At 69.1% G+C, this 57163-nt stretch carries 54 protein-coding genes, 3 pseudogenes and 1 riboswitch (1 of these 58 cut by a window edge); of the genes and pseudogenes, 31 read left to right on the top strand and 26 right to left on the bottom strand.

Annotation, left to right across the window (positions count from 1 at the left end; genetic code table 11):
• From ctaD (GD748_RS00280) to GD748_RS00270, 3 genes are all read right to left on the bottom strand, one after another.
• A protein-coding gene (ctaD, locus tag GD748_RS00280; protein ID WP_152193222.1) for an aa3-type cytochrome oxidase subunit I crosses the window boundary here: on the bottom strand, positions 1-10 show its 5' end (the start). It extends 1772 nt beyond the left edge of the window; 10 of the gene's 1782 nt are visible here — the first part of the coding sequence; it begins with the start codon at positions 8-10; its stop codon lies off the left edge, out of view.
• Positions 11-115: 105 nt separating this feature from the next.
• Positions 116-1195, bottom strand: coding sequence for a GTP 3',8-cyclase MoaA (gene moaA / locus GD748_RS00275; RefSeq protein WP_152193221.1), 1080 nt, complete (start codon positions 1193-1195; stop codon positions 116-118).
• 70 nt (positions 1196-1265) lie between these two features.
• Complete coding sequence (locus GD748_RS00270; RefSeq protein ID WP_193312745.1) at positions 1266-3065, bottom strand: molybdopterin-dependent oxidoreductase; 1800 nt, start codon at positions 3063-3065, stop codon at positions 1266-1268.
• A 170-nt stretch (positions 3066-3235) separates the two neighbouring features.
• Between GD748_RS00270 and GD748_RS00265 the strand changes: the two genes are divergently transcribed.
• From GD748_RS00265 to GD748_RS00250, 4 genes are all read left to right on the top strand, one after another.
• Positions 3236-3628: a carboxymuconolactone decarboxylase family protein gene (locus GD748_RS00265; RefSeq protein WP_152193220.1), complete on the top strand. Its 393-nt coding sequence runs from the start codon at positions 3236-3238 to the stop codon at positions 3626-3628.
• Positions 3625-6420 carry an aconitate hydratase gene (gene acnA, locus GD748_RS00260; protein WP_152193219.1) on the top strand — a complete coding sequence of 932 codons (2796 nt, stop codon included), beginning with the start codon at positions 3625-3627 and terminating at the stop codon, positions 6418-6420. The genes GD748_RS00265 and acnA overlap by 4 nt, the downstream gene beginning before the upstream one ends.
• Positions 6421-6487: 67 nt before the next feature.
• Complete coding sequence (locus GD748_RS00255; RefSeq protein ID WP_152193218.1) at positions 6488-7177, top strand: succinate dehydrogenase cytochrome b subunit; 690 nt, start codon at positions 6488-6490, stop codon at positions 7175-7177.
• A gap of 141 nt (positions 7178-7318) precedes the next feature.
• Entirely contained in the window at positions 7319-8071 is a 753-nt protein-coding gene (locus tag GD748_RS00250; RefSeq protein WP_152193217.1) for a succinate dehydrogenase/fumarate reductase iron-sulfur subunit, read from the top strand.
• Between the two features lie 396 nt (positions 8072-8467).
• On the opposite strand, the pseudogene GD748_RS00245 reads toward GD748_RS00250, so the two are convergent.
• A pseudogene (locus GD748_RS00245) lies at positions 8468-8949 on the bottom strand (carboxymuconolactone decarboxylase family protein).
• A 152-nt stretch (positions 8950-9101) separates the two neighbouring features.
• Here GD748_RS00245 and GD748_RS00240 point away from each other — a divergent pair.
• Entirely contained in the window at positions 9102-9605 is a 504-nt protein-coding gene (locus GD748_RS00240) for a hemerythrin domain-containing protein (protein WP_193312744.1), read from the top strand.
• A gap of 220 nt (positions 9606-9825) precedes the next feature.
• Positions 9826-10902 carry a PfkB family carbohydrate kinase gene (locus GD748_RS00235; protein WP_193721593.1) on the top strand — a complete coding sequence of 359 codons (1077 nt, stop codon included), beginning with the start codon at positions 9826-9828 and terminating at the stop codon, positions 10900-10902.
• 264 nt (positions 10903-11166) lie between these two features.
• Here GD748_RS00235 and GD748_RS00230 read toward each other — a convergent pair whose 3' ends face one another.
• The 3 genes from GD748_RS00230 to GD748_RS00220 all read right to left on the bottom strand — a co-directional run bounded on the left by GD748_RS00230 (position 11167) and on the right by GD748_RS00220 (position 13155).
• Positions 11167-11346 (bottom strand): hypothetical protein, encoded by a 180-nt coding sequence (locus GD748_RS00230; RefSeq protein ID WP_152193214.1) that lies wholly within the window; start codon positions 11344-11346, stop codon positions 11167-11169.
• Positions 11347-11636: 290 nt separating this feature from the next.
• A complete protein-coding gene (locus tag GD748_RS19735; protein ID WP_152814955.1) occupies positions 11637-12368 on the bottom strand; it encodes a hypothetical protein in 732 nt (243 codons plus the stop codon).
• 430 nt (positions 12369-12798) lie between these two features.
• The gene (locus GD748_RS00220; RefSeq protein ID WP_152193212.1) at positions 12799-13155 is read right to left on the bottom strand and encodes a hypothetical protein; all 357 of its coding nucleotides are present in this window, start codon (positions 13153-13155) and stop codon (positions 12799-12801) included.
• A gap of 137 nt (positions 13156-13292) precedes the next feature.
• Between GD748_RS00220 and GD748_RS00215 the strand changes: the two genes are divergently transcribed.
• The 5 genes from GD748_RS00215 to GD748_RS00195 all read left to right on the top strand — a co-directional run bounded on the left by GD748_RS00215 (position 13293) and on the right by GD748_RS00195 (position 18131).
• A complete protein-coding gene (locus tag GD748_RS00215; protein ID WP_152193211.1) occupies positions 13293-13733 on the top strand; it encodes a hypothetical protein in 441 nt (146 codons plus the stop codon).
• Positions 13734-14133: 400 nt separating this feature from the next.
• Positions 14134-14241: riboswitch (TPP riboswitch) on the top strand.
• Positions 14242-14286: 45 nt separating this feature from the next.
• Positions 14287-14949, top strand: a complete 663-nt coding sequence (locus GD748_RS00210) for a YkoF family thiamine/hydroxymethylpyrimidine-binding protein (RefSeq protein WP_152193210.1) — start codon at positions 14287-14289, stop codon at positions 14947-14949.
• Positions 14950-14962: 13 nt separating this feature from the next.
• The gene (locus GD748_RS00205) at positions 14963-15574 is read left to right on the top strand and encodes an ECF transporter S component (RefSeq protein ID WP_152193209.1); all 612 of its coding nucleotides are present in this window, start codon (positions 14963-14965) and stop codon (positions 15572-15574) included.
• Between the two features lie 50 nt (positions 15575-15624).
• Entirely contained in the window at positions 15625-17331 is a 1707-nt protein-coding gene (locus GD748_RS00200; protein ID WP_152814958.1) for an ABC transporter ATP-binding protein, read from the top strand.
• On the top strand, positions 17328-18131 hold the full coding sequence (locus GD748_RS00195) for an energy-coupling factor transporter transmembrane component T family protein (protein WP_193312742.1): 804 nt from the start codon (positions 17328-17330) through the stop codon (positions 18129-18131). Before GD748_RS00200 ends, GD748_RS00195 begins: the two co-directional genes overlap by 4 nt.
• Positions 18132-18423: 292 nt before the next feature.
• Here GD748_RS00195 and GD748_RS19345 read toward each other — a convergent pair whose 3' ends face one another.
• Positions 18424-18591, bottom strand: a complete 168-nt coding sequence (locus GD748_RS19345; RefSeq protein ID WP_193312852.1) for a hypothetical protein — start codon at positions 18589-18591, stop codon at positions 18424-18426.
• Between the two features lie 198 nt (positions 18592-18789).
• Between GD748_RS19345 and GD748_RS19730 the strand changes: the two are divergent.
• Both GD748_RS19730 and GD748_RS00180 read left to right on the top strand, forming a co-directional pair.
• Positions 18790-18972 (top strand): annotated as a pseudogene (locus GD748_RS19730) (DUF4193 family protein); the annotation flags it as partial.
• Positions 18973-19253: 281 nt separating this feature from the next.
• Positions 19254-20537 (top strand): glycoside hydrolase family protein, encoded by a 1284-nt coding sequence (locus GD748_RS00180; protein WP_152193206.1) that lies wholly within the window; start codon positions 19254-19256, stop codon positions 20535-20537.
• A gap of 735 nt (positions 20538-21272) precedes the next feature.
• Here the strand turns inward: GD748_RS00180 and GD748_RS00175 are convergent.
• Positions 21273-23291, bottom strand: a complete 2019-nt coding sequence (locus GD748_RS00175) for a heavy metal translocating P-type ATPase (protein ID WP_452176671.1) — start codon at positions 23289-23291, stop codon at positions 21273-21275.
• Between the two features lie 6 nt (positions 23292-23297).
• Between GD748_RS00175 and GD748_RS19725 the strand changes: the two genes are divergently transcribed.
• From GD748_RS19725 to GD748_RS00150, 6 genes are all read left to right on the top strand, one after another.
• A complete protein-coding gene (locus tag GD748_RS19725; protein WP_226920883.1) occupies positions 23298-23630 on the top strand; it encodes a hypothetical protein in 333 nt (110 codons plus the stop codon).
• Positions 23631-23886: 256 nt separating this feature from the next.
• Positions 23887-24096: a heavy-metal-associated domain-containing protein gene (locus GD748_RS00170; RefSeq protein WP_152193205.1), complete on the top strand. Its 210-nt coding sequence runs from the start codon at positions 23887-23889 to the stop codon at positions 24094-24096.
• Positions 24096-24359: a hypothetical protein gene (locus GD748_RS00165; RefSeq protein WP_152193204.1), complete on the top strand. Its 264-nt coding sequence runs from the start codon at positions 24096-24098 to the stop codon at positions 24357-24359. Before GD748_RS00170 ends, GD748_RS00165 begins: the two co-directional genes overlap by 1 nt.
• 57 nt (positions 24360-24416) lie before the next feature.
• Entirely contained in the window at positions 24417-26741 is a 2325-nt protein-coding gene (locus tag GD748_RS00160; RefSeq protein WP_152193203.1) for a heavy metal translocating P-type ATPase, read from the top strand.
• A 34-nt stretch (positions 26742-26775) separates the two neighbouring features.
• Entirely contained in the window at positions 26776-27045 is a 270-nt protein-coding gene (locus GD748_RS00155; protein ID WP_152193202.1) for a YHS domain-containing protein, read from the top strand.
• 203 nt (positions 27046-27248) lie between these two features.
• Positions 27249-27587 (top strand): metal-sensitive transcriptional regulator, encoded by a 339-nt coding sequence (locus GD748_RS00150; RefSeq protein ID WP_152193201.1) that lies wholly within the window; start codon positions 27249-27251, stop codon positions 27585-27587.
• A gap of 195 nt (positions 27588-27782) precedes the next feature.
• Here the strand turns inward: GD748_RS00150 and GD748_RS00145 are convergent, their stop codons facing one another.
• Both GD748_RS00145 and GD748_RS00140 read right to left on the bottom strand, forming a co-directional pair.
• Positions 27783-28358 (bottom strand): CueP family metal-binding protein, encoded by a 576-nt coding sequence (locus tag GD748_RS00145; protein ID WP_193312741.1) that lies wholly within the window; start codon positions 28356-28358, stop codon positions 27783-27785.
• Positions 28359-28923: 565 nt separating this feature from the next.
• A complete protein-coding gene (locus tag GD748_RS00140; RefSeq protein WP_405002653.1) occupies positions 28924-30021 on the bottom strand; it encodes an IS110 family RNA-guided transposase in 1098 nt (365 codons plus the stop codon).
• A 592-nt stretch (positions 30022-30613) separates the two neighbouring features.
• On the opposite strand from GD748_RS00140, the gene GD748_RS00135 reads away from it, so the two are divergent.
• On the top strand, positions 30614-31180 hold the full coding sequence (locus GD748_RS00135; protein WP_152193200.1) for a M23 family metallopeptidase: 567 nt from the start codon (positions 30614-30616) through the stop codon (positions 31178-31180).
• A 112-nt stretch (positions 31181-31292) separates the two neighbouring features.
• Here the strand turns inward: GD748_RS00135 and GD748_RS00130 are convergent, their stop codons facing one another.
• The gene (locus GD748_RS00130) at positions 31293-31820 is read right to left on the bottom strand and encodes a DUF305 domain-containing protein (protein WP_152194295.1); all 528 of its coding nucleotides are present in this window, start codon (positions 31818-31820) and stop codon (positions 31293-31295) included.
• A 201-nt stretch (positions 31821-32021) separates the two neighbouring features.
• Positions 32022-32423 (bottom strand): four-helix bundle copper-binding protein, encoded by a 402-nt coding sequence (locus GD748_RS00125; protein WP_152193199.1) that lies wholly within the window; start codon positions 32421-32423, stop codon positions 32022-32024.
• A gap of 200 nt (positions 32424-32623) precedes the next feature.
• Here GD748_RS00125 and GD748_RS00120 point away from each other — a divergent pair, with 200 nt between their 5' ends.
• From GD748_RS00120 to GD748_RS00100, 5 genes are all read left to right on the top strand, one after another.
• Positions 32624-33334 (top strand): response regulator transcription factor, encoded by a 711-nt coding sequence (locus GD748_RS00120; RefSeq protein WP_226920584.1) that lies wholly within the window; start codon positions 32624-32626, stop codon positions 33332-33334.
• On the top strand, positions 33331-34443 hold the full coding sequence (locus GD748_RS00115) for a HAMP domain-containing sensor histidine kinase (protein ID WP_152193197.1): 1113 nt from the start codon (positions 33331-33333) through the stop codon (positions 34441-34443). The genes GD748_RS00120 and GD748_RS00115 overlap by 4 nt, the downstream gene beginning before the upstream one ends.
• A gap of 317 nt (positions 34444-34760) precedes the next feature.
• Positions 34761-35405 (top strand): DUF305 domain-containing protein, encoded by a 645-nt coding sequence (locus GD748_RS00110; RefSeq protein ID WP_193312740.1) that lies wholly within the window; start codon positions 34761-34763, stop codon positions 35403-35405.
• Positions 35406-35514: 109 nt separating this feature from the next.
• Positions 35515-35835 carry a hypothetical protein gene (locus tag GD748_RS00105; RefSeq protein ID WP_152193196.1) on the top strand — a complete coding sequence of 107 codons (321 nt, stop codon included), beginning with the start codon at positions 35515-35517 and terminating at the stop codon, positions 35833-35835.
• A 35-nt stretch (positions 35836-35870) separates the two neighbouring features.
• Positions 35871-36371, top strand: coding sequence for a WD40/YVTN/BNR-like repeat-containing protein (locus GD748_RS00100; protein ID WP_152193195.1), 501 nt, complete (start codon positions 35871-35873; stop codon positions 36369-36371).
• Positions 36372-36992: 621 nt separating this feature from the next.
• Here the strand turns inward: GD748_RS00100 and merA are convergent.
• Entirely contained in the window at positions 36993-38423 is a 1431-nt protein-coding gene (gene merA, locus GD748_RS00095) for a mercury(II) reductase (protein ID WP_152193194.1), read from the bottom strand.
• A 75-nt stretch (positions 38424-38498) separates the two neighbouring features.
• Between merA and GD748_RS00090 the strand changes: the two genes are divergently transcribed.
• Positions 38499-38888, top strand: a complete 390-nt coding sequence (locus GD748_RS00090; RefSeq protein WP_152193193.1) for a heavy metal-responsive transcriptional regulator — start codon at positions 38499-38501, stop codon at positions 38886-38888.
• Between the two features lie 408 nt (positions 38889-39296).
• Positions 39297-40535, top strand: a complete 1239-nt coding sequence (locus GD748_RS00085) for an Nramp family divalent metal transporter (RefSeq protein ID WP_226920582.1) — start codon at positions 39297-39299, stop codon at positions 40533-40535.
• A gap of 46 nt (positions 40536-40581) precedes the next feature.
• Here the strand turns inward: GD748_RS00085 and GD748_RS00080 are convergent, their stop codons facing one another.
• The 11 genes from GD748_RS00080 to GD748_RS00030 form a co-directional block, all read right to left on the bottom strand.
• Positions 40582-41688, bottom strand: coding sequence for a heparan-alpha-glucosaminide N-acetyltransferase domain-containing protein (locus GD748_RS00080; RefSeq protein WP_193312739.1), 1107 nt, complete (start codon positions 41686-41688; stop codon positions 40582-40584).
• Positions 41689-41832: 144 nt separating this feature from the next.
• The gene (gene ccsB, locus GD748_RS00075) at positions 41833-42807 is read right to left on the bottom strand and encodes a c-type cytochrome biogenesis protein CcsB (protein WP_152193190.1); all 975 of its coding nucleotides are present in this window, start codon (positions 42805-42807) and stop codon (positions 41833-41835) included.
• Positions 42800-44521: a cytochrome c biogenesis protein ResB gene (resB, locus tag GD748_RS00070; RefSeq protein ID WP_152193189.1), complete on the bottom strand. Its 1722-nt coding sequence runs from the start codon at positions 44519-44521 to the stop codon at positions 42800-42802. The genes ccsB and resB overlap by 8 nt, the downstream gene beginning before the upstream one ends.
• 5 nt (positions 44522-44526) lie before the next feature.
• Entirely contained in the window at positions 44527-45345 is an 819-nt protein-coding gene (locus GD748_RS00065) for a cytochrome c biogenesis CcdA family protein (RefSeq protein ID WP_226920580.1), read from the bottom strand.
• On the bottom strand, positions 45342-45932 hold the full coding sequence (locus GD748_RS00060) for a TlpA family protein disulfide reductase (RefSeq protein ID WP_226920578.1): 591 nt from the start codon (positions 45930-45932) through the stop codon (positions 45342-45344). The genes GD748_RS00065 and GD748_RS00060 overlap by 4 nt, the downstream gene beginning before the upstream one ends.
• 260 nt (positions 45933-46192) lie before the next feature.
• Positions 46193-48232 (bottom strand): cytochrome c oxidase assembly protein, encoded by a 2040-nt coding sequence (locus GD748_RS00055; RefSeq protein ID WP_226920576.1) that lies wholly within the window; start codon positions 48230-48232, stop codon positions 46193-46195.
• 314 nt (positions 48233-48546) lie between these two features.
• Positions 48547-50313 (bottom strand): aa3-type cytochrome oxidase subunit I, encoded by a 1767-nt coding sequence (ctaD, locus tag GD748_RS00050; RefSeq protein ID WP_152193186.1) that lies wholly within the window; start codon positions 50311-50313, stop codon positions 48547-48549.
• A gap of 88 nt (positions 50314-50401) precedes the next feature.
• Entirely contained in the window at positions 50402-51319 is a 918-nt protein-coding gene (locus GD748_RS00045) for a cation diffusion facilitator family transporter (protein ID WP_152193185.1), read from the bottom strand.
• Positions 51319-51696, bottom strand: a complete 378-nt coding sequence (locus GD748_RS00040) for an ArsR/SmtB family transcription factor (protein WP_152193184.1) — start codon at positions 51694-51696, stop codon at positions 51319-51321. Before GD748_RS00040 ends, GD748_RS00045 begins: the two co-directional genes overlap by 1 nt.
• 180 nt (positions 51697-51876) lie before the next feature.
• Complete coding sequence (locus tag GD748_RS00035) at positions 51877-52548, bottom strand: copper resistance CopC family protein (RefSeq protein ID WP_193312738.1); 672 nt, start codon at positions 52546-52548, stop codon at positions 51877-51879.
• A gap of 109 nt (positions 52549-52657) precedes the next feature.
• A complete protein-coding gene (locus tag GD748_RS00030; protein ID WP_193312737.1) occupies positions 52658-53725 on the bottom strand; it encodes a M23 family metallopeptidase in 1068 nt (355 codons plus the stop codon).
• A gap of 415 nt (positions 53726-54140) precedes the next feature.
• Between GD748_RS00030 and GD748_RS00025 the strand changes: the two genes are divergently transcribed.
• Both GD748_RS00025 and GD748_RS00020 read left to right on the top strand, forming a co-directional pair.
• Positions 54141-54803 carry a DsbA family protein gene (locus GD748_RS00025; protein ID WP_152193181.1) on the top strand — a complete coding sequence of 221 codons (663 nt, stop codon included), beginning with the start codon at positions 54141-54143 and terminating at the stop codon, positions 54801-54803.
• 52 nt (positions 54804-54855) lie between these two features.
• Complete coding sequence (locus GD748_RS00020; RefSeq protein ID WP_152194292.1) at positions 54856-55449, top strand: vitamin K epoxide reductase family protein; 594 nt, start codon at positions 54856-54858, stop codon at positions 55447-55449.
• Between the two features lie 56 nt (positions 55450-55505).
• On the opposite strand, the gene GD748_RS00015 is transcribed toward GD748_RS00020, so the two are convergent.
• Positions 55506-56141, bottom strand: a complete 636-nt coding sequence (locus GD748_RS00015) for a methyltransferase family protein (RefSeq protein WP_152194291.1) — start codon at positions 56139-56141, stop codon at positions 55506-55508.
• Between the two features lie 97 nt (positions 56142-56238).
• Here GD748_RS00015 and GD748_RS00010 point away from each other — a divergent pair, with 97 nt between their 5' ends.
• Together GD748_RS00010 and GD748_RS00005 are read left to right on the top strand one after the other, a co-directional pair.
• Complete coding sequence (locus tag GD748_RS00010; RefSeq protein ID WP_152193180.1) at positions 56239-56670, top strand: ArsR/SmtB family transcription factor; 432 nt, start codon at positions 56239-56241, stop codon at positions 56668-56670.
• Positions 56667-57035 (top strand): annotated as a pseudogene (locus GD748_RS00005) (heavy metal translocating P-type ATPase); the annotation flags it as partial. The gene GD748_RS00010 and the pseudogene GD748_RS00005, both read left to right, overlap by 4 nt.
• Positions 57036-57163 lie beyond the last annotated feature (128 nt).

Below are 57163 nucleotides of genomic sequence, written 5' to 3'. Positions count from 1 at the left end.
TGGTTGCCATCAGTCCTGGTCCCCTTCTCGGTGATGTCGTGCCTTGGTGCCGAGGTCGCCGCCCAGCGCCGCAGGGGTGCTGCGCGAGCCGGAGCGAGTCCTTGCGGTACAGCTCTTAGCCGCCGATGTAGGACATCTCGATCCGCTGTCCCGCTGGTGGTCGCCGACGGGTGTTGGTGCTGCGCAGCTCGGAGTAGCGGTCCTCACGGGTGCGCCACAGGCCGGCCAGTGCGTCGGCGAGCTCGTCATCTGTGCCCCCGGCGCGCATCAGGGCGCGTAGGTCGTGCCCGGTGGTGGCGAACAGGCAGGTGAAGAGCTTGCCGTCGGTGGAGATGCGGGCCCTGGTGCAGGAGCGGCAGAAGGCGCCGGTGACGGAGGAGATGACGCCGATCTCCCCGCCGCCGTCGCGGTAGGCCCACCGGGTCGCTGTCTCGCCCGGGTAGGCGGGGGTGACGGGGTCGAGCGGCATCTGGGCGTTGATGCGCTCGATGATCTCGGCGGAGGGGACGACCTGGTCCATCTGCCACCCGTTGGTGGCGCCGACGTCCATGTACTCGATGAAGCGCAGCACGATGCCGGTGCCGTGGAAGTGGCGGGCCATCGCGATGATGTCGGCGTCGTTGTGGCCACGTTTGACGACCATGTTGACCTTGACGGGGTCCAGGCCGACCTGGCGCGCCGCGTCGATGCCGCCCAAGACCTTCGCCACCGGGAAGCCGGTGTCGTTCATGGCCTGGAACCGGGCCTCGTCCAGGGAGTCCAGCGAGACACTGACCCGGGTCAGGCCGGCGTCCTTGAGCGACTGGGCGTGGTGGGCCAGGGCGGAGCCGTTGGTGGTCAGCGCGATCTCTACTGCGCGTCCTTGTGGTGTGTGCAGCTCGGTCAGGGCCGCGATGAGCTCGTGGAGGTTCTTGCGCAGGAGGGGCTCGCCGCCGGTTAGGCGGATCTTCTCCACCCCGAGACTGACGGCGATGCGGGCCAGGCGGGTGATCTCTTCGAAGGTGAGCAGCGCGGCCTTGGGCAGGAAGGGGTAGTCGCGGCCGAAGACCTCTTTGGGCATGCAGTACACGCAGCGGAAGTTGCACCGGTCGGTGACCGAGATGCGCAGGTCCCGCAACGGCCGGCCCAGCGTGTCGCTCACCGCACCGCCAGCGCCGGTGGACCCGGGTACGGGCAGCGATCGCGGGCCGCTCATGTGAACCCTTCCGTCGTGGTGGAACAAGCACCCACTCGGGTACCAGAACGCTTGTGTCCGGTGGTGGCGCTTAGATGGTTTGGCGGTAGCCGAAGAACTCGTGGTCCTGGTTGTAGCCGCCGTAGCCGCCGCCGACCTCGGTGAAGTCTTCGACGAACTCCACGCCCTTGATCCACTTGACCTGCTTGAAACCGAGCTGAGCCTCGTTACGCAGGCGCAGCGGGGCGCCGTGGCCGTAGTCCAGGGGCGCGTCGTTCATGTCGTAGGCGAGCATGCTCAACTGGTAGCTCATCTGCTCGATCGGGTGGGCGTCGTAGTAGATCCCGCCGTCGGGGCCGTCACCGAGGGAGTAGAAGACGACCCACTTGGCCGCCGGTCTGGGTCGGACGAGGTCGACGATGGTCTGCATGGACACCCCGCCCCACTTGGCGATGCCGGACCAGCCCTGGATGCAGAAGTGCTGGGTGATCTGCTCGTGGTAGGCCAGTGCGCGTAGCTGGGTCAGGTCCAGCTCGACGGGGTTCTCGACCAGCCCGCCGACGTGGAGGCGGTAGTGGGTGAAGTTGTTCTCATACAGCGCCCGGTACTCATCGGTCTCGGGGTACTTCCCGTTGTGCCACATGTACGGGGAGATGTCTTTGTCGGTGTACTGCCCGGGTTTGGCGTCGACGTGCTCGAACAGGCGCTGCAACGGTCCGATCAGCGCATAGCCGATGCGCTGAACCTTGCGCGGGTGACGCAGGGTGAAGGGGGTGGCGCTGACCCAGCCGATGATGACGATGACCATCGAGGCGGCGAAGATCCAAAAGCCCACCCAGGAGCCGTTGTCGCGCGAGCCGTACATGAAGTTCAGGTTCTCGCGCATGCCGGTGGTGAACACCAGGGTGACGTGCATGAGGATGAAGAGCAGGAACCAGACCATGACGAGGAAGTGCAGGGACCTGGCGGCCTGGATGGACAGCAGCGAGCTGATCCGCCGGAACTTTGTCGACAGCACCGGGGACATGCCCAGCCCGGTCAGGATCGCGGCGGGGCCGGCGATGAAGACGGTGATGAAGTAGGCCAGGACCTGCAACGCGTTGTAGGCCACCCAGCCGTTGTCGACCGGCCAGTCCAAGGACAGGTACTGCAGGGCCACGGAGCCGGCGTGGGGGATGAAGTCCCAGCTGGTGGGGACCAGCCGCTGCCAGTGTCCGGTGGTGAAGATCAGGATGTAGAAGATGAGCCCGTTGACCACGAAGAGGACATCGATGCCCAGGTGCCACCAGCGGGCCAACCCGATGGAGTGGCGGATCCCGGGCAGCCCGACCTGCCCGGGCAGGGAGACCGAGTCCTGCTTGGCCGTCCACAGCGGGTCGTCGGGGACCTCCTTCTGGAACCGGAACCACTCCTTGCCCGGGGTGGAGTGCCGGGTCCAGTACAGGCGGGGGTGGTCGGTCATGATCTGGATGCCGGAGCGGATGATGAAGGTCATCAGGAACAGGTTGAAGAAGTGCTGCCACCCGACCCAGGCCGGGATGCCCTCCTGACCGTTGGCTGGCGGCACGGTCCCGGGATAGTCGGCGATGAAGTCGGCGACCGCCGGAACTTCACGTAGTTCCTTGGCGAAACCGACACCGGCGATGAGCACGACGAACCCGATCGGCAGCAGCCACAGCAAGTTGAACCACTTCGACCTGCCCACCCGCACCCGCGGGGCGATCCCGGACTGGGCGGGCACCGAACCTGCCCAGGTGGCCGGGTCGACCACGTCCTCACCCTTGGTCAGCTGGGCCCGGAAGTCCTTCAGCGCGCCGGGATTGATGCTCGAGGGCGCCGGTGTCGGCAGGTCTGGATCGGCCTTGCTGTGGGGAACCTCACCGGTGGCCATGATCAGTGACGCTAACAAGGGACCAAGGCCCTGTCCACGATTATCCAATGCCGTCTGGGAAAAACCGTTGTAGCGTGCCGGGGACAAGGTGTGTCGCAGATCACGTGGGGCGAGCGAAGTTTGCGTCGACGGTCTGGGCGGCACGCGAAGCACGTCCGAAGGAGCATGCTGTGGCCGAGTCTTTGTATCCCCCGAGCACGCCGCAGACCGCGGCCCACCGCGCCGAGCTCGCCCCGCAGATCCATCAGGCATGGGACGAGTTCAGCCGGGCCGTCTTCGCTGCCGGTGCACTGGAGGAGAAGACGAAGCAGCTGATCGCGGTCGCGGTCGCGCACGTGACCCAGTGCCCGTACTGCATCACCGGCCACTCCAAGCTCGCCAAGCGCAAGGGCGCGAGTGAGGAGGAGATCATGGAGGCGATCTGGGTGGCTGCGGAGATGCGGGCCGGAGGCGCCTACGCCCACGCCACGATCGCCTTGAACGCGATCGGCGGACACTCTCATGGCGGGGACGACAACGCTGATCACCATGAGGCCCATGCCGCCGCCGAGGCGCGGCTATGAGCGCCGACAGCTTCGGCGCCCTCGACCAGCTCGGCGTCGGTGACATCACCTACGACATCTTCCGGCTGGACCGCATCGACGGCTCAGCCCGACTGCCGTACAGCCTGAAGGTGCTCCTGGAGAACCTGCTGCGCAACGAGGACGGACGCCTGGTCACCGCCGAGCAGGTCCGTGCCCTTGCGGCCTGGGACCCCGCCGCCACGGCCGAGACGAGCTCGGAGATCCAGTTCACGCCGGCACGGGTGCTGATGCAGGACTTCACCGGGGTGCCGTGCGTGGTGGACCTGGTCGCGATGCGGGACGCCATGACCGCCGCCGGCGGGGACCCGGCGAAGATCAACCCGCTGATCCCCACGGACCTGGTCATCGACCACTCGGTGATCGCCGATGTCTTCGGCCGCTCTGACGCCTTCCGGATCAACGCCGACCTGGAGTTCGAGCGCAACCACGAACGCTACGAGCTGCTGCGCTGGGGCCAGCAGGCCTTCAACGACTTCCAGGTCGTCCCGCCCGACACCGGGATCTGTCATCAGGTCAACCTGGAGTACCTGGCGCGGGTGGTCTTCACCAAGGACGGCGCCCAACGCCCCGTGGCCTACCCCGACACCCTGGTGGGCACGGACTCGCACACCCCGATGATCAACGGGCTCGGTGTGCTCGGCTGGGGCGTCGGAGGCATCGAGGCCGAGGCCGCGATGCTGGGCCAGCCGATGAGCATGCTCATCCCGCAGGTCGTCGGTCTGAAGTTGACCGGTGAGCAGACCGAGGGCACCACCGCCACCGACCTGGTCCTGACCGTGGCCGAGCTGCTGCGCCGGACCGGCGTGGTGGGCAAGTTCGTGGACTTCTTCGGCCCCGGGGTGGCCAACGTGCCCCTGGCCACGCGTGCCACCTTGGGCAACATGAGCCCGGAGTACGGCTCGACTGTCACCATCTTCCCCGTCGACGCCGAGACGCTTAACTACCTGCGCCTGACCGGCCGCTCGGCCCACCAGATCGAGCTGGTGGAGGCCTACGCCAAGGAGCAGGGCCTGTGGCACGATCCCGGCCACGTCCCGGACTACTCCCAGGTCGTCGAGCTGGATCTGTCTACCGTCGAACCCTCCCTGGCCGGCCCCACGCGTCCCCAGGACCGCATCCCCCTCAAGGTCGCCCAGCGCACCGTCCGGGGACTGCTGGCCGGGCAGACCCACGCCGAGGCGGTCCAGGGTGGCCTGGACGAGGCTTCGGCGGACTCCTTCCCGGCGAGCGACCCCATCGCGGTCAGTTCCCGGATCGCCCGGGACGAGCCACCCCGGACAACTATGACCGACCGGCCGGTGACGTGGCCGTCGGACCCGACGCAGATCCTGCTCGACGGAACCGAGGGGCAGATCGACCACGGGGACGTGGTCATCGCGGCCATCACCTCATGCACCAACACCTCCAACCCGTCGGTCATGCTCGGTGCCGGACTGCTGGCCAAGAAGGCCGTCGAGCGCGGACTTCAGTCCAAGCCGTGGGTCAAGACGACCCTGGCCCCTGGCTCCCGGGTGGTGACGGACTACTACGAGCGCGCCGGGCTGACCCCGTATCTGGAGCAGCTCGGTTTCCATCTCGTCGGGTACGGGTGCACCACCTGCATCGGTAACTCCGGACCGCTGATCCCCGCAGTCAGCCAGGCGGTGACCGGCCATGACCTGACCGTCGCCTCGGTGCTGTCCGGGAACCGGAACTTCGAGGGCCGTATCCACGCCGAGACGAAGATGAACTTCCTGACCTCACCGCCGCTGGTCATCGCCTACGCCCTGGCCGGGACCATGCATACCGACCTGCTGCGCGAACCGCTGGGCCAGGACGAGCACGGCGAGGACGTCTACCTGCGCGACATCTGGCCCACCAGCGCCGAGATCAAGGCCGCTGTCGACGCCAGCGTCGAGGCCCGCATGTTTACCGACGGGTACGCCGACGTCCTGACCGGGGACGAGAACTGGCAGGGCATGGCCCTGACGGACTCGAAGACCTTCGACTGGGACGAGGGCTCGACCTATGTGCGCCGGCCACCCTACTTCGAGGCGATGCCGACCAAGGCAAGGCCAGTGCGGGACATCACCGGCGCCCGGGTGCTGGCCTACCTGGGCGACTCGGTGACCACCGACCACATCTCCCCGGCCGGGGCGATCAGGCCCGACTCCCCGGCCGGCCAGTACCTCCTCGAGCACGGGGTGGCGGCGAAGGACTTCAACTCCTACGGCTCACGCCGCGGCAACCACGACGTGATGATCCGCGGGACCTTCGCCAACGTCCGGCTGCGCAACAAGCTCGTCCCCGGCATCGAGGGCGGGTACACCCGCCACCTGCCGGGCGGGGAGCCCGAGAGCATCTTCGACGCCGCCCAGGCCTACGCCGGTGACGACATCCCGCTGATCGTGCTCGCCGGCGCCGACTACGGCTCCGGGTCGTCGCGGGACTGGGCCGCCAAGGGCACCATGCTCCTGGGCGTCAGGGCGGTGCTGGCGACCTCCTTCGAGCGGATCCACCGTTCCAACCTCATCGGCATGGGGGTCCTGCCGCTGCAGTTCACTGGCGGTGACTCTGCCGAGGGGCTGGGCCTGACCGGAGAGGAGACCTACTCCATCACCGGCCTGGACGATGCGGAGGAGCTGCCCGAACAGGTCAGCGTCCGGGTGGCGGCTGGCGACCAGGTCCGCGAGCTGACGGCGCGGGTGCGGATCGACACCCCGGCCGAGGCGGCCTACTACCGCCACGGCGGCATCCTGCCCTATGTCCTTCGCCAGATGCTGACGAAATAGACCCGACATGTGCGGGGCGGTGCCGCTTCCACAGTCCGCCCCGGCGGCGCTAACTCAGGGAGGTCATGTGATCACCCGCACAGTGCGAACGCGCAGGGCCAGCCGGACCAGCGTGGGGATGAAGATCGCCATGGCGGCCACCGGGGTCATTTTCCTGGGCTTCGTGCTCGCGCACATGTACGGGAACCTCAAGGTCTTCGCCGGGCAGGAAGCGTTCGACGACTACGCCCACCACCTGCGCATCCTGGGTGAGCCCTACGTGCCCTACTCCGGGTTCCTGTGGATCATGCGCATCGTCCTGCTCGTCTCCCTTCTCGTGCACGTGTGGTCCGCGATGGTCCTGTGGCGCCAGGCCCACCGGGCCCGGACCACCCGGTACACGGTGTTCAAACCCGTGCAGGCGACCTGGTCCTCGCGCACGATGCGCTGGGGCGGTCTCGCCGTGCTGCTCTTCGTGGTCTTCCACCTGCTGCAGTTCACCACGCTAACTATTGAGGTCGGCGGCAGCTTCGAAAGTCCCTACGACCGTGTCGTGGCCGCGTTCGAGACCTGGTACATCACGGCGCTCTACGCCGCGGCGATGGCGGCTCTGGGCATGCACCTGAGGCACGGCATCTGGTCCGCGGTGCAGACCCTGGGCTGGTCCACCCGCCGGCGCGAGCCAGCCATCAAGGCCACCGCACTGGTCATCGCCGTGGCCACCGTGGCCGGCTTCCTGGCCCCACCGGTGGCGATCCTCCTCGGCCTGCTCAGCTAACCCCCGCCTGGCGATCACCCGCCGGCTTCATGACCATCTGGAGGTTCGCCAGTCACCGTGGGAACGACGGCTTCCACCGCTCATGACCCCCACGGCCCACGACCCACGAGCCACGAGCCACGAGCCACGAAGGAGTAACGGATGAAGATCACCCTGAACGTGTGGCGACAGCACGACGCCCGCTCCAGCGGTCGGATGGCCCGCTACGAGGTCGAGGAGGTCACCGAGGAGATGTCGTTCTTGGAGATGCTCGACGTCCTCAACGAAGAACTCACCGCCAACGGGGAGGACCCCATCGCCTTCGATCACGACTGCCGCGAGGGTATCTGCGGCTCGTGCGGGGTGATGATCGACGGCGTCGCCCACGGCCCACAGCGCATCACCACCTGCCAGGTGCACATGCGTCAGTTCTGCGACGGAGACACGATCACCGTCGAACCCTGGCGCGCCGATCCCTTCCCGGTGATCAAGGACCTTGTCGTCGACCGGTCCGCCTTCGACCGCATCATCGACGCCGGCGGCTACATCTCCGTCAACACCGGCGCCGCACCCGACGCCCACGCCACTCCGGTGGTCAAGAGCCACGCCGACCGAGCCTTCCAGGCCGCCGCGTGCATCGGCTGCGGCGCCTGCGTGGCCGCCTGCCCCAACGCCTCAGCCATGTTGTTCACTGCCGCGAAGGTCACCCACCTGGGCGAGCTGCCGCAGGGTCAACCCGAACGCGGGGTCCGTGTGGTCAACATGCTCGACCAGCACGACGCAGAGGGCTTCGGCGGCTGCACCAACATTGGTGAGTGCGCCGCCGTGTGCCCGGCCGGGGTCCCGCTCGACACCATCTCCCAGCTCAACGCCGACCTACGCGACGCCCTGACACCCCACCGTCGGGAGTGGTAGAGCGCTCGTCCGGTCAGTAGATTCTGGCCTTACCGGTTGGGGCGAGTGCGGTGGAAGCACCAGATGACGAGCGAGTACCCGCCGAGGATCGGGACCGATCCACCAGTACAGCGGTGGTGACCACCCTGGCGATACCGGTCGGCTTTGGCCTTTCGATCTTCGGATTCCTCGGCTGGTGTGGGTCCCGCGACGCTCGCCGTCGGCCTCATCGGACGGTCCCTGGGACAGCGGTGGCTAAAGGGTAATACGGGTTGGCCTCGGGCTGACGCTGGGCACACTGATGTATGTGCTCGGTGGGTTGCTCAAGTCCCGACGGGCCATCTTCTGGCGGCGGCTCCGGCACACCGAACAGCTGATCGCCGAGCCTCGGGACGAACCGCTAGACGTGAACGTGACCTATTGCTTGGGCCCGACCGGGTACCGGCTCGCGGTCGCGATGCGGTTCCAGGTGTTGATGACGATCGCCACCCACGTCACAGCCGCAACCTCGCCGTCCGAGAGCAGGGCCGTGGCCGAGACATAGACGTCCTCGGGTACCTGCCCGTCGGCGATGAGCGCTACCGCCTCGGCCAGCATCAAGGCGCCCCGTTCACGGCCGGTGAAGAACGTTGTCTCTCGCCAGGCCGGCAGCACCGCCAGTCGTTCGATCGTCTCACCCTGTTCAAGCGCGTCGGCGGTGTGCATGTCCAGCAGAAGGCGCACCCGTTGATCTGCGATGTCCTGATCTTGACCAGCTCGATGAGCAGCGGCTCCAGGCCCGCCTGAGCCGCGTGAGCGCGCACCTGCGTGTCCAGGTCCACCACCGCCTGGTAGGCAGAGTGCGCCGCCTCGCCGATGTGCACCCTGTTGACCTCGCCCACACCTTCGACTCTGCTCATGGCCCCGCGCCCGGTGCGCCCAGTCGAAGGAACCGGCCACCCAGCTCGCCCGCCTGGAGCGTCGGCGGGCCGCGCCCGGCGAGAAGTGAACCCGCCGACCCCTTGCGTTTATCACAAGGGTGCCTGTAAATAACTGTATGAGCCAAACAGGCATGAACGATCCCACCGATGCCAACGACTCCGCCGGTCCGACGCCCCGAGATTCTCACGATCACCATTCGGGCTTGTGGTCCGCGCTGGTTCAACGCGCCGACGCCCTAACGGCAACCGTTGGTACCGGTCAAGGCGAAGACCTCCATGCTCGGCGGGCGCTCATCGACTTCGTCCACGGTGACGTCCTTGCCCACCTGAAGACCGAGGAGCGAGTGCTGTACGAGGCCGTTCGCGAGGTCGGTGCGCACACTCTGGTCGCCACGCTCGAGGCCGATCACCGTTTCCTGCTGGACCTTGTCGAGCAGGTCGAGAAGGCTGACACCGCCATGGAGGCTGCCCTGTCCGCCCGCGCCCTGGTTGTGCTCTTCGCCCTGCGGATCGAGAAAGAAGACACCGTCGTACTGCGCACCCTCACCGAGGCCGGCGTGGACGTCACCGCCCTCCTCGAGGGCATGATCGTGCAGATGGCCACCGACTACGACGCCCACTTCAGCTACCTGTGAAGACCCCCGCCCAGCGACGCCCCAGCGGCTTGTGTGTCCGCGCCGGTCCCGGCCGGCGGGATCGCCCCTGGCCAGCGGCCGGCGCGAAGGAGAACGAGGGAGTGATGCTGAGATGACCGGCACCGACCCGCGACACGCTGCGCCCGCAGCAGTGGCCCGCCCGCCGGCGCGTTCAGGCAACGCACCAGGCGGCACGGCCAGGGAGACGACGACCCGCTCGGTGAAGGCCCCAGCCGTCCACGACCCATTCCGCCGGCCCAGCACCGACCCCACCCTTGGCCAGGGCCTCCAAGCGCCGACGACACCGGCGTGGGCACCAACCCCGACGCTCACCGACCGCAGCTCCTTGGACGCCCCGGGCCTCGTCGTCGGCGAGGTACTGATCGACACCCACGAACACGAGGACGGCCGGAGCGAGCACCTCAGCGGTGCTGGCGCGAACGTGGCCATCGGGCTGGCGCGGCTGGGGCGGCCGGTCGAGCTCGTCACGTCCTTCGGTGCCGACTCGCACGGGGTAACCGCGCGCGCGCTCCTTGAGCGCGAGAACGTCCAGGTGGCGCCGGGCAGCGACCGCGCATCGCGCACGTCCACCGTCCAGGTCCAGCCCGGTCAGGACACCGGAGCGTCGCCGGCCGACCTGGTGTGGGAACCACCCAACGCCCGGCTGACGAGATACCCGCTCGTCGTGCACGTGGGGTCGCTCGGCGCGGTCCTCGAGCCAGGCTCGCGCACGGTCGCCGGGATCATCGCTGCCTACCGGCCGGGAGCGACGATCACCTACGACCCCGCACTGCACCCCGAGATCATCGACTCACCAGAGGATGCCCGCAGCCTGGTCGAGGGACTGCTCGCCCGGGCCGATCTCGTCAAGGTCTGCACCCGTGACCTTTCCTGGCTCTACCCCGGTGAGGACCACAAGGCGGTCGCCCGCCGCTGGCTGACGTCCGGGCCCGGGATCGTCGTCATCGACATGGGTGCAGAAGGTGCCTGGGCGGTCAACTCTGTCGGCGAGGTAGCCACCGCCTCCGGGCACGGGTTCGGTGTCGCCGACACCGCCGGGGCAGGCGATGCGTTCATGGCGGCGCTCATCGACGCGCTGTGGAACGGTGGCCTGCTCGGCGTGGCCGCCCGCGAGGACCTGCACACCCTGCGCCAGGGCAGCCTGCAGGCACTGATCGACCACGCCACCACGGCCGCCGCGATCACCGCCTCCCGCCCCCGCGGGAACCCGCCCACCCGCGCGGAGCTCGACGCTGGGCACGGCATCCCGCAGGTCACCGCACGACCGGGGCAATGACACCAGCGAGCGGGCTCGCTGCCGCGGTTGCGGGCCTTGGTCGCGCCCTACTCTGCGCGAGGAGGCGAGAATGAAGGACGTGGTCTCGCGACGGCCGTGAGCTCGGCGTCTTCCGTCTGCGGGCGGAGGCCTGCTTCTCCCCCTACAGGGGGAAAGACGTACGACCACGTACGTTCATACGCTCGAGCAACTTGAAGTTGATCGGGAGGGCCGGTGAGTGGTTACAGCGTGCAGTTTCCAGATGGTGCAAGCGTGGATCGCCGTCTAAGTGACCTGGCCAAGCTGTACTCGCGCCTGGATGATCACGTGGCGATGGTCGGGGTTCAGGCGAGTGCGGCGCGTCGTGCCATCAAGGGCGGCACCGATAACATCGACCGTGAAGTCAGCGGGATCGTCGCCGACGCGCAGGACGCGATCGACCAGCTGCGGGCGCTTGGATGTCATGCTCGTCAGCCTCAGCGCCGCGAACGGTGCCCTGCTCCGGCGTGCGCGCCAAGGGCTGCAGGAAGGTCGAAGTTTCTTTTCGTGGACGCCACGGCCGCGGCCGGTTGGCTCGGATCAGGCGTCTGAAACAGTGTGGGAATCAGGTCGAGGCTGATCGACGTGCTCCTCGGGGGTAGTGGCTGCTTCGTCGGGCCTCCTGCGAGGGTGAGGGCATTTGAACCGCCGGAGGCTACAAGACCCGGCGGGGGTGTCGGCCGTTCACCGGTCAGGGTCGCCCCGTGGAGGCCGGTCTATCTCAGGTGTCGTCGCAGGAACGCGAGCAGCTCGAGCCCTTCGGCGGTGGTGGCTGTGCCGGTGCCGTTGCAGTCCTCGCAGGGCTGCTCCCGCGGTCCTGCCGGGCGGGCGTGGGCGTGCTCGTCTACTAGGTTGGTGATCAAGGCTCGCAGGACTGGCTCCTGCCGCGCCCCGGCGGCCAGAGCGGCGAGCCGGTCCCGCTCCACCTCCCAGGTGCTCCACGCCTCGCTGGCCATTGTCCCGGTCCCGTCACAGCCGGAGCACATCTGCTCCAGGCGCGGCGCCAGCGGGGCGCCGTCGGCTGGGACCACGCGGTCCATGGGGTCCACTGACGTCATCTCCAGGTGGGGTTGGACGAGAACGATCCGGCGACAGAGTCGGACCGGGTCAGACGAGCTAATCCAGGTTTCAGCCACGCCGGTCACGCCAGACAACGGTCCTTCCAGCATGACCTGAAGCCACGCGACAGTGTCCATGGCGTCTTCGCACACCCCGCCACGTCCACCCGCCTCCGCGGCGACATGGTGCCCGTCATGAGTGGTGACCAGCGCGAGCACACCCTGCGCGGCGTCATTGCGCCGCTCTGCCCGGTACGGGCCGCCGGTGATGGGGAAGACCGTCAGGACGTCGGCACGGATGGGCCCGCCGCCGCGCTGACGGTGAGTGCCAGGGACCACCGGCGACCGGGCCGGCGGTGTACCCACCACCGCGCTCGTCCAGGACGGCACCGCCGGACTGCAGGACCTGCACATCAGGTGGGGCCTGTGGGTCTGGACAGGCGGGGACGAGGAGGTCGACGTCCCACCGGGCGTCGTCAACCCGGTGCCCGGCTCAGCGACGGCAGCGCCGAGATGCGCCAACGACTTACACAGGTATACGCGCCTAGCCACGCTGCTGGCCCCGCCCCCAGAGAAGGTATGCGACGCGACCAAACTATAATCCACCGGGTCCACGCACCGAGGCGGGACTGCTGGCTACCTGGTGGAGAAACGGCGCTCTCCACCTGCAGGCGCAGGCTCACGCGCTCCTACCACCGGGTCCCGGAGCCGTCTGCATGCGAACCGCAAGCCGTCTTTGGGACGCACGATATTCGCGGACTGGGGCAAATTCTCCAGGTGGGTTATCCATCTGACTGCCACATCGACGCCCGCGACCTCTTCACACCACTATCGCTTGTGCCGCGACGTGGCGATGGCCACAACTGAAGGGGTCGGTGGCACTGAAATGGATAACCCACTTCTCCAGATCCACAGGAGCGGGAACCCTCCCTGCGCGGCAATGGTATCTCCTGTCGCGGAGCAGGAGCTCCGCGATGACAAGCCACTCAGCAACGGCGCCCACCACGACACCGTCCAGAGACCTTGCCGCACCGTCCGGGCGCACGATCATCCTCACCACCGCCGCAGTCGCGGTGACCGCCGTGATCCTGCAGATCCAGCTCCACGAGTATGCGCACGCGGTGGCGGCCTGGCTGCCCATCGCGAGGTCACCGTCTACGGCGCGATGGCCGGTCACCCGTCGACCACGGACGCTAACTTGGCACTGATCGCCATCGCCGAGCCGGTCTTCTCGCTGGTGGTGGGTGCGGGGGCCTATCTCGCGTCGCGGCGCGCCCGCGCCGGTTATCCCTTGGCGTTTTCACCTGGTTCGGGTTGAGCGGTCTACAGGGCGCCTTCGGCAACCTGATGATCACGCTGATCGCTCCGGTGGGTGACACGGCGGTCGCCTTGAGGTCTGTGGCGTGCCGATCTAGGGCTGGATCCTCGCCTTCGTCCAAGGGCTGGATCCTCGCCTTCGTCGTCGGCCTGGCAGGGATGTTCGCCAACGCCAACCTGCTCGCCGGCGAGATCGCCCGCACCTTCTCCGAGCCGGGACCGTTCCGGGCCGCGTCCGTGTGGACCTGGCTGGTGGCGACTGGCCTACTCCTCGTCGTCTACGTGGGTGTGGCCCTCATCGCGGTGGTCGGCGCCGACGTGCTGGGTCTGGACGGTCGCGGGCCGGCGACGGCGCTCGTCTTCGCCCCGATGGCCACGATGTTCTGCAACGAGTGCCGCTTCAAAGTCTGGAGTGGGACTACGGCAAAGCCGCGGTAGTGGTCGGCGCCCTGGTCGTGGCTATCGCGGTGGTGCGCTTTCACGCCGTGGTGGGCGTGACGCTCGGCGACTGAGTCGGCCTGCCGAGCACAGGACGATGACGACAGTACTGTGGCGGCTTGGTGTCCGGCTGCCGGCGCCCGGACAGTCCTTTGCGAGGGCTGGGGCCGGCAAAGGTCGTCAAGGCCAGCTCGTCGGCGGGTGTACGGGTCGATTCAGCACCGCTCGGCCATCCATGACGTCGCGGAGGGCTTAGAGGCCAGCTCCAGAGCCCGCTGGGCGACAAGGGCGAAGGGCGCCTCGCTTGTCGGCGCCGCTGGTTCGGGCGCTTCCAGCCCAGAACTGAAGTAGTCAGGGTGCCGACACACTGGACGTGACGGGGCCGTGGTGGCTATGTTCGGTCGTACCCCCGGGGAGCGCTGCAGTGCGCTGAGAGTGCGGAGAGTCCGCAGACCCGTTTACCTGATCCGGTTCGTACCGGCGTAGGGAGCAAGGGCACTCACCGATGCTTCGGTGAGTCTCGTGGTACCCGCGGGCCCGAGAAGGGACCGTGATGAGCACCAAGACAGACGAGAACACCAGCATCGGCGCTACGCCGGAGCAGTTTGGTATCGGGATGCGGTTCAGCATCCATCCCCACACGAACGACTTCGTCGAGGTCATCCTCGGCGCCCTGGCCGATGTCGAGACCGCCGGCCTCACCGAGGGGCTCGTGATCGAGACCGATGAGGTGAGCACGTATGTCGGTGCGCGTACCGCGCCGGCCGAGCAGCACCTGACCGCGTACCTGTGTGCGGTGATCGTGGCGGCCTCACGCCGTTCGCGTGGCGCACACATCGTCACCCATGTGCTGTTCTCCCGCGGCTGCCCGGGGGAGGTGTCCTGCGACTTGGCCGTGACCGGTCTGCCGACCCCGGAGCCGGTGGAACTCGATCCCGTGGGTATCCGGGCCGCGGCTCAGTGGTCGCTGTACCCGCTGCTGGACGGCGGGTCCGACGCCGGGGACCACATGGGCCACATCGAGGCGGCGATCGCCGCGGCCACGCAGCGCGGTACTGCGGCTTCCCCGGCGCACTACGCCACCAAGCTCACCGGCGACCTCGCCGACGTCCTGGCCACAGCTGTCGATGCCTGGGTGCAGGTGGGCACCGGTGTGGCGCACGTGGTCACCCATCTGAGCGTCTCGGTGGGCTCGCCGAGCCCCGCCGACGCCTGATGGGGGGCAGGCCATGAACCCTGAGAAGACTCCGGCCGTCGCGCGCATCCGGCCCGGGTGGGCGATGCGGGACCTGGTCCTGATGGTCGTGCTCGGTGTCGTCTTCGGCTTTGCCTATTGGGCCCTGGTGCAGGCCTGGAACGGCCTCGCCATCTTGATGGGTCCCGCCGGTGACCTGTCCCAGCATCTCCTGCTGGGCGGGTGGCTGTTGGTGGCCCCGGTCGCCGTGGCCATCATCCGCCGCCCGTTCGCCGGGGTGATCGCCGAGGTGATCGCCTCGGTGGTGGAGGTCGTCTTCCTCGGCTCGCCGGTCGGGCCGCTGCTGCTGATCGCCGCGGCCATCCAGGGCGGTGGTAGCGAGCTGCCTTTCGCGCTGACCCGCTACAAGAAGTACGGCTGGGGTGTCTTCGCCGCCTCGGGTCTGCTGGGCGCGGGGATGGTGTTCTTCTACTCCGCGTTCCGCGCCGGTTGGTATGGCCAGGACATCTTCGTCCTGCGCCTGGTCCTGCAGTGCCTCTCCGGCGTTCTTCTAGGCGGGCTGGCCGCCAAGGTGATCGTCGAGGCCCTGGCCCGCACCGGGGTCGTGGACAACTTCGCCATCGGCCGTGCCCTGGGCCGGGGGTGAGCCAGGCCCAGCCGGTGGCGCGTCCGGCGGGTGACGGCAGGAGCGCGGTCGTGGTGCTGCGCGAGGTCTCGGTGACCTTTCCCCGCCGGACCGAACCCGTGCTCCGCGAGGTCTCCTTGCACCTTGGACCCGGTGAGCAGGTGATCGTTCTCGGGGCCTCTGGCTCGGGTAAGTCCACGGTGCTGCACGTCATCACGGGGGTGGTGCCGCACACCATCAGCGCCACCATGACCGGGGAGGTCACCATCGCCGCCGCGACGCAGACCACCTCGGTGATTGACCGGTCTCGGCACCTGGGGGTGCTCGCGCAGGACCCGACGGCGGCGGTGTGCCTGCCCGGGGTGGAGCAGGAGCTCGCCCTGCCGCTGGAGAACCAGGCCACCGACCCAGCGACCATCGGCCCGCGCATCAGCGCAGCACTGGACGCGGTCGGGGCCGCCGCCCTGCGGGAGCGGGCCACCGCCACCCTCTCCGGAGGGGAGTCCCAACGGGTCGCCCTGGCCGCGGCCATGGTCACCGAACCGCAGGTGCTGCTCCTGGACGAGCCGACGTCGATGCTCGACCCGGCGGGCATCGGGAGCGTCCGTGCCGCCCTCACCGGCGCGGTCGAGAAGTACGGTCCGGCGGTGGTGCTGGTCGAGCACCGGCTCGACGAATGGGCCGGAACCCACGGCGTGACCGGGCTGCCGGCCCGGGCGCTGGCCCTGGGGGAGAGCGGGGAGGTCATCGCCGATGGCCCGACCGCCGTCGTGCTGCGCGAGCACGCCCATCAGCTCCACGCCGCCGGGTGCTGGCTGCCGCTGGACGCTGAGCTCTACGCCCTGACCGGCACCGAGGGCGCCCTGACGGCGAGGACGAACGTCGAGCTGCTCCATGCCCTCGCCGCCGACGCACCCAACATGGCGGTGATCGACGACCGCGCTGCCCCGGTTCTTACCGCCCGCGACCTGTCCGTGGGCCGGGCGAAGCCGATGGCCCGACGTTCGCGGCGCCGCCGGCGGAAGAACCCGGCAGAACCCGGTGCTGCGGCCGTGCCGGCGCTGCTGTCCGGGATTGACCTGTCCGTGCGGCCCGGTGAGGTGGTCGCGCTGCTGGGGGCGAACGGCGTCGGAAAATCCACCCTGCTGCTCACCCTCGCGGGCCTGCTCGCACCGCTCACCGGGACAGTGGCGGGCGCGCGGCCCGGGCTGGTGTTCCAGAACGCCGAGCACCAGTTCCTCGCCCACACCGTGGCCGAGGAGATCGCTCACGGGCTCGCCCCTGAGGTTGCTGAGGAGGTGGTGGCCCGGCAGCTGCGCCGCCACCGCCTGACGCACCTGGCCGGGCAGAGCCCGTTCCGTCTCTCCGGCGGGGAGAAGCGCCGCCTCAGCCTGGCCGCGATGCTCGCCCACTCCCGGCCCGTGCTCCTGGCCGACGAACCCACCCTCGGCCTGGACCGGCGCGACACCATCGCCACCACGCACACCCTGCAAGACTTTTCTACTGGTGGGGGAGCGGTGGTCCTGGCCAGCCATGATCTGCGCACAGTGACCACGCTCGCCGACCGGGTCATCGTCCTCGGTGACGGCGGCGTGCTCGCCGATGGGCCGACCACGCAGGTGCTGAGCGACGCTGACGTGCTGGCCCGGGCCGGGCTGGTGCTGCCGCCGCTGGTGGCCTGGCTGCTGAACAACCTGCCGGCCCGTGCCGTGGCCCACGTGCTGCGCCAGCTCGACGACGCCGTCCCCGCGTCCCGACCTGTGGGGGTGGCCCGGTGAGCGCACTGACCGCGGCGCCGATCGCGGACTCACCGCTGGCCCGGCGCAACCCGACCATCAAGCTCGCGCTGGTGACCCTGGTCTCCCTCGTGGTCGTCTTCGTCCTCGACCCGCTGACCCCGAGCGTGCTGTACCTCCTCGCCCTCGTCGCAGTCGCGGTCTCGGTGCGGGTGCCCGCGCGCACACTGCTGCTCGCGCACGTGCCCTTCGTGGCCTTCGCGTTCGGGGTACTCGTGGTCAACGCCCTGGCCCGCCCGGGCACCATCATGTGGCAGGCCGGGGCGCTGCGGGTAACCCAGGAAGGACTCAGCGTCGGGACCGCGCTAGCGGTGCGCACGCTGCTCATCGGGGTGCTGGCGATCGGGTTCCTGCTCTCCACCGACGGCGTCGCCCTGATGACGAGCCTGCACCACAACGCCCGCCTCGACGCCCGGCTCACGTACGCGATCCTGGCCGGATACCGGATGCTGCAGGAGATGCCACGCGAGTGGACCACCATCCGCCACGCCCACACCGTGCGGGCCGACCTACGCCACGACGGACGACCACCACGCGGGCCACGCCACCTTGCCGGGGTGGTGTTCACCCTCCTGGTGGTCTCGGTACGCAAGGGCGAACGCATGGCCCAAGCCCTGGAGTCCCGCGGACTCGGACTGGCCCCCCGCACCACCTGGCACCCGGTCCGGATCACCCGGACGGACTGGGCCTTCGCCGCGGGCGTGGTCACCGTGGTGGCGGTCGTGCTGACGATCAGCGCCGCCCTGGGAACCCTGGAGGGACCCGGTGCGCTCACCAGCTGAGACAATGCACCTGGTCGCGATGGTGCACCCACCCACCAGCCAGTACGCCGAGAACTGGCGCCACCCGCTGGCGCGCACCGACTGACTTGACGCACGCTTCTACACCGACCTGGCCCGCACCCTCGAACGCGGCTGCTTCGACATGATGTTCCTGCCCGACGCCCTCGCGGTCCCAGAGGACCGCTGGCGGCTAGATGGAGATCAAGGGTGGGGACAGTGCGGCGGTGCCTACCCGTCGGGATAACGGAGTGGGCACCGGGGGTCGCGGTGAGCGCGGGTGGGGTCTTCCGGGTCAACGGATCTGGTGGGCGCGGCCGTTGTAGGCGTTGGCGCCGCGGCCGCCAGCCCACAGGTCCTCCAGGAGGTTGGCCAGGTCGGTGTTGTCGAGGTACTCCCCGCGCGGTCGACCCCGGCCTGCGGCCGCCGCCCTAGCGGGCGGCTGCTCGCTGCAGATCGGCATTCGTCGTCATGCCTCCAGTGTCGGACGGTTAGCTGGATCCCAGGTGAACGGCTCCGGGAATCGAAACGTCAGCTGGGAATCGCTCAGCGTTCAAAGCCCGCGAGGAAGCCATTTGGCAGCCGTGAGGAGAAGGGCAGAGTCAACAGGAGATGCTCGGTTCATGTCGGCGCCGCCAACGTCAGTGACCAGGTCGCCATCGGTGAAGAACTCACGGTGCGGGTGCTGCCGCGTCAAGTTGATGAAATCAGTTGTTCCCGGGGTGGCTTCCTGGTGCACCACCAGAGCCAGCTGGCCTACGAGGAGGAGCATGGCCATGCCCTCGGCGGCAAAGCGTGGGCAGCCCGGCTGCCATCTCGTCGTGAGGCTCCAAGAACGGCATAGCCCCCGGGCAGCAGCACCGGCTCCACGGCGGCCATGGCAGCGCACCGGGAGTCGCCTCGATTGTGTTGTCACCGGAGTGAAGCTGACGACGTCTTGGCAAGTTTAGGCCATGGCAAGTAACTGCCAATGATGGTCCGTTTAGTATCCGACCGGCTCGGTTACATTTGTAACACTGTAACCATGTCCGAATCCGCCCGCAGATCAGCCCCGCTCTCGCCATAGGAGAGACGAACATTCCGGCCGGGTGCTGTTGGTGGAACAGTTCAGGAGTGAGGTGGAGAATGTCGCGGTCGTCGGTGGTGGTGCGGCGTCATACACACCCGAATGCCGCTGCTCCCTGGAATGCACCGATCACGTGTGGTCCGCATGTGCGTGGAGGGACGGTCCCCTATGCGGTCCATGTCCGGGGGAGCGAAGGGCTGGGCGGGGCTGATCTGCTCCCGCTTGCCTACGGGCCGGGCGATGCCAGGTACGACAGTTGGAGCTTCGCCGACTTCACCACAGCGGATGACCACTCGTGGCTGCGGGACCGGATGGTCGCTGGGATTTTGGCGACCGCGACGCCTGAGCGCGGTGATTATCTCTTCCCCAGTGGTGGGGATTCGACGCCGACACCTACCGATGCCATCACGTTCGCGCAGGGGGCGGCCGGGGTGCTGTGGGCGCTAGCGCAGGTCGGGGCGCGGATCCCGGAGGAGCTGGTCGACTGGCTCGTGGCCGCGGTCGATCGCCTCTGCTGTCCCGGACCGGGGCTGGGCGGCGGGTTGAGCGGGATCGCGCTGGCCCTGGATCGCCTGGGCCGCCACGATGATGCCGACCGGTTGTGGTGGGCGGTGGAGAACGCGGCACTGGAGGATCTAGGGACCACCCTCGCCGGGGGTCTGCCCGGGGTGGGGCTGGCGCTGCTCGAACGGGCCCCGATCACCGATGGTGCGGCCCTGCTGAGCAAGGTCGAGGCCGTCGCGACTGAGCTCGTTGGACGGCTCGGACGAGCGTGCCAGGCAACCGTTCGCCCGGGGTTGTGGCACGGCGGGACCGGAGCCGCGCTGTTCTTGCTGCACGCCTACGAGCTGATCGAAGATCCGGCGTTGCTGGCGCCGGTCGAGGCGTTGCTGGCCCACGACCTGCACCTGATGGGCTGGGACAGCCTCGCACAGCCCGACCATGCCCATGCGGTGCGCCGGCTGGGCGCGGACACCGCGGCGGCCGGCGAGATGGCCCTGGTGGTGCACGAGGCGATGCAGCACCTGGACATCGGCTGGCTAGGGCCAGCGCGCGATGTCCTCATCAGCGCGAGCGAGCACCACCTGATCGACCACCCGGGCCTGTCCCAGGGACGCGCGGGCGCGCTGGTTGCCCTGCAGAGGTTGTACTCCAGAGCATCGGACACGACCGCGGAGCGCCTGGCCCTGGTCCGTCCCCATCTCGACCCGCTCGTGCTGCGCGCGATCCCCGCCGGACACAACCCGGCACCGGTACCCATGGAACTGAGCGACGGCGCCGCCGGCACCCTGCTCGCGCTGGACGACCTGCGCACCGGTGAGCGGCGAGTCCCGTTCTTCTGATGCCATGAAGGAGCGGGGCCTCCGCTCCCCGTGACCCTCCGGGGGGATCCTGGAGGTGCTCACCTCAACGACGAAGGAGGCCCCTGATGCAAGCGTACGCAGGCCCGCAGTTCGTGGGTATCGACCTGCACCGCAAGAGGTCGACTTGCCGGCTCCCGGTGCGCCCGGGCCGTCGCCGCCGGGGTGATCGTGCGGATGGACGGCGCGGGCGAGGCGTTGGAAGCAGTTCGGATCAGCAACGACCCGGGGGCGAGGCCAGGGTCCTCGCCACCCTCCTTCAGGGCTGACTCCCCACGGGAGGAATTTCGTGGACGACCTCCGGCCGTTCCCCGGCGCGTGCGAGAACGACCGCCAAGAGCTCTGCCCGCCCGGCGACTTGCGCCAGAGAGGCCGGAAACTTTGAGATTCGCGGTTCTTGGCCTCTTGTACGGTTGACTCCAAGCCGCTGGCCAGCGGCCTTTCGCATGCCGAATGAGCACCGACCGAAGGGCGGTGAGACCCGATGTCCGTACCTCACCGTGGACGACGGCGCGTGGCCAAAGGGGTCCGGAACTCTCGGCCGACCGTCCGTTGGTGGCGCAAGCGCGGGGACCGCCCGCGAGGGCATACCGTGTCGGCCGGCACTTGATGTTCAAGGAGGCCGACGTCAAGTCCTGGACTCGCGGAACGCGCTCGAGACGGTCGGAACACCCAGCCGGCTAGCGGCGCTCGGAGAGCGCCGCTAGCCAGGTGGGATCATGTTGCGTCGTTGAATGCGGGCTCGCGGTCCCGGTGGGTGTGGCTGGGCACCGGCTGTGCACCGTGCGCGGCGGCGGTCGAGGCCGCAGAACTGAGGTCGAGCCGGCGCAGTAGTTGGGCGTTGGCGGCGACGACGATGGTCGACAGGGACATCAGTATGGCTCCGATCTCCATGGGTAGGACGAATCCGATCGGGGCCAGTACGCCGGCGGCGAGGGGCACGGCGGCGATGTTGTACCCGGCGGCCCACCACAGGTTTTGCTTCATCTTCCGGTATCCGGCGCGGGAGAGTTGGATGACGGAGAGCACCGAGCGGGGGTCGTCGGAGGCGAGGATGACGCCGGCGGAGGCGATGGCCACGTCCGTGCCGGCACCGATGGCGATGCCGACGTCGGCCTGGGCGAGGGCGGGTGCGTCGTTGACGCCGTCGCCGACCATGGCCACGGTGCGTCCCTGGTGCTGGAGCTCGAGGACCTTCTCGCTCTTGTTCTCCGGACGGACGCCGGCGAAGACTTGGTCGATGCCGAGCTCGGCGGCGACGGACCGGGCGACCGGTTCGGCGTCGCCGGTGATCATGACGACGTGGACACCGAGGGCGTGGAGGGCGTCGACGGCTTCGCGTGATTCCTGGCGCACCTCGTCCTCCAGGCCGAGGGCTCCGCCCACCTGGCCGTCGACGAGGACGTGCAGCACGATCGCGCCCCGGTCGCCCCACGCGGACGTCTGGGGCAGTGGGTCAAGGCGGTGCTCGGCCAGCAGGTTCGGGCCGCCGACTGCGACCTTGTGCCCGTCCACGGTCGCGGTGACCCCGACGGCGGTCGAGGCGGAGAAGTCGCTCGCGCGGGGCACGTCCAGCTGTCGTTCCTTGGCTGCGGCGGTGATGGCCCGGGCGAGCGGGTGCTCGCTGTCAGCCTCGGCGGCGGCGGCAAGGGTGAGGAGCTCGTCCTGGCCCAGACCCGTGGTCTCGATGTCGTGCAGCGCGGGCTCGCCCTTCGTCAGAGTGCCGGTCTTGTCGAAGAGCACGGCGTCGACCGTGCGCATACGTTCCAGTGCTCCTCGGTCCTTGACGAGGACGCCCGCACGGGCGGCGCGCTCGGTCGAGATCGACACGACGAGCGGGATGGCGAGGCCGAGGGCGTGGGGGCAGGCGATGACCAGGACGGTGATCGCCCGGACGATCGCGAAGTCAGGGGTGCCGACGACCGACCAGACGGCGATGGTGATCACCGCGGCGGCCAGGGCGAACCAGAACAACCACCCGGCGGCCTTGTCGGCGAGGAGCTGGGCGCGGGTGGTGGAGGACTGGGCCTGGGCGACGAGGCGCTGGATACCGGCCAGGGCGGTGTCGTCGCCGACGGCGTCGATCTTCACCCGCAGGGCGTTGTCGGTGGCCACGGTGCCGGCCACGACGTGGGCGCCGACCTCGCGACGTACGGGGCGGGACTCGCCGGTGATCATCGACTCGTCGACGTCGGCGGCGCCGTCGACCACCTCGCCGTCGGCGGGGATGCGGCCGCCGGGGCGGACGATGACGACGTCGCCGAGCCGGAGGTCGGCCGGGGCGACTGTGACGACCTGATCTCCCTGGACCTTCTCGGCCTCGTCTGGCAGGAGCGCGGCGAGGGAGTCCAGCGCGGAGGAGGTCTGGGCGAGCGAGCGCATCTCGAGCCAGTGCCCGAGCAGCATGATGACGACCAGGAGAGCGAGCTCCCACCAGAAGTCCAGCTCGTGGGAGAGCACGCCGAGCGTGGCGCCCCACGAGGCAACGAAGGCGACCGTGATCGCCATGCCGATCAGGAGCATCATCCCGGGCTTGCGGGCGCGGATCTCGGAGACGGCGCCGGTAAGGAACGGGCGGCCGCCCCAGAGGTAGATGATCGTGCCCAGGACAGGGGCGACGTAGGCGAGGCCCGGGATCTGTGGGAGTGAGTAGCCGAGCAGGTCCGCGAACATGCCGCTGAGCAGCACAGTGGGTACCGCGAGGATGAGGTTGATCCAGAACAGGCGGCGGAACATCCCGACGTGGTCGCCATGGCCGCCGTGCCCTGCGTGGCCGCCCTGGCTGGCGTGATCGCCGTGTCCGGCATGTGCCTCGTGACCGGCGTCGGCCATCTGCTCGGCGTCGTGCCCACCGTGACGGTCGTGTGCGTGGTCCATGTCCGCCATGTCGTGGCCGGCGTGGCCGGTGTGGTCGGTGTGGGTGTTCTGGACGACGTGACGCTCGCTCGTGTCGCGCCCGCTACGTTCGGGGACCTCACCACCGTGGTGGTGGTCAGTCGGCTCGGAGTGTCCGGGGTCCGGATCGCCGTTCCGGTTGCCGTGGTGGGTGTGCTCCTGCTCTGGAGTGCTCACTAGCAATCTCTCCTTCCAATCACTGACAGATACCCCGAGGGGGTATTGCCGTCATGACAACGATACGCGTGCTGATGTTGTTCCCCGTCGCGGAGAGGACGCAGCCGATGCTCTACCCGCACGCGCCACTGCGCGCGTGTGCCTCCGTGGGTGCGGTGCACCGGGCCGTGTGGTTCCAGTTGACACGCATACCCTACCTAGGTATACCTTTCGAACGAAGATACCCCCAACCGGTATGCATTCGATACGAGGAGGACTGATGGACCAGCGTGAGTACCAGGTGACGGGCATGACCTGTGGGCACTGCGAGATGTCGGTGCGCGAGGAGGTCGAGCAGGTCGCGGGCGTCGAGAAGATCGACGTCAGCGCACAGACCGGCAAGCTCGTCCTGAGCGCGAGTCAGCCCCTCGACGACGCCGCCGTGCTCGCTGCGGTGGGGGAGGCGGGCTACCAGGCGGTGCGGGTCTGATGAACGCCCCCGCCCGGCTCGGCCTGTATGCCGCCGGCCTGGTCGTGATCTTCGCCGGGTCGGCCGTGGTGGCCGACGCCGTCGTCCCCGAGGAGACGGTGGAGGCCTGGACCCGGACCGTCGAGGACCCCGCCGACGGCAACTCGATCGACGACGGCGGCGATGATTCGCTCGACTCCGGCGACCACTCGGTCGACTACGGCGACGACTCGGTCGACTCCGGCGACGACTCGGTCGACGAGGCCGACGACTCCGGCCGCTGATCCGGCCGCGTCCCGATCACCCCCATACGTGTGAACCGCGAGAAAGAAGCTTCGAAGATGCCTGCATCCCCGGCCCAGCCGCAGGCGCTGGGTGCGTCCATCGAGCTCGAGATCGGCGGGATGACCTGCGCCTCGTGCGCGATGCGGGTCGAGAAGAAGCTGAACAAGCTCGACGGCGTCACGGCGACCGTGAACTACGCCACCGAGAAGGCCAGGGTCAGCGTCCCGGACGGGATCGACGCGGCCGCGCTGATCGCCGAGGTCGAGAAGACCGGCTACACCGCAGTCCTGCCGAAGGTGGAGAGCTCGGGCGCCGGGGAGTCCGACGAGGGCGAGAAGGAAGACTCTGAGCTGACCGCACTGCGCCACCGGCTGATCGGTTCCGTGGTGCTCTCCGTCCCGGTCATCGCGATGGCGATGATCCCGGCGCTGCAGTTCACCTACTGGCAGTGGGCCTCACTGGCCCTGGCTGCGCCGGTGATCGTGTGGGCGGCCTGGCCGTTCCACAAGGCGGCGTGGACGAACCTGCGCCACGGCGCCGCGACGATGGACACCCTCATCTCGGTCGGTACGTCTGCGGCGTTCCTGTGGTCGCTGTACGCGCTGTTCTTCGGCACCGCCGGGGTCCCGGGGATGACCCATCCGTTCGAGCTGACGGTGGCACCGTCCGACGGCGCCGCGAACATCTACCTCGAGGTCGCGGCCGGGGTGACGATGTTCATCCTCGCGGGACGCTACTTCGAGAAGCGGTCCAAGCGGCAGGCCGGGGCGGCGCTGCGCGCCCTGCTCGAGCTGGGCGTGAAGGACGTCGCCGTGCTGCGCGGCGGTGCCGAGACGCGCATCCCGATCTCGGAGCTGGCCGTGGGCGACGAGTTCGTCGTGCGGCCGGGCGAGAAGATCGCCACCGACGGGGTCATCGCCTCCGGCGCCTCCGCCGTGGACGCCTCGATGCTCACCGGGGAATCGGTGCCGGTCGAGGTCTCCGTGGGCGACGCCGTCACGGGCGCCACCGTCAACGCCGGTGGCCGCCTCGTGGTGCGGGCCACCAAGGTCGGCGCGGACACCCAGCTGGCGCAGATGGCCAAGCTGGTCGAGAACGCCCAGTCGGGCAAGGCCGAGGTCCAGCGCCTGGCCGACGAGGTCTCCGGCATCTTCGTGCCCGTGGCGATCGCGATCGCCGTCGCCGCCCTGGGGGCCTGGATCGGTGCCGGCTTCCCGCTGAGCGCGGCCTTCACCGCCGCCGTGGCGGTGCTGATCATCGCCTGCCCGTGCGCGCTCGGCCTGGCCACCCCCACCGCACTGCTCGTCGGCACGGGCCGCGGCGCCCAGATGGGCATCCTCATCAAGGGCCCCGAGGTCCTGGAGTCCACCCGCAAGGTCGACACCGTGGTCCTGGACAAGACCGGCACCGTGACCACCGGGAAGATGACGCTGACCGACGTCATCACCGGTACCGGCGTCGACCGTGCCGACCTGCTGCGCCTGGCCGGCGCGCTCGAGAACGCCTCCGAGCACCCCATCGCCCAGGCCATCGCCAAGGGCGCGGCCGACGAGGTCGGCGCGCTGCCGGACCCGGCTGACTTCGCCAACGTCGAGGGCAAGGGCGTCCAGGGCATCGTGGCCGGCCACGCTGTGCTCGTCGGCCGCGAGTCCCTGCTCGCCGACTGGACCCAGCACCTCACCGAAGACCTGGCCCAGGCCAAGGCCGACGCGGAGGCTGAGGGCAAGACCGCCGTCGCGGTCGGCTGGGACGGCCAGGCCCGCGGCGTGCTCGTCGTCGCCGACGCCGTCAAACCCACCAGCGCCGAGGCGGTCCGCCAGCTCAAGGCGCTCGGGCTGACTCCGGTCCTGCTCACCGGCGACAACCGCGCCGTGGCCGAGCAGATCGCGGCAGAGGTCGGCATCGACCAGGTCATCGCCGAGGTCATGCCCAAGGACAAGGTTGACGTCATCACGCGCCTGCAGGGTGAGGGCAAGGTCGTGGCGATGGTCGGTGACGGCGTGAACGACGCCGCGGCCCTGGCGCAGGCCGACCTCGGCCTGGCGATGGGCACCGGCACCGACGTCGCGATCGAGGCCGCGGACCTCACTCTCGTGCGTGGTGACCTGCGCAGCGCGGCCGACGCGATCCGCCTGTCGCGCCGGACCCTCGGCACCATCAAGACCAACCTGTTCTGGGCGTTCGCCTACAATACGGCGGCGATCCCGCTGGCCGCCCTGGGCCTGCTCAACCCGATGCTCGCCGGTGCGGCGATGGCGTTCTCCAGCGTCTTCGTCGTCGGCAACAGCCTGCGCCTGCGCTCCTTCAAGAGCCGGGCACTGAACTCCACACCGACCCGCGCCGCGTCGCGAATCCCCGCACCGCAGCCGGCCGGCGTCTGACCCACTCGCACGTCGACAAGGAACGGAACCGCCCATGGCTCACGACCGCGCCACCTCCAGCTGCTGCCACACCTCCGCGCCCGCAGGCCGCACGGACCTCCTGACCACCACGACCAGTGCTGCCGCTCCCACCAGTGCGGACGTCGCCGAGTGCCCCGTGATGCCCGGCAGCTCGGTGGTCAAGGCGGACGCCGAGGCCGCCGGGCTGTTCCGCGACCACGAGGGTCGGCGGTACTGGTTCTGCTGCGCCGGCTGTGGCCCACGCTTCGACGCCGACCCCGCCAAGTACGCCGTCACAACCTGAAGGTGTGTGGCCGGAACCGGTGTGCCACGCGAACGTGCGTGGCAACACCGGTTCCGGCCCCTACGCCGGTCGCTGACTAGCCACTCCGGCGGGTGCGATGCTGAGGACGGCCACACGGTGGCCGTCGCACTGACGTCGCGGCGCCGTAGCCCACTCCGCCCCATCCGCCCGAGCCATCCGCACCGCACGACAGGGAGCACATCATGACCGGCACGCTCAAATCGGGCGCCGACGAGGCCCCGGGAGCTGACCACCACGCCACGCACGGCTACATCTCCGACAAGGACCGCTACCTCACCCGGCTCAAGCGCATCGAGGGCCAGGCCCGCGGCATCCACCGCATGGTCGACGAGGAGCAGTATTGCATCGACATCCTCACCCAGATCAGCGCCCTCACCAGCGCCCTGCAGGGCGTCGCCCTCGGGCTGCTCGACGACCACCTCAAGCACTGCGTCGTCGACGCCGCCAAGGCCGGCGGCGACACCGCAGACGCCAAGATCAAGGAAGCCTCCGACGCCATCGCCCGACTCGTCCGGTCCTAGCTAGGGGCACCGAGCCAAGCGGAGTAGACGGCGGGGTTCGGTGTCATGTGTGTTCCGCTACGCGAACGCACGGCGCGTTACCTATCTGCTCCGCACGAGCCGCCGCCTCGCGGGGCGGCTTCGGGGGCGAAGGGTGTCTCTCCGTTGCTTACACAAGCCTGCGGCGTACGCCTGCCCTGCTGGTACAGGCGTTGCCTAGGCCAGTTGAAGAGTGGTGACGCAGGTTGCGCCGTCGCCCGTGGTGGAGAAGTCCGCCGTGCCGGTGAGCCCGTCGTAGCTGACCTCGATCGTTCCCTCGACGTCGCGTGGCAGCCAGAAGCCTGCGAAGCCGTTGTCGAATGTCGTCGTCTCCCCCTCGATCAGGACCTCGCCGGTCGCTTCATCGAGGATCCGTACTTCGACGTCCTCGCCGGTGAGCTCGCCCTGGCAGGTGGTGAGGCTGTGGTAGAAGCACTCGTGGGTCTGGTTCACGTAGGGAGCGACGGACAGGTAGTAGCGGTCCGCGGGCATGTCCAGGGCCAGGTCTCGCTGCCCGTCGGAGAGCACCAGCTCGTCGGGCCGTACGGAGGCCATGAAGTCTGTGGGGCGTTCGCCGCCCCCCAGTCTGTCCAGGTGGTCGATGATCTTTGCGGCATCCATCCCGGCCAGGTCATACGCGTCGAGGAACTCAGCCTCGGCGCCCCCGGCGGAGGGCTCCGGCGCCGAGTCCGCAGATGAGCAGCCGGCGAGCACCAGCACCAGCGCTGCAGCTGTCATCACGAGTTTCTTCACGTTACATCTCCTTGTTCGGCGGCCCGTCCCGGCTGGTGGCAATGTCATGCGGCTCGGCGCCCGCCAGGGACGCTCGTGGGGCAACCGGTTCATCGTAAGTACACGGCTCCGTCCCGATTGGGTAGTTGGTCCCACGGGCACGGGGGGATGCTGTGGTCCCGGCTCGGTGACCTGGCGTTATGAAGGTTCGATGAAGCCGCTGGTGCTGCAGAGCGAGCGGAGTCCATGGTGCCGAGAGGCCGGGCGGCGGCCCGGTCTGATGGCGGCCAGGGGCCAGTGCAAGCCGGGTACCGAGCCCGTCGCCTTGTTGGTCAACAGCAATGCTGTCGCGGCTCATAGTTGCCGAGGGTGGCGCTTTGCTGGAGCGATGAAGGTTTGATGAAGAGCCGAATTGGGCCCTTACCCGCGCGTGGGTCACGTCGTTATCGTCTTGTGACAGCTCCCCGTCGTCCACAAGACTGCACTGGCCTCTGCGGCCGCCTCGTGCGTCTGCAGGAGGTCCATGCATGCCGCCCACCCGCCCAGAGGCAACGCCGCCGTTGACGCGTCGATGCTCCTATGGATGTCAAGCGGCCTGTGGGAGGTCGGCGGCGGGGGGTGAGGGGTGCGCGTATCGGGCCTGGAGATCGTGGATCAGGGCTCGGTAGATGTCGCGGGCAATGTGGCGCTTGAGGCAACGCATGATGTCCTTCTTCGAGAGTCCTTCCTTTGTGCGGCGCTGGACGTAGGCCTTGGTGCGCGGGTCCCATCGCATGCGGGATAGGGCGATGGTGTGCAGGGCGTGGTTCGCGGCCCGGTCCCCGCCGCGGTTGAGGCGGTGGCGGTCCCGACGCCCGGAGGAGGCGGGGATCGGGGCGACGCCGCACAGGTGGGCGAACGCGGCCTCGGAGTGTAGCCGGTCGGGATTGTCCCCGGCGGTGGCCAGCAGCTGGCCGGCGACGTCCGGGCCGACCCCGGTGCGGACGAGCAGTGCAGGGGCGGCCTGGGTGGTCAGGGTCTTCAGCTCGGCGTCGAGCTCGGCGATCTCCTCGGCCAGGGCCAGGATCCGCCGGCCCAGGCGGCGCAACGCGGCCTTGGTTGCCCCGGTCGGGCCTGCCAGGTCGTCGGGGCGTAGCCGGGCGCAGGTTCGGGCCAGCTCGGTGGCGGAGAGGCCGCGCAGCTGCGCGCGCAGTGCCTCGGGGGCGGTGACCAGGAGCTGACGGGCCTGGTTGATGGCCTGGGTGCGGGCCTTGATCGCGGAGCGTCGCGGGACCCGCAGGGCGCGGATGGCCTCGACGATCCCGTCGCGGGTCTTCGGGGTCCCGGTGGCGCGGCCCGAGGCCACCGCGGTCGCGGCGGCATAGGCGTCGATCGGGTCGGACTTGCCCCGCAGCCGTCGCATCTTGCGGTCGGGGCGGTCGACCTCGACCACGCTCAGCCCGGACCGGGTCAGGACCCGGGCGAGCTCGGCACCGTAGGCGCCGGTGCCTTCGACCCCGACCGCGGCCACGGTGCCGTGGGAGCCGAGCCAGGTCATCAGCTGCCGGTACCCCGCGCCCGTCGCCGCGAACTCCTTGTCGGCCAGGTGCCGGCCGAGCCGGTCGACCACCGCGGCGTGATGCGTCTGGCCGTGGGTGTCCACCCCGGCGATGACTTCCAGGTGCTGATCCGTCATGCTGGTCACTGCTGTCCTCTCGCTGATCCGGTGGGCAGCACGCGCCGGCCGGGCGGGCGGACAAGACAGTGGCGGGGCTTCTGAACCAAGCTCCTATGAGGTCACAGCGCCCGTCCGGTCGCGTGCGTGATGGTCCCTCGAGCGAGCCGACATATCGCAAACAAGACAGCCGAGGCGTCGGTCAGATCGTGAGTCAGACCACCCGAGGAACCACCACACACATCATCACTGTCAGATCAGGGAAGCGGAACGGCAAGCCTCGGTGACGCATGCCGGGCGAGATCGACACACCCCCACGGGTCTCCCAAGGACCGTCGGTCGCGTGGAGGTACGGAGCTCGAAGCATGCGTCCCGGACGTCGGCCTCGCGTCGGCGAGATCTCCGCAAGGACCAGGCCCGTCGGTCCCGGTTCTCCCGCGTGACGCCGGCCGCCGCGGTTCTGGTGGCAGCGTCCTTGGTCGGGTCGACTTCCTGGGCGGGCAGCTCTGTCGACAAGGCCGCCCCATCCGGTCGTGCGGTCGTGGTCCCTGTAGCGGTCAGTGCGCTCGAGACGTTGGAGGCTTCGGCGGCGAGAGCGGCGCTGGAGTCCTCCGGTGCAACGGTGCTCGCGAGAGTGGCGGCCGCTCCGGCCAGGGCGACCGTGGTCCACGCCTCGCGGGCCGAGGAGCGGGACGAGCTGGCAGAGGACGACGGTGGGGCGAGCGGGCTGCGGGCCGCGGTGGCACCAGAACGCCAGCAGGTCGGTATGCCGCTCGATGCGGGGCGCTACCGCATCACCTCCCACTACGGGTACCGGGTCGGCCCGCTCGGCGGCGGCAGCCAGTTCCACACCGGCGTCGACCTCGCTGCGCCGCTAGGCACACCGATCCACGTGGTTGCCGACGGGGTCGTGACCTATGTCGGTGCCGGCAAGGATGGCCGGTCGAGCATGCTCGTCATTGTCGAGCACGAGATCGATGACCGGACGTATTACACCTGGTACAACCACATGTACGCCTCGGACCTATATGTCAGTGTCGGGCAGCAGGTCAGCGTTGGTGACGTCATCGCGGGGGTGGGCAACAACGGCAACTCCACCGGCCCGCATCTGCATTTCGAGGTCCATGTCGACGACGAGCTCACCACCACGGAGCCACTCGCCTGGCTGGAAGAGATGTCCACGCCCTGATGTGAGGCGTGCGGCCCGCCCGGCACGACGGAGTCCGGCGCGTACGTCGCGCCCATCGCAGCTGCTCGCGTTGCACCGTCCCCGCCGCGCCAAGGGGCGGTAACCGGGCGCTTCACCCGGTCGGGCACTGGCGCTCGGCTGGTTCCTCGTAGGCGGGGACGGACCGGGCGTCGGCCTCCTGCGGCGACGACGCGATGCCGTTGCGCTCGATGTCTTTGATGAGCCAGTCCATCTCGAAGATCTCGCGCCGCTGAGCCTCGCTGATCTCGACGGCGAGCTCGCACACTCGGACGTCCTCGATCCCGGCACGTTCGGACCGGGTGATGGCGAGGGAGTGGTGGGGGATCATCGCTCTCATGTAGGCGGTGTCGTCGACGGTTGCCTGGCTGCGGTCCAGGAACGTCCCGCCGGCCAGGAGCAGCAGGCTGATCACGACCACGGCGACATTCGCCCTGGTGTTCTTGTACATGTTCAGCATCCACGCGAGCATGACCAGTCCCATGGCGCCGCCCATGGTGATGGCCATGAAGACCCGGCTCTGGCTGAAGCGGACGTGGCTCCACTCCCAGGAGCCGAGGAACATGACCCAGTACATGACGACCATGGCCGTCAGGAGCATCGCCGCGAACCGCAGGTACATCTTCTTCGGCTCGTGCGACGTCCCTGAGGCGTGCGTCGGCCCCCGGTGGTGCGGCCCGCTCTCGCCGGGGCCGTGCGTCTCGGCGTTGTTCTCCTCGTTGGTCGGCACAGGTTCAGCTTCCTTTTTCGTGTGGCCCGGGGGAGACGGGGCGCCGCTGCAGTTCGCCTGACGGGCGGTCGAGCGCCGCTTTGGTGGTTATGCTCAGGCGATGGCGGCGAGCAGGTCGTTGCAGGCCTGCTCGCAGGCGCGGCAGGCTTCGGCGCAGACGCGGCAGTGCTCGTGGTGACCCGCGTGGGCCTCGCACTGGTCCCCGCAGGACTTGCAGGCCTGTGCGCAGGCCTGGAGCACGGTCCGGGTGATGTTGGCGTCGTAGCCGGTGTGGCGGGAAAGCACCCGGGCGGTGGTGTCGCAGATGTCGGCGCAGTCCAGGTTGGCCCGGATGCACTTGCGTAGTTCGGTGACCATGTCTTCGCTCAGACAGGCGTCCGCGCAGGCGGTGCACGCCTGGGAGCAGGCGACAAGGGTCTCCACGGTCTTGGCGAGGAGGTCTCGGTCGAGGTTGATCTCGGCAGGATAGGTCTGCATCATCTCGGCGGTTCGCATTGGTCCGTCCTTCCGCTCGGGATGGGCGGGCCTTCGGTCGGCGCCGCCCCGGGTCGTCTCGACGCTAGGTCGGTGCAGTGCGCCGCGCACTCGGGGGAGTGCTGTTCGACTGTGAAGATTCGATGAAGATCCCTCAGCCAGCATGTCCGTCCCGGTCCCGGTGAGCTTGCCGGGGCGCGTTCGCGGGCAGGATGGACGCCATGAGCGTGACGGATCGGGGTGCCCGGGTGCTTGTCGTGGAGGACGAGGAGCCCCTTGCCAAGCTTGTCGTCAGTTATCTGCGGCGGGACCGGTTCGAGGTGGAGGCCCTCGGCGACGGCGCCGAGGCGGTGGGGTTGGCCCGACGGTGGAACCCGGACGTGGTCGTGCTGGACCTGGGCCTCCCTGGCATGGACGGGGTGGAGGTGTGCCGGCAGGTGCGCACGTTCTCGGACTGCTACATCATCATGCTCACGGCCCGCGCCGAGGAGGTCGACAAGCTGGTCGGCCTGTCGGTGGGTGCGGACGACTACCTGACGAAGCCGTTCAGCCCACGGGAGCTGGTGGCGCGAGTGCGGGTGGTGCTGCGCCGGCCTCGCCGCACCGGCACAGCCGACGAGGTGGACGGGCCGCTGACGTTCGGCGAGCTCGAGATCGACATCGCTGGCAGGGAGGTTCACCTGGCTGGCGTGCCGGTGGAGCTGACCCGGACCCAGTTCGACGTGCTCGCCGCTCTGGCAGTCCGCCCGCGGATGGTCTTCTCCCGGGAGCAGCTCATCGAGGCGGTGTGGGGCCCGGGTTGGGTCGGGGACGAGCACCTGGTCGACGTCCACATCGGGCACGTGCGCCGCAAACTCGGTGACGACCCGGCGGATCCGGCGTTTATCCGTACCGTCCGCGGGATCGGCTACCGCATGGGCCCGGGCCGTTGAGGGTTGCCCGGTGGGGCCTGGCGCCACGGCTGCTGGCCGCGATCGTCGTCGTCGTCCTGGCGGGAGCGGTGACCGCGTGGGCGGTGGCAACCGCCATCGGACCCGCAGTCTTCCACCTCCACATCGAGCGTTCCGGAACCTCCGACCCGGGGGTAGTGCGCCACACAGAGGAGGCGTTCGCCACGGCTTCGGCCTACTCACTGGGTCTGGCCCTGGCGGCGGCCCTGGCGACGTCGGTCCTGGTCAGTGTGTTCGTCACGCGACGCATCGGCCACTCCCTGACCACGGTGCGGGAGGCCGCCGCGCAGGTCGCGGGCGGTGACTACACCGCCCGCGTGCCCACCGTCGGCATGGGGGCAGAGTTCGACGACCTGGCCCGGTCGTTCAACACCATGGCCGCCGACCTGGGCCACATCGAGCAGACCCGCACCCGGATGCTCGGCGACCTCGCCCATGAGATGCGCACCCCGGTGGCAGCTCTGGACGGCTACCTCGAGGGCATTCAGGACGGCGTCGTGCCCGTGGACGAGGAGGTCCTCGCCATGCTGCGCGACCAGGTAGCCCGCCTGTCGCGTCTGGCCCAAGACATCTCCCTGGTCACCACCGCAGAGGAGGGACGCTTGACGATGCACCGGCAACCGGTACAGGTCGGCGCGCTCATCGACGCCGCGGTGGCCCAGGCCGCCGCCCGGTACGCCGCCCGCCGGATCAACCTCCGGGCCGCTGTCCCGGAGCGGGTACGAACCACGGCGGTCTACGCAGACCTGGACCGGCTGGGCCAGGTGCTGACCAACCTGCTGGACAACGCCCTGCGGTACACCGCCCCTGGCGGGCACGTGGTCGTCAGCGCCACCCGGGACGAGGCAGCTGTCCGCATCGAGGTCGCCGACGACGGGGACGGCATCGAGGCCGAGCACCTGGCGCACGTCTTCGAACGGTTCTACCGGGCCGACACCGCCCGAGACCGCGCCCATGGCGGTTCCGGGATTGGTCTGGCGGTGACCCGGTCGATCGTGCGCGCCCACGGCGGAGAGGTCACCGCCGCCAGTCCCGGCAAGGGGCAAGGTGCGACGTTTACCGTCGAGCTCCCCGCCGCTGACCCCGCCTGAGCAGGGCGTCTCGCCACTGCCACGACCGCCGGGCAGGAAAGATCGCCGACACCACCCACACCGCCAGGCCGACGCAACCGACGCACACGGCCACGACGGTGGCCCATAGCTGCACCGACACGTCGCCTCCTCCACCCGATCACGGGGAACGGCTGACACTCTCCCGCAGCTCGTGCGGGCAGACGGTGCACGTGCGACGAAGATCTCGGCCGGGTTCGATGAAGACTCGATGAAGACCACGACCCTGGCTGGCGTCGGTGCCCCCCGCTCGCGTTCACTAGCGGAAGACTTATCGCCTCGACCGTTGGAGCCACCCCGTGAAGACCACCTCCCGCCTGGCCGCCGGCACCGGCGCGCTCGTCCTCGCCCTGACCCTGGCCGCGTGCGGCGGCTCGCAGGAGCCCGCCGAGACCACAACCGCAACGAGCGCCGCCACCCAGGAACCGACGCCTGCGGAACCCACCGGCTCGACCGGGGACGGAGCGGTCGCCCAGGCCCACAACGACGCCGACACGATGTTCGCGCAGATGATGATCGTCCACCACCAGGGGGCAATCGAGATGGCAGACCTGGCGGTGGAGAAGGCGGAGAACGAGGACGTGCGGTCGCTCGCAGAAGACATCTCCGCCGCACAGGGGCCGGAGATCGAGCAGATGACCTCCTGGCTGCAGGCCTGGGGCGAGGACATCGAGCCCATGGGTGGCATGGAAGGCCACGGCGGCATGGAGATGGACGGGATGAGCCAGGGGGAGGCGATGGCCGAGCTCGAGGGTCTGTCCGGCACCGACTTCGACCGCCGCTTCCTGGAATTGATGACCGCCCACCACCAGGGAGCGGTCACCATGGCCGAGGAGGAGCTCGCGGACGGGGAGAACCCCCAGGCGCTCGAGCTCGCGCAGACGATCATCGACGACCAGCAGGCAGAGATCGCCCAGATGGAGCAGATGCTGCAGGACCGGTGAACCTAGCCCTACTGACGGTGGTCTGCCCCAATCCCCAAGGCGGCAGGTCGCCGGTCACCTGGTCCACCAGCCGAAAGAGAGTTCTGTGTCCGTGTCATGCGCTGCCCGGATGAGCCTGGGCGTGGCTGTGGCCTTAGTGCTGACCGACTGCTCCCAGCCCGCGACCGAAGAGAACCCACCAGCGCCGGTCACGACCGACCCGGCCACCTCCTTCGGTCACGTCCACGGCCTGGGCATGAACCCGTCCGACGGCGCTGTGTACGTCGCCACCCACCAGGGTCTGTACACCGCCGACGACGAAGCCGGAGCGCGCCTGGTCGGCACTTCCCGGACCGATCTGATGGGGGCTTCACGGTCGTCGACGACGACACGTTCCTGGCCAGCGGCCATCCAGCGCCAGACGATCCTGGGCCGAGCAACCTGGGCCTGATCCTCACCGCCGACGGCGGCCAGACCTGGGAGGAGGTGTCCCTGGGCGGGCAGAGTGACTTCCACGGCCTGACCGCTGTCGATGACCGGGTCTACGGCCTGGACTCGGCCACCGGTGCGGTGATGCGCAGCGACGACGCCGGCGGCACGTGGCAGCAGGCGGCGAGCCTGCCGGCCCGGGACCTCGATGTTGATCCGGCCGACCCGGACCGGATCGTGGCCACGACCGCTGAAGGCCTGCTCGTCAGCACGGACGGCGCACTCACGTTCAGCCCGGCTGAGAAGCAGCCGCCCCGCCCACTTGTCGTCGTCGACCACCTCCCCCCTGGCGGCGAAGAGGCAACCGCCCTAGTCGGCCTGGACGCCGCCGGAGTGCTGTGGCATTTCAAGGAGGCGTGGGCCTCTGCCGGACCGGAGAACGGTGAGCCGAGTGCGTTCACCGCGGTGGACGAGGACACCTACCTGGCCGCGTTCGGCACCCACGTGGTCCGCACCAACGATGGCGGCCGGACATGGGAGCCGATCGTCGGACCCTGAAGCTGCACCGGGTACAGGCTCATCGTTGGGAGATGTACCTCTCTTGAGCGGTCCGCTGACCCGAGGTCACACGAAGGGGTACTCGCCCTGCCACCGCCTGGATGCTGTCGGCGTCGGTGAGGCGGATGGGCCGGGTCTGCCGAGTCCGCCGGCATGCCGGTACCCCAGCACACCACGCAGACCGCCACCCGAGGCCACCGTCCGCCGGGGAACAAGGACCTCGGTGAGCTGCCTGCACCGCGAGACGGCCCGTGAAGGAGTCCAGATCCGTGAGGCCGCAATCGCGGCTCGGGTCATGATGAACACCGCCGGGTAGGTGCGGCTGACGTGGCGCTCCCGGGTCATCACGGTGCACATGCTGGCCGATGGCACCGTCGCCGACGCTCCTGTCAAGACAGCGAGATGTCCTCGTGGACAGATGATGCCCCTGGGGTGGACAGTTCGTCTCCCTGTCCGCGGTCAGCTGATCTCCCTGAGGGTTAGTTCAAGGGGACCACCCTGCGTCCGGCTATGGCCTCGCTTGAGCCGTAGCGAGGCGCCCTCGGTGATGATGACGTGGGCGTGGTGCAAAGTCGCGCAGCCTGCGGTGCCTGCGAGCCCCAGCCGCCCAGGAAGTTCTGCTCAGGCCGCGCAGCAGGAGAGCTTGGTGATGTCGGTGGTGAAGGCTTGTGCGGTGAGCTTGAGACCTTCGGACATGGTCAGGTATGGGCTCCACAGTCGGGCGACCTGATCGACCGTCATGCCGGCCTCGAGGATGTACACACCGGTGGCGGCGAGCTCGCCGGCGTCCTTGGCGAGGGCTGTGATGCCGACGATGCGGCCGGTGTCTGCGTCGGCGACCATCTTGATGAGTCCCCGGGTGTCCCGGTTGACGATGGCGCGCGGCACGTGTTCGAGCGGCAGGACGCGGCACTCGCACCGGATCCCGGCCGCGCGGGCTTGCCGGTCAGTCATCCCGACGGCGGCGAGGGTGGGGCTGGTGAAGATGACCCGGGGCAGGTGCCGGTAGTCAACCTCTCGGCGGGCTCCGGTGAGGGCGTTGTCGACGGCGAGGGTGCCGTGGGCAGCGGCGACGTAGACGAAGTCGCGCTGACCGGTGACATCGCCGGCGGCCCAGATCCGCGGGTTGGTGGTCCGTAGCCGTGTGTCGACGACGACCTCGTCGAGCTCACCGGTCTCCACGCCCACGGCGGTTAGGCCGGGACCCGTGGTGACGGCTCGCCGGCCGGTTGCGACGAGCAGGTCGGCGGCGCGGAACTCCTGGGTCGTGCCGGCGACTGTGGCGCTGACGACGACCTCGCCTGTGGCCTCATCGCGGCGCACCTCCGTTGGCACGGCGCGGCGGATGACGTCGATGCCCTCGTCGGTGAAGGCTGACAGGAGAGCAGTGGAGGCCTCGGGCTCCTCGTGCGAGGCCAGCCGGGAGCGGACCAGCATGGTCACGCGGGAGCCAAGGCGGGCGAAGAGCTGGGCCTGCTCGAGGGCGACGTAGCCGCCGCCGAGGACCAGGAGGGAGTCGGGGACGTGGTCGAGCTCCATCGCCGTGGTGGAGGTCAGGTAGCCGGTCTCTTCGAGCCCGGCGACTGGCGGCGCCCAGGGGGCCGAGCCGGTGGCGAGGAGATAGTGCTCGGCGTGGACAGCCTCCACCGAGCCGTCGGGAGAGACGACTTGCAGGACGGGGTTCCCGGCCGTGCCCGTGAAGGTGGCGTCACCCTGGCGCAGGTCCCACCCGTAGTCGGCGGCAAGATCGACGTACTTGTGGGCCCGTAGCGAGCCCACCAGCTCATCCTTGCCGGCGATCAGCACGGGCATGTCGATCGGGCCCGCCGTCGCGGCGAGGCCTGGGAATCGGCTGGCATCGAGGCTGACGTGCCGGGCCTCGGCGGCCGCGAGCAGCGCCTTGGACGGCACACACCCGGTGTTCACGCAGGTGCCACCGATCGTGCCGCGCTCGACCATGACTACCGTCCTGCCCAAGGTGGTGGCCCGGATCGCCGCAGCGAACGCCGCGCCGCCGGACCCGATCACTGCCAGGTCGTATGTACGCGCCATGAATCTTCTCCCGTCTCGATGAGAACAGCATGAACCTTCCAGTACGCTGGAAGGTCAAGAGGGAGGATGAGGCGAATGAGAATCGGTGAAGTGGCGCAGGCAGCCGGCACCAGCACGAAGACCCTGAGGTTCTACGAGGACGTCGGGCTGCTACCGCCGGCGGAGCGAACACGGTCCGGGTACCGCGACTACGACGCCGAAGTGCTGGGCCGGTTGGGCTTCATCCACCGCGGCCAGGCCGCCGGCCTGACCCTGGCCCAGATCGGTCAGGTGCTCCAGATCCGCGACGGCGGCGAGGCACCGTGCCGGCACGTCACCGACCTGCTCAAAGCCCGGATCGAAACCATCGACCGCCAGATCGCCGAGCTCCAGCAGCTGCGGACCGCGATCGCTGAGCTACGCGACCACGCCGCAGGAGCCGATCCGACCACCTGTCCACCCGAGGACGTCTGCCACTACCTCTGATCCACCGGCCCGCGTTGTCACCACCCGACAGAAACCGAATCCCACATGGCCGATGACACGAAACTGCGGTGCTCCTGCTGTGGCCGGGTGCGGCCGCGCAAGTCCCTTCACGCCCTCGGCGGCGAGCCCGCCTACATCTGCCGCCGCTGCGGGATCTGGGTCGCGCTCCGCCTTCGCGACGACGAGTGAGTTCTGTCCCGCCTCGCCGGGCGCAGAAATAGACCGGCTGCCACGTGCCAACTCTGTAATCGTTGCTGAGCGGTCGCGAGGGTTGCGTGTCTGTCTCACCACCTGGCGCGTCTCATGACCAAGAGCGAGTTACGGCAGGCAGGCTGAAATGCGCCGGGGGTCTGTGCTGTACTGGTCACTCTAAAGTTCGGCATACCGAACTTTCGCCGGGAGGTGGCTGTGGCCGCTGAGGCACTGGGCACGCTGGGGCGTCGACGAAGAGTCGTGCCGCTGCTCGGGCCTGCCTTTGTCGCGGCGATCGCCTACGTCGACCCGGGCAATGTCGCGGCCAACCTCACCGCCGGCGCCCGGTACGGATTCTTGCTGGTGTGGGTGCTCGTCACAGCCAACGCGATGGCGGTGCTGGTGCAGTACCAGTCGGCCAAGCTCGGCCTGGTCACCGGGCGTACGTTGCCGGAGCTGATCGGGCACCGGCTTCGCAGGCCGGCACGGCTGGCGTTCTGGGCGCAGGCTGAGGTCGTTGCGGCGGCCACCGACCTCGCCGAGGTCATAGGCGGCGCGATCGCCTTGCGCCTGCTGTTCGGCACACCGCTGCTGGTCGGGGGAGTGATCGTGGGCTGTGTCTCGATGGTGCTCCTGGCGGTCCAGAACCGTTTTGGGCAGCGGCAGTTCGAGTCGGTCGTCATAGCCCTGCTCGGCGTCATAACGATCGGATTCGTCGCGGGCTTGGTGGTGAACCCACCGGCCGCGGGTGACGTGGTCGCTGGTCTGGTACCACGTTTCGCCGGCACCGAGAGTCTCTTGCTGGCTACGAGCATGCTGGGTGCGACGGTGATGCCGCATGCGATCTACGTCCACTCCGCGCTCGCGCGGGACCGGCACGGAGCCGCCGCCTTGCGCGACGGCCACGTGCATCTGGTACGCGCGACACGCTGGGATGTGTTGGGAGCCCTGGGGGTCGCCGGTGCGGTCAACATCGCGATGCTGCTCCTTGCGGCGACCAGCCTGCGAGGCGTCCCGGGGACGGACACGATCGAGGGGGCGCACGCCGCAGTGGTGTCCAACCTCGGACCCACGATCGGGCTCGTCTTCGCCGTCGGCCTGCTGGCCTCGGGACTGGCCTCCACATCGGTGGGGTGCTATGCCGGAGCGGCAATCATGCAGGGCTTGATCCACCGGCAGATCCCGCTGCTCCTGCGCCGTGCGATCACGATGATCCCCGCCCTGGCGCTGCTCTCTCTGGGCGCAGACCCGACATGGGCGCTGGTGATCAGCCAGGTGATCCTCAGCTTCGGCATCCCGTTCGCACTGGCCCCGCTGCTGCGCCTGACCGGCGACCGAGAACTGATGGGCACCGCGGTCAACCGGCGCCTCACCGGATGGGCGATGGGCGTCGTCGTGCTCCTGATCACGACGCTCAACCTCACCCTGATCGCCTTGACCATCACCGGCGCCTGAGTCAGTCACGCCGACAGAACCGGCTAAAGGAGGGACGCGATCATCGTCAGTCGCCCGGATGTGGGCCGCGGCGGCGCGACTGTGGGGCCAGGCTCGCCAGCGTAGTGTCGACGGCCGCTTTGAGGAGGCGCTCGAGCGGCCCGCGGCCGAGGAGGAGTCGCCACGACCAAGACCCGATGAGGACGGTCGCGATGAACCAGATCAGGACCGCGTTCGACCGCGGGTTCCAGACCACGTCGTTGCCGAGCAGAAAGATCGCGACGATCTGCAGGGAGTACACGGTAAGCGGCATGGCGCCGGTCGCTGCTATCGGGGCGAGACCGTTGGCGAAGGTGCGACCACGCCTTGTCGTCGGACGGGTCAGCAGGAGGCACAGGCCGATGACGACGAGGGAGGTGCCGCTGTTCCCGAGCACCTCGAGGGAGGAGTTGTCGTGCGCCGCGGCACTGACCAGGCGCGACGCCAGAGGCGTGGCATCGGGTCCGAGGGAGTCCTGCGCGAGGTACGAGGTCCCCCAACCGATGAATGCGAGGGCGGTGCCGGCGCCCACCAGCACGGCGTGGGTCCGGACCCGGGACAGGTCGCTTCGGCCTACGGCCATCCCGAGCAGGACGTAGGCCAGGAAGACGAGTGCCGGGTAGGGGCCGGTCACGAATTCGTCCATCGGCAGCCGGACCGGGTCAGACATGCCGGTAAGGTCTGCGAGCACGCTGGGCCGGCCATCGGCGGTGGGGGTGGTGAGCGCGAAGATTACCGTCGGGGAGATCACCGCGGCGGCGACGCCGCCCAGCACCAGCCACCTGCGACGCAGGGCCAAGAAGGGGACGGCTAGAGCGAACAGCACGGCATACGCCGGCAGGATGACGAGCACCGGTGTGCCGAGGGCGACGAGGAAGCTGCCGATGAGGAGAAGGAGTCCGGCACGGACAAACGCTGCGATCCGCGCCCGGATCAGCGTCGCCCCCGAGGGGAGGACCTGTCGCCCGCTGGTCAGTGCGAGTGAGAGACCTGCAAGCAACGCGAACAGGGCCGAGGAGCGCCCGTCGGCGATGACGAACCACTCGGGGTCATGCCGGCCGCCGGGCCCGTCCTCACCCAGGTGGGCGACGAACATGCCCAGGACCGCCAGACCGCGGGCGACGTCGATCCCCACCAGGCGAGGCGGGGGAATTCGGCCGGCCGGGCGGCTCACCCCGGCTGCCCCTGCTGCCCTCGGTGGAACGCGGTTGATGGGCAGAATCCTGCAACACCTGGCTCTGCCCAAGGACATCGCGCCGGTACGTCCGCGCACGTCTGGCTACCCGATGCCGCTGTAGGAGTGCAGGCTGTTGAAGACGAGGTTGACGAGGAAGTAGTTGCCGAGGATGGTGACGAACCCGGCGATGGATAGGTACGCGGCCCGGCGCCCTTCCCATCCACGGGTAGCGCGGGCGTGGAGGTAGGCGGCGTAGATCACCCAGATGACGAAGGTCCACGTCTCCTTGGCGTCCCAGCCCCAGGGCCGGCCCCAGGCGTGCTCGGCCCAGATGGCTCCGGCGATGAGGGTGAAGGTCCACATCATGAAGCCGACGGCGTTGAGGCGGAAGGCGATGCGTTCGAGCTCGGGGGAGGAGGGCACGACGTCGAGCAGCCGTCCCCACAGACCGTGGGTCTTGTTCCGCTCTTCCTCCTCCAGCATGACCGTCGCGCCGGCGGCCGGCGTTGTCGTGGGCGGCGCGGAGTCTGGCGCGGCGGTGTGAGTCCTGCGCAGCTCGGCGCGTTCCTGGACGAGCTGGAGGACCGACAAGGTCGCGGCGATGGAGAAGACACCGACGGCCAGCGTGGCGATGGAGACGTGGATGACGAGCCAGTAGGTCTGCAGGGCCGGCTGGACGCCGTCCGCACGCACGTAGAGGACGGCGACGGCGATGCCCAGCATGAGGAGCACCGGGCCGAGGACGAAGGTCCCAAGGAAGCGCATGTCCCGGCCACGTTGCAGCGCCAGGAAGATCACCATCGCAACGAGGGTGAAGAGGATGGAGAACTCGTACATGTTCGCCCAGGGCACGCGGGCGGCGGCGATGGCACGGGTGATGACCCCGACCAAATGGAGGGCGAACCCGAGCCACGTGGTGGTCATGGCGATGCCGGCGGCGCGGCGGCGGCGGTCGCCGAGGCCACGATCACGCAGGCCGGACAGATCGATGGCGAAAGCGATGAAGCTGACGAGATAGGCGGCCATCGCTCCGTAGATCAGCATGAGGCTGAGCTGGCCCAGGGTGGCTTCAGGCATCAGTGTCCTTCCGGGCCGGGTTGTCACCGGCGGGGGTTGGGGCAGTCGGTTCGATTGCGGTTCCGGCACTGTCCTGCAGTTCCGGCGCTGGGCTGGTCAGGGTGCCGGCGTCGCGCAGCACCCGGGCGAGGTCGCGGGCCAGGCCGGGGTCGTCCCCTCTGGCAAGTGCCGCCCCGGTAATGACGGTGCCGCCGTCGGGGGTGTCGGCGAGCTTGACCCACAGGCGCCGGCGGGGGACGAACAGGGAGGCGAACAGGCCGAGCATGGCGGCGATGGAGGAGCCCAGCAGGTAGGGCAGGGAGGGGTCGTAACGCAGGTCCAGGCCGACGAAGCGCGGGAGTGACTCGAACGTCACTGTGCCGAGCTCTTCGGGCAGCTCGATGGTTTCGCCAGGGGCGAGGAAGAGGGTCACCGGCTGCTGCCCGCCGTCGACGGAGCCGGGGGAACCGTCCTCGGCCTCTTCGTAGACCTGGCGCATGTCGTCGGTGTCGAGGACGTAGATGTTCTGGGGCACGCCGCCGTCGAGGCCGAGGTCACCGGCCCAGAGGGTAAGCACCATCAGTGGTGCGTTGGGCTGAGGGTGGACGGAGTACGCTCCCGATCCGTCCGGGGCGACCACGGCGGTGGGCAGGAAGGCCCCGGTGAGGCCGAGCTGCTCACCGACGCTGACGTCAGGGACCTTGATGACACCTTTGGAGGTATAGACCGAGTCCTCCGGCAGGAACGGGACCGGCTCGGAGAAGGCCACCTCGCCGGCGCCGTCGCGAACGGTGATCCGGGGGGCGAAGCCGTTGCCCATCAGGTACACGTTCGCACCGCCGGCGCTCATGGGGTCGTTGACCTTGATGACCTCCTGCCGGGTCGTGCCGCCCGGCTCGCGCACGGTGACGGTCGCGGCGAAGTCGCGGGCCATGGCGTCGATGGTGAACTCCGAGTCGAACTCTTCGAGGGTGAAGGTGAAGGGCTCGAGGGTGCCGGGGTCGAAGAACGTGCCGGGGTCGAAGGTGTCGTAGTCGAGGATGGAGTTGGCGAACGACTCGCCCTCGACGACGATGAACTGCCCGCGGTGGCTGTAGAACTGCCCGGCCGCCAGCGAGAGCAGGACTCCGATCAAGGACAGATGGAAGACGAGGTTGCCGGTCTCACGCAGGTACCCGCGTTCGGCGGTGATGCCGTCGGTGGTGACCGCAGCGCGGTAGCGACCCTTCAGGGCGGACATGATGCTCGCCTGCACCCTCGGGCGGGATTCGGTGACCGTGCGCTCCTGACGGACCGGGAACCGCTGGAAGCTGCGGGGCACCCGCGGCGGCTGGGCGCGCAGGGCCCGCCAGTGCACCCGGACGCGCGGCACGATGCACCCGATCAGCGAGGTGAAGAGCAGCAGGTACACCGCCGCGAACCAGGGCGAGTTATACACGTCGAAGAAGCCGAGCCGCTCCAGCCACGGAGCCAGGCGCGGATAGGTGGTGAAGTACTCGTCCACCCGGGCGGGATCCTGCGGCTGCTGGGGGAAGAGCGAACCGGGCAGCGCGGTGACGGCCAGGAGCAGCAGCAGCATGATCGCGACCCGCATGCTGGTCAGCTGACGCCACATCCAGCGCAGCCAGCCGACCAGGCCTAGCCTGGTTCCCCGCGGTGGTTCCGCGGCGCCGCGCTGTCCTTGCCCGGCCTTGGAGCTCAGATTCGTCGCGTCGACCTCAGTGGTGGTGTTCATGGTTCTCACACCAGCGTCTGGTAGGTGGCGACCAGGCCCTGGAGGTATCCCGACAGCAGGGCCCACAGGCCGGTGACCATGGCCAGGCCGAGCACGACGAGCAAGCCGCCCCCGAGACGTTGGATGCTCAGGCGGTGCCGCCGCAGGAATCCCAGTACCCGGGTCGAGCGCGAGAACACCATCGCCAGCACCACGAAAGGCACACCCAGCCCGAGGCTGTAGGCCAGCACCAGGATCGCGCCGCGGGCCGGGTCGGCCTCCCCGAAGGACAGAGTCAGCACCGCCGCGAGGGTGGGGCCCATGCACGGTGCCCACCCCAGCCCGAACACGACCCCGAGCAGCGGGGCACCCCACACGCCCTGGCGGGGCAGGGCGCGGATACGGGCCTCGCGCTGCAGCACCGGCAGGCGGCCCAGGAACGCCAGGCCCATCACGATCACGAAGACACCCAGGACCCTTGTGGCGACATCGAGCCACGGCGCGAGGAGGATCCCCGCCCAGGAGAAGACCACGCCGAGCAGCACGAACACGGCGGTGAAGCCGGCCACGAAGAGCAGAACCCCGGCCAGCAGCTGGCCCGTGCCGGTGCGCCCCGGACGTGCTGGTTGGCCCTCCTTGACGGTGCCGGAACGCGGCGGCGTGCCGCCGCCCGTTGTCGCGCCCGCCATCCCACCCAGGTAGCCCACGTACCCGGGCAGCAGCGGCAGCACGCACGGCGAGGCGAAGGAGACGAACCCGGCGATGGCCGCGACCGGCAGCGCCGCGAGCATCGGCCCGGTGAGCACCAGCTCCGCGAACGTGCCACCGACCTGTCCCCAGCTCACGGCCGGTCCTCCTCGGCGAGGGTGTCATCGATGAGCCCGCGCAGGGTGGTCGGGTCGATCTGGCCGAGGATGCGGGCGGCGACCCGTCCCTGCCGGTCCAGCACCACGGTGGAAGGCATGGCCTGCAGCGGCACCAGTCCCTCAAAGGCAGCGACGCCGCCGGCGTCCTGGTCGTGCAGGGACGGGTAGGGCACCTCGAAGGTGCGCTCGAACGCCTGCGCCGTGCCGACGCCGTCGCGGGGGTTGATCCCGACCATCTTCACCCCCTGCGGGGTGTAGTCGGTGTGGATGTCCCTCAGGTCGGACGCCTCGGCGCGGCAGGGCGGGCAGGCCGCGTACCAGAAGTTCACGACCACCACGTCACCGCGCCAGTCCGCGAGGTCAAGCTCCTCGCCGGAGTACGTGGTCCCCACCAGGGAGATGGGTGCGGCGCGCTCGTCCGGTGCCCAGGTGGCAAACGTCCCGTCGCCGGCCACGTAGCCGGCGTCCGACCCTGCGGCCGCAGCCGCCGGGGACTGTGGGGTGCGGCCCGGGGCGCAGGCGGCGAGCACGAACGCGGTGGCGGCACCTAACCCGCCGCTGATCACGGCACGTCGGCTGAGGGATCGCCGAGGCAAGGCAGCGGCGCTCGAGGTCGTCTCGTCGTCCGCGCCGCGCGTGGCGGTCGTTCGGCTGGCCGGGGCCGGTGGGGGTGTCATATCTCGCTCTCGGTGTGGGTGGGACGGTGGTGTCTCGCCAGGGAACGGCTGCGGGACGAATCCGTCGGACGGGGGCGGGTCATCGCCTTGGCCAATGGCCCGCCAGACATGTTGGGCTCGGTGCCGTCGGCGTCGAGAGTGTTGAGCCGTCATGTTCGCGGCTCGCGGCGTTCGGGCGGCTTCTCGTGCTCGGTCTCGCCGGCGGGATGTCCCGAGAGGTCGGCGAGCATGTCGTTGTAGGCGCGCAGCTCGGCGTCGTCGTCGCGCTCCGCCTTGCGGTCGGAGCGTCTCGCAGTCCGGTCGTCCTCCTTCGCCCACGCCAGCGCCACGGCGACCGCCAGGGCGAGGGTGGGAATCTCGCCGATGCCCCAGGTGATCGCTCCGCCGACCTCCTGGTCGGCGAGGAGATCGCCGCCCCAGCTGACGTTGAGCTGGCTGAAGAAGTCGGCCGCCAGGACCGTGGTCTGGGAGATCAGTGAGATGCCGAAGAAGGCATGGAACGCCATCGTCGCGAACAGCAGCAGCAGGCGTAGCGGGTAGGACGGCCGCGCGGGGCCTGGGTCGACACCGATGAGGGCGTTGGCGAAGAGGTACCCGGCGGCCGTGAAGTGCACGACCATCAGCAGGTGCCCGATATGGCTGGTCAGGGCGTACTCGAAGAGGGGGGAGTAGTAGAAGACGATCAGCGACCCGGCAAAGTTCACCCCGGCGACCACCGGGTGGGAGAAGAACCTGGCCAGGCTGGAGTGGACGAACGCCAGGAGCCACTCCCGGGGCCCGCGGGAGCCGTCCCTGCGGGCCGGGAGGGCCCGCAGGGCCAGGGTGACCGGGGCGGCGAGCACGAGAAAGATGGGCACGACCATCGCCAGCAGCATGTGCTGGATCATGTGGCCGCTGAACAGCACGCTCCCGTAGGCCGCGGGTCCGCCGTTGGTGACCCAGAAGAACAGCGCGAGGCCCACCACCCAGCTGAGGGTGCGGGTGGTGGACCAGGCGTCGCCCCGGAGCCGCAGCCGCCGCGCCCAGCGCACGTAGACGACCACCCCGGCCAGGGCCGCGAAGGCGGTCATGGGTTCGGGTCGCCACTGCGTGAGATAGGTCAGCACGGTCGGCGCCGGTGGCTCCGGGTATCCGGTCAGGACGAAGAGCGCACCGGCGTTGCTGACCGGTTCCAGTGGTTGGGGTGTCGGCGACGAGCCGAGCGCCACCCCGATGCCGACGACGGCACCCATGACCAGGACCTCGACCCCGGCCAAACGCCAGAAAGCCCAGCCCGCCGTGGCGCCGCCCGTACCGGTGTGGGCGCGGATTGTCGGCATGGTCCAGGTGCGGTGCACCCAGCCAGCCATTCCCAGCACCAGGGTGAGCACCACCTTGAGCAGCAGCAGCTGACCGTAAGGGTGGGTGAGCAGGTCCAGCGGCGTGGTGAGCCGGATCCAGGCGTTCGCGGCACCGGCCACCGTGGTGATCACGAAGGCCCACAGCGCGACGCGGGAGTACCGCTCGACCACCCGTGGAAGATCGCGGCCGAGCCTGGAGGCGACGAGACACAGCGCGACGAGGCCACCGACCCACACGGTCACGCCTCCCAGGTGCAGCCACCACGAGGACACCGCCAGGTCATGGTTCGCAGCCCCCGCCGCGTGCCCGGTCTGCGCGACCGGGTACAGCGAGAGCAGGGCCAGTACGCCCGCACCAGCGACCGAGGCGTAGCTCGTGGTGGCTACGGCCAGCAGCGGGATCACCGCGACCAGCAGCGTGGCCAGAGCCAGGTAGCGGCCCATCTCGATCTCGGTGACGAAGTGGATGAGCTGGACGTCGTAGCCGTCTCCGCCGATCGGCGTCCCGAGGACCGCGGCGTGGGTGAGCAGGAGGTGCGCCAGCTGGGCGAGCGCCCACACCACAGCGGCCATCGCGCCCACCGGTGCGAGGAGGTGCCACGCGTCGCCGCTGTCGCGTGAGTCACCCCGGCCCGCTGCGGGGCGAGGCAGCACCAGGGCGCACAGCGCGAACGCACCGATGGTCACGGTCGCGCTGGCCCAGGTGAGGGCGGTGACGACGGGCAGACCCCAGCGCACGATCGGGCCGGGATCGAACAGCTCGGGAGGGCCCGCGGCACCGGTCAGGGCCAACCCGGCCACCATGGCGACAAGCACCAGGGGCAGGGCACCCAGGGGGAACCACCACACCCTGGTCTGCACTGGTCGGCGATCAGCCTCGGGCTGCGCACCGGGACGTGCCTGTGCCCGCTCCGGGGTGCCGCGGGCACTGTCTGCGCCGTCACCGCGACCAGCGGACGCGGTCGTCTTCATAGGATCACTCACACAGGTGTCGGAAGTAGTCTGTCGTGGTCAGCCGCGACCGCTAGCCCGGCGGCCGTGCCATCTGAGCACGACCAAAAGGAGTTGCCTGGAACGGCTGGCGCGCAGCCTCCGATGACTGTCGAGCCGCGCGACGGCCCGAACTGGTCGCGGCCGGCGCAGCGCGCCACCGCGGTGAGCGGTCATCGATCATGTCGGTCCTCTTCCGTGCGCTGGTCGACGACCCGACTCCTGCCCTGGGTCTCCGGGCTGGCGTAGATGGAGTCGAGCACGTCACGGTTCGGCGCGGTGGAGTCCATCGACGCGACCTCGGGGTGGTGCAAGTCGAACGCCGGGCGCTCGGAACGGATCCGGGGCAGGGAGGTGAAGTTGTGCCGCGGGAACGGCGACGCGGTGGCCCACTCCAGGGAGTTGCCGAAGCCCCACGGGTCGTCCACGAACACGGTGCGCGGGCCGCGCATGGTGACCCAGACGTTCCACAGGAACGGCAGCGTGGAGATCGCGATGAGCACCGAACCGACTGTGGAGATCTGGTTGTACAGGGTGAAGCCGTCCTCCGGCATGTAGTCGGCGTAGCGGCGCGGCATGCCCTGCACACCGAGCCAGTGCTGGACCAGGAACGTGGTGTGGAACCCGATGAACAGGATCCAGAACTGGATCTTGCCGAGCCGCTCGTCCAGCATTCGCCCGGTCCACTTCGGCCACCAGAAGAAGAACCCGGCGTACATGGCGAAGACCACGGTGCCGAAGACGACGTAGTGGAAGTGGGCCACGACGAAGTAGGTGTCGTGCACCTGGAAGTCCATCGCCGGGCTGGACAGGATCACCCCGGTCAGGCCGCCGAAGAGGAACGTGACCATGAACCCGACCGAGTACAGCATCGGGGTCTCGAACGTGACCTTCCCGCGCCACATCGTGCCGATCCAGTTGAAGAACTTCACCCCGGTGGGGACCGCGATGAGCATCGTCATCAGCGAGAAGAACTCCAGCATCACCCCGCCGGTGGTGAACATGTGGTGCGCCCAGACGGTCACCGACAGGGCCGCGATGGCGATGGTGGCGAAGACCAGGCCCTTGTAGCCGAAGATCGGCTTGCGGGAGAAGACCGGGATGATCTCGGAGACCACGCCGAAGAACGGCAGGGCGATGATGTAGACCTCGGGGTGGCCGAAGAACCAGAACAGGTGCTGCCACAGCAGCGCGCCGCCGGCCTCGGGGTTGAAGATCTGCCCGCCGAGGGCCCGGTCGATCAAGAGACCGAACAGGGCCGCGGCCAGGATCGGGAACGCCATCAGCGCCAGGATCGAGGTGATGAGGATGTTCCAGGTGAAGATCGGCATCCGGAACATCGTCATGCCGGGTGCGCGCATCGTGATGATCGTGGCGATGAAGTTCACCGACCCGAAGATCGTGCCGAATCCGGTCATTGCCAGGCCGATGACCCAGAGGTCGCCGCCCAGGCCCGGGGAGAACGTCGCATTCGACAACGGTGTGTAGGCCGTCCAGCCGAAGCTCGCCGCGCCCTTCGGGGTCAGGAAGCCGGCGATCACCAGGAGGCCGCCGAGGCTGAACAGCCAGAACGAGAACATGTTCAACCGGGGGAACGCCACGTCCGGGGCGCCGATCTGGATGGGGACCATGATGTTGCCCAGGGCCGTGAACAGCGGCGTGGCGAAGAGGAACATCATGATCGTGCCGTGCATGGTGAACAGCTGGTTGTACTGCTCCTTGGACTGCAGCAGCATCCCCGGCTCGAACAGCTCGGCACGGACGACCAGGGCGAGCACGCCGCCGAACATGAAGAAGAGGAACGACGCGATGACGTACATGTAGCCGATCGTCTTGTGATCGGTTGACGTCATCCAGCTGACGACGGTTCGCCCGAGGTTCTGCCGCTCGGGCCGCAGGCCGGGGACGACCTCCGTGCTGGTCTCTAGGGTGCCTGCCACAGCCGTACTTCCTTCCGACGAACGTTCTCTTGTGCGTTCACGGGCGAGCGCTGTCAACAGACACAGACCAGACCGTGGATCCCTGGGTTCACCAGGTTAGGTCGCTGCAGCCTCCGTGGTCGGCAGGCTCGACCTGCAAGGTGGCGTGCTCGATCCCGTACCTGTCGCGCAGGACGTCTCGTGCGGCGTCGAGCACGGTGTGCTGGTCCGCCCCCGGGGCCGCGACCAGATGGGCGGTGGCGACGTTCATCCCGGACGTCAGCGTCCACAGGTGCAGGTCGTGGACCTCGGCGACCCCGGGCACGTCACCGAGGATGCTGGACACCGCCTCGGGGTCCATATCGGCGGGGGCGTGCTGACCAAGCACGCCCAGGACCTGCCGCCCCAGCGAGAGGGCCCGGACGATGACGAAGATCGCGATCAGCGCCGCAACAACGACGTCCCATACCGGTTGCCCGGTGGTCAAGATCAGCACGCCGGCGATCATGACGCCCACCGACCCGGCGGCGTCGGCCACGACCTCGAAGTACGCGCCCTTGACATTCAGGCTCTCCGTGGATCCCCCGCGCAGCAGCAGCATCGAGATGATGTTGATGACCAGCCCGATCAGGCCGACGACGAGCATCGTCCCCGACGTCACCTCCGGCGACTCGCCCAGGCGGCTGACCGCCTCGAGCAGGACGTAGGCGCCCACCCCCAGCATGATCAGCACCGTCAGTCCCGAGGCGAAGACCTCCGCACGGTAGGACCCGTAGGTCCGCCGCCCGGTCGTGTCGGGGCGGGTGGCGATGCGGGTGGCCACCAGGGCGGCACCCAGGGCGACGACGTCGGCGGCCATGTGGCCGGCGTCGGAGATCAAGGCCAGCGACCCGGACACGATGCCGGCGAGGAGTTCGACGAGGAAGAAGGTCGCCGTCAGGGCGAACGCACCGGCCAGGCGGTTGCGGTAGCGCCCGCCGGCGTGCCCGGCCACGGGCGGCGGCCCGTGGCTGTGACCGGTGCCCATCAGGGCCGCTCCTCATGAAGGGTGTGCTCACGGGAGAGGTCGAGCAGCATCCGCACGTGTGCGTCGGCCAGCCGGTAGTACACCATCCGGCCGGCGCGGCGGTTGCCGACCACTCCCGCGGTGCGCAGCAGGCGCAGCGACTGGGAGACAGCGGTTTCGGGCACGTCGATCGAGGCGGCCAGGTCGCACACGCACAACTCCCCGGCCTCGAGCAGGGCGTACAGGATCCGTGCGCGGCGCGGATCCCCGAGGAGCTTGAACAGGGTGGCCAGTCGCGCCGTCTCGGTCAGGTCGGGGATGTTCTCCCGGGTCAGGGCCACCTTGTCGGGGTGGACCGTGACGATCTCGCAAGCATCGAGCGGTGTGACGTCACCCATCCCGGAAACCTCCACATCTGAGCATCTCTGCAGACGTTACAACATTCCCGTCGACCGCAGTAACGGCGGTCCGGACTGTCCTCGCCAGGCATACGGTCCGGGAGCCGGTCGGAGCGTTCCATGTCCGAGGGGAGTGGTAGCTCAGCCGGACGTGATGGCTGGGTCGGACCCTTGGCAGGGTCAGCGGCCGGTGCGCCGGCGCTTGTAGGCCAGGGCTGCCGCGACGGCGAGAACGATGATGCCGGCCTGCACAAGGAGGATGGTGGTCCACGAAGGCATCCAGGCGGGTCCGTCCTCCTGCGCGGTGGTGCCGGCGTCCGCGTCCGGTGCCGGGCCGGCCTCGGGTGCTTGGGACGGTTGCGGGGCGGCGGTGGGCGTGCTCGGGGTGGCGGACTGCGACGGTGCTGCATCGTCGGCCCCTGCGAGCGTGAAAGTGTAGCTGTCCTCGGTGCGGTGACCGTCGGAGGAGACCACCGACCACGTCACGTCGTAGTCGCTGTTCGGCAGGTCCGGTGGCAGGGCGAGCCGGACCGCCTGGCCGTCGAGCTGGGGCGTGCCCTCGGCCACGACGGCACCGTCGGCGGCGGTCACGATGATGGTGGTGGGCAGGTCGAGGATCTCGGCGCTGAAGGTCAGGGCGACCGCGGTCGGTGCTGCCTCGACGACGGCGTCCTGCGCAGGGCTGGCCTCGATGAGCGTGTCGTGCGCTCTGGCGCTCGGCGCGGTCACCAAGGCCGCGACACCGAGCAGCATCAACAGACCGAGCATCGTCGACAGTGGCAGCCGGGCGGCGCGGGCCGCGGCAGGCCGCGTCCGGGCTGCGACCAGCCTCGGGAAGGCAGTGGCGGACATACGAGCCACCATAGGCAAGTCTTGCCAGGCGATGACAACTCCGTGAACGCAAGTGATCAAGGTCCCAGTCGCAGCCCGTGGAGTGGGGCCGGGTGCTTCCTGGTCTCTGCTAGGGAAGTTCGCCGACGTCGACCGCGCCCTGCGTCTGGAGCCAGGCCAGCGGGTCGGTCGTGGTCAGGTCGTCGTCGGTGTGGATCTCGAAGTGCAGGTGCGGCCCGGTGGATCGGCCGTTGTTTCCCACGCCGGCGATGACGTCCCCGACCTGGACCTGCTGGCCCACCTCGACGTAGAGGCCGCTGGCGTACATGTGGTTGTACCAGCTGTAGAACACCTCGCCGTCGATCTCGTGCTTGACCACGATGATCATGCTCGACCGGCCGGCCTTACCCGGTCCGACGTAGTCGACGATGCCGTCGGCCACAGCATGGATGGGTGTGTCCAGCGGCGCCGCGAGATCGACGCCGGTGTGCGAGGACGACCCACCGGTGAACGGGTCCGCACGCCCGCCGTAGGAAGAGGTTTTCCGGAAGCTTCCCTGCGCGAGCGGCATGACGATCTTCTTCTCGGGCACCGCCGCGGCTATCGTCCCGTGCGCACCCTCGACGTTCGCACCGTCGAGGGCCCCGCGCGCCGCCGCCCGCGACGCGTACATCGACTCGGCCCGGGCCTGTGCCGCGGGGTTGGCAAGCAGGCTCTCGGGTTTAGAACCCGTCACCTGAGCGGCGCCCACCCGGGAATCGAGGACCTCCAGCACGCTGGCCTGGATCTGCACGGCGGGTGCAGCTGCCGCCTCGTGCGCGTGGGCCGAGTGGTCGGCGCCGTCCAGGCCCACGACCGGAGCGGCGATCGTCGTCAGCCCCAACACGGTCAGCACCGCCGCGCGCGGCAGAACATGCCGCGGACGTCGAGCGGATGATCCTGGCTGAGGTCGCAACTGGCGGCGAGTGATCCCCGGTACTTCCGCGAGCTCCTCGGTCGGGGAGTCCGAACCCTGGCCGGCGCACCGTTGACCGTGGCTAGTTCTCGTCGGCACGGTCACGCTCAGTGACCGAGGCGAATCTTCGCGATCAGCAACGTCGGCCTGGCGTGCCGCTTCGCCCTCGGCCTGGGCCTCCCGAGTCCGCTCTCGTTCACGAATCTGCCGTCGGGTCAGCGGTACCCGCACCTCTTCGGGCACAGCAGCATCCGACATCGATCAAAGCCTCCACGAAACAGACAGACACGCCCTGGCGTCGGCGCAGGGCAACTCAAGCGTCACGAAAGGGTAACGGTCAGGCAGCACCTAGAAAACCACCTCGCCGATTCCGTGACCTCTTCCACATCCGCCACGGAGCATCTGGAGCTCTCGTGTCGCCCGGGCGGGGATCGACGGCAGAGAGTCGCGACGCGTCGAGGCCGCGGCACCGCGGCCAGGTAAGCAACGAGCTGACCTCGACCCGACCGCTCGTCGCCCCGGCCGCACACCACCTGTCGACCGTCGGTGTGTCCCCGACTGGGCGGTTGTGTGTTTTCCTAACAGTCGGTGCGGATTGTCCGCACTGTTCGTGACGTCCGGACGGCGGAGTGCCGCGGGGGCAGGAGCCTGGTTCGAAGTGAGCAAGAATGTGAAGTTCTCGGCCGCGCTGGTCGCGGTCTTCGTCGCCGTAGTCGCCCTCGCGGTGGTGCTGGTCGGCCGCGCGGGCAGCGATCCCACGGCAGTGGCCGAGAGCGACGAACTCGCCGCGGCTCCGGTGGTGCGCGAGAACAGTCACCGCCTCTCCACCGCTTCTGACGGTCGGGTCACGCTGGTGGAGTTCCTCGACTTCGAGTGCGAGGCGTGCGGGGCGGCCTACCCCTTCGTCGAGCAGCTCCGCGACGACTATGCCGACCAGGTGACCTTCGTCGCCCGCTACTTCCCGCTCCCGGGCCACGCCAACGCCGAGAACGCCGCGCTGGCCGTCGAGGCAGCTGCCCAGCAGGGCCAGTTCGAGGCGATGTACCAGCGGATGTTTGAGACCCAGGCCGAGTGGGGGGAGCAGCAGACCTCCGAGGCCGATCTGTTCCGTACCTTCGCCGAGGACCTCGGGCTCGACATGGCGGCCTACGACAAGGCGGTGGCGGACCCGGCGACGCTCGAACGCGTCCAGCAGGACGTCTCCGACGGCCTGGCCCTGGGGGTGCAGGCGACCCCCACGTTCTTCCTCGACGGCGAGATGATCGCACCGGCATCCCCCGACGAGTTCCGCGCGCTGATCGACGCCGCTCTTGAGGGCTGAACCGGCGGCCCCGCCAGCGACGCGCGCCAGCAACGACGACGTCGCCGCCGGCATCGACGGTGCCCCGCCTCGGCATCTGGCGGTGCTGCTGGCACTGGGCGGGTTGGCGGGTCTGATTGCGGCCGTGGTGTTGCTGATCGAGAAGATCGCGCTGATCGCCGACCCGAGCTATGTGCCGAGCTGCAGCATCAACCCGGTGCTCAGCTGCGGATCGGTCATGACCACCCCGCAGGCCGAGGCCTTCGGCGTGCCGAACCCGCTCATCGGCGTCGCCGGCTTCGCGGTCGTCACCACGGTCGGTGTAGGGCTCTTCGCCGGCGCCCGTTACCGGCGCTGGTTCTACCTCGGCCTGCAGGCCGGCGTCACCTTCGGTGTCGTCTTCGTGCACTGGTTGATCTTCCAGAGCCTGTACCGCATCGAGGCGCTGTGCCCGTACTGCATGGTGGTGTGGGTGGTGACCATCGCGGTGTTCTGGTACACCACCCTGCACAACGTCGACGCCGGCCACGTCCCTCTCCCCAGGTCGGCGCGCCGTACCGTGCGAGGCGTCGCCGGGTACCACGGAGTCGTCCTCACCGGCTGGTACCTCACCGTGGCGACACTCATCCTCATCCAGTTCTGGACGTACTGGCAGACCCTGCTGTAGCCGACCACTGTCCGAGGGCGTCACGATTGAGCGGTGACAAAGCCCGGGATGACCTCTCAGCGGCGGTCCGGCGCGACGCTGAGCAGCCGTCCGAGGCCAGGTACGAACCGGCCCGCGGTCCGGGCGTAGGAGAGGTAGGCCGGTCCGTGCACCCGCACCAGGTACGGCTCCTCGACGAAGCGGACCTGAAGCTCGACCGCTACCACCAGAGCGAGAAGGCCGGCCAGGGTCGCAAGACCAGGAACCATCAGCGTCAACCCCAGCAGCGCCGCGATCATCGCGGTGAACACGGGATTGCGAACCTTGGCGAAGGGCCCGGTGGTCACCAGGCCGGTGCGCTCCTCCGCGTCGACGCCGACGCGCCAGGAGGCGCCCATCCCCGCCTGAGCGACCAGCACACCCACCAGGGCGGCGACCACCGTGAGCAGACCCACCCACCGCACCCACTCCGGCGACGCGAACGCCTCGACCAGACCCGCCAGGGCCAGCGCAGGGCCCAGCGCGCTGAGCACCAGCGCCGCGGCGAAGAGCGCACCGCCCCACCACTCGACCGACCCGAACGCGCCGGAGAGCCCGCGGAAGCCGCTCGAACCGGTCCGGCGGCGATGCGCCCACGAGCGAACCCCGAACGTCACGATCAGACCCGCACCATACAAACCCAGGGCCAGCCCTGCGGCCACACCGGTCGACATCATCCCTCGTCACCCCTCCGTGACATCGCCGGCCAGTCCCGGCGCACATCGGCGGACGGGCTTGATCCCGAACCGCCCACCCGCATAATATCGCCCTATGACGATGCCAACACCTAATGCAGGTATAAGCGACGAGCCGGGTGCTGTCGACCCAGCCGCCCTGGCGCCCGCCGCCGCGCTGTTCCACGGACTGTCGGACCCGGCCCGCCTGGCGATCTTGCAGCATCTGAGCGTGGGGGAGCACCGGGTGCGGGACCTGACCGAGCACCTCGGGCTGGCCCAGTCGACGGTGAGCGCCCATCTGGCGTGCCTGCGCGACTGCGGTCTGGTGAACTCCCGTCCGGAGGGACGGGCGTCGATGTTCTCGCTGACCACGGCCCCCGAGCTGCTCGCGGTCCTCGCCACTGCCGAGCAGCTCCTGGCATCGACGGGATACGCCGTCGAGCTGTGCCCAAACTACGGCATTGGCACCACCACTCCGGACGCCGAGTACCTGAAGCCGCACGTAGACCTGGAGACCGCCCAGTGAGCGACGCCTGCTGCGCCCATCCCGAGGACGAGCACACCGACGTCCACGACGCCGAGCACGGCGAGTCCGTCGAGCGGCTGTGGGACGTCGACGAGATCCGTGGGGCCGCGCTGTCCGGGGTGCTGCTGGTCGCCGGCTTCCTCTTCTCCTGGGCCGGGCAGGAGGGCTGGTCGCACGGACTGAGCATCGCCGCCCTGCTGGCGGGTGGGGCCACTTTCGTCCCCGGGACGCTCCGCGCCTTGGTCAAGGGCCGGATCGGGGTGGGCACCCTGATGACCATCGCGGCGGTCGGCGCGGTGCTGCTCGGTGAGGTGCAGGAGGCCGCGATGCTGGCGTTCCTGTACTCCATCAGCGAGGGCCTGGAGGTGAATCGCCCCGGGTCTGATGGAGGCTCTCATTCCACGGAAGGATGAGAGTCATGGCAGCACCGAGGAAGTACAGCGTCGAGCTGCAGGAGCGGGCGACGCGGATGGCGATGGACGCGAGGAAGGAT

The organism is Georgenia subflava (genome assembly GCF_009193155.1).
GTDB lineage: Bacteria > Actinomycetota > Actinomycetes > Actinomycetales > Actinomycetaceae > Georgenia > Georgenia subflava.
The sequence above is the reverse complement of the archived record's forward strand: the minus strand, read 5'-3'. Positions and strand labels throughout refer to the sequence as shown.

Coding starts and splice junctions, on each gene's coding strand:
- moaA (WP_152193221.1), bottom strand. CDS start 1,195: ATGAGCGGCCCGCGATCGCTGCCCGTACCCGGGTCCACCGGCGCTGGC.
- GD748_RS00270 (WP_193312745.1), bottom strand. CDS start 3,065: ATGGCCACCGGTGAGGTTCCCCACAGCAAGGCCGATCCAGACCTGCCG.
- acnA (WP_152193219.1), top strand. CDS start 3,625: ATGAGCGCCGACAGCTTCGGCGCCCTCGACCAGCTCGGCGTCGGTGAC.
- GD748_RS00250 (WP_152193217.1), top strand. CDS start 7,319: ATGAAGATCACCCTGAACGTGTGGCGACAGCACGACGCCCGCTCCAGC.
- GD748_RS00240 (WP_193312744.1), top strand. CDS start 9,102: ATGAACGATCCCACCGATGCCAACGACTCCGCCGGTCCGACGCCCCGA.
- GD748_RS00230 (WP_152193214.1), bottom strand. CDS start 11,346: ATGACATCCAAGCGCCCGCAGCTGGTCGATCGCGTCCTGCGCGTCGGC.
- GD748_RS00210 (WP_152193210.1), top strand. CDS start 14,287: ATGAGCACCAAGACAGACGAGAACACCAGCATCGGCGCTACGCCGGAG.
- GD748_RS00205 (WP_152193209.1), top strand. CDS start 14,963: ATGAACCCTGAGAAGACTCCGGCCGTCGCGCGCATCCGGCCCGGGTGG.
- GD748_RS19345 (WP_193312852.1), bottom strand. CDS start 18,591: ATGCCGATCTGCAGCGAGCAGCCGCCCGCTAGGGCGGCGGCCGCAGGC.
- GD748_RS00180 (WP_152193206.1), top strand. CDS start 19,254: ATGTCGCGGTCGTCGGTGGTGGTGCGGCGTCATACACACCCGAATGCC.
- GD748_RS00175 (WP_452176671.1), bottom strand. CDS start 23,291: ATGTTCCGCCGCCTGTTCTGGATCAACCTCATCCTCGCGGTACCCACT.
- GD748_RS00170 (WP_152193205.1), top strand. CDS start 23,887: ATGGACCAGCGTGAGTACCAGGTGACGGGCATGACCTGTGGGCACTGC.
- GD748_RS00165 (WP_152193204.1), top strand. CDS start 24,096: ATGAACGCCCCCGCCCGGCTCGGCCTGTATGCCGCCGGCCTGGTCGTG.
- GD748_RS00160 (WP_152193203.1), top strand. CDS start 24,417: ATGCCTGCATCCCCGGCCCAGCCGCAGGCGCTGGGTGCGTCCATCGAG.
- GD748_RS00155 (WP_152193202.1), top strand. CDS start 26,776: ATGGCTCACGACCGCGCCACCTCCAGCTGCTGCCACACCTCCGCGCCC.
- GD748_RS00150 (WP_152193201.1), top strand. CDS start 27,249: ATGACCGGCACGCTCAAATCGGGCGCCGACGAGGCCCCGGGAGCTGAC.
- GD748_RS00130 (WP_152194295.1), bottom strand. CDS start 31,820: ATGTACCTGCGGTTCGCGGCGATGCTCCTGACGGCCATGGTCGTCATG.
- GD748_RS00125 (WP_152193199.1), bottom strand. CDS start 32,423: ATGCGAACCGCCGAGATGATGCAGACCTATCCTGCCGAGATCAACCTC.
- GD748_RS00120 (WP_226920584.1), top strand. CDS start 32,624: ATGAGCGTGACGGATCGGGGTGCCCGGGTGCTTGTCGTGGAGGACGAG.
- GD748_RS00105 (WP_152193196.1), top strand. CDS start 35,515: ATGAGCCTGGGCGTGGCTGTGGCCTTAGTGCTGACCGACTGCTCCCAG.
- merA (WP_152193194.1), bottom strand. CDS start 38,423: ATGGCGCGTACATACGACCTGGCAGTGATCGGGTCCGGCGGCGCGGCG.
- GD748_RS00090 (WP_152193193.1), top strand. CDS start 38,499: ATGAGAATCGGTGAAGTGGCGCAGGCAGCCGGCACCAGCACGAAGACC.
- ccsB (WP_152193190.1), bottom strand. CDS start 42,807: ATGCCTGAAGCCACCCTGGGCCAGCTCAGCCTCATGCTGATCTACGGA.
- resB (WP_152193189.1), bottom strand. CDS start 44,521: ATGAACACCACCACTGAGGTCGACGCGACGAATCTGAGCTCCAAGGCC.
- GD748_RS00045 (WP_152193185.1), bottom strand. CDS start 51,319: ATGGGCACCGGTCACAGCCACGGGCCGCCGCCCGTGGCCGGGCACGCC.
- GD748_RS00040 (WP_152193184.1), bottom strand. CDS start 51,696: ATGGGTGACGTCACACCGCTCGATGCTTGCGAGATCGTCACGGTCCAC.
- GD748_RS00035 (WP_193312738.1), bottom strand. CDS start 52,548: ATGTCCGCCACTGCCTTCCCGAGGCTGGTCGCAGCCCGGACGCGGCCT.
- GD748_RS00015 (WP_152194291.1), bottom strand. CDS start 56,141: ATGTCGACCGGTGTGGCCGCAGGGCTGGCCCTGGGTTTGTATGGTGCG.
- GD748_RS00010 (WP_152193180.1), top strand. CDS start 56,239: ATGACGATGCCAACACCTAATGCAGGTATAAGCGACGAGCCGGGTGCT.